This is a genomic window from Pseudoflavonifractor phocaeensis (genome assembly GCF_016901955.1).
In the GTDB taxonomy this organism is placed as follows: domain Bacteria; phylum Bacillota; class Clostridia; order Oscillospirales; family Oscillospiraceae; genus Flavonifractor; species Flavonifractor phocaeensis_A.
This window is the reverse complement of the sequence record NZ_JACJLC010000012.1, coordinates 1-56,000: the sequence shown is the minus strand read 5'-3', so window position 1 is coordinate 56,000 and position 56,000 is coordinate 1. Positions and strand designations below refer to the sequence as shown.

The window sequence follows — 56,000 nt, the reverse complement described above, 5'->3', positions numbered from 1 at the left end:
CCGCCCTGATGGATACTGGCAATACCCTTACCGATCCGGTGTCCGGCAGGCCGGTGCTGGTGGCAGAGGGGGAAAAGACAGTGGGACTATTCCCAGAGGGGACTGCCCCCGGCCCGGAGGAGCTGAGAGATCCTGCCTCTGCCCTGGAGCGGCTGAGGAAGGCCGGGCTGCGGTGCCGTCTGCTGCCCTACCAGGCGGTGGGAGTAGAATGCGGCCTGCTGCTGGCCCTGCGGCTGGACCGGGTGCGGGTGGGGGAGGAGGACTACGGCCCTCTGCTGGTGGCCCTGTCCCCGACCCGGCTCACCGACGGGGGCGGCTACTGTGCGTTGATCGGAGCATGAAGGAGGATGGACAGATGGGGTGGAAGGCACGGTTTTATATCTGCCTGCAAAAGCTGCTGGCCCGAGCGGGGCTGAGGCTGCCGGGCAAGATCATGTACATCGGTGGGAGCGATACCTTGCCCCCGCCCCTCAGCCGGGAGGAGGAGGCCGGCCTCATCGCCCGGCTGGATCAGGGAGCGGAGGAGGTACGTGCCCAGCTCATCGAGCGCAATCTGCGGCTGGTGGTATACATCGCCCGCCGGTTCGAGAACACCGGGGTGGGTATCGAGGACCTGATCTCCATCGGCACCATCGGGCTCATCAAGGCCATCAACACCTACCAGCCCGCCAAAAATATCAAGCTGGCCACCTACGCCTCCCGGTGCATTGAGAACGAGATCCTGATGCATCTGCGCAAGACCACCAATCTGAAAAGCGAGGTATCCTTTGATGAACCTCTGAACACTGACTGGGATGGCAACGAGCTGCTGCTCTCGGACATTCTGGGTACGGAGAACGACCTGGTGATGAAGCCCATTGAGGAGGATGTGGACCGGCAGCTGCTCTTCCAGGCCATGGAAAAGCTGGATGACCGAGAGCGACATATCATCACCCAGCGATTCGGTCTGGATGGCAGACCGGAGCGTACCCAGAAGGAGGTGGCCGATAGCTTGGGCATCTCACAGTCCTATATCTCCCGGCTGGAAAAGCGGATCATCGCCCGGCTGAAGCGGGAGATCCTGCGGCTGATGTGAGCGCCCCGCCAGGCACTTTTCCGTTCTGGAAGAATGAGATATATTTAACAATAATGTCACAAAAATAACAAATAATTTTAGAAAAAATGATTGACTTTTCAACTAAAAGTGCTATACTCTAATTGAACTAAATAGTTCAATTAACGGTGTTTCAAAGCAAGTTTAATACAGAAAGGAAGTATCACAATGGAACGGCTGACTCAGGAGCAATACGGGCTTTATATCAATGGAAAGTGGGTGCCCGCCAGTGATGGTGCTACCTTTACCACCCGCTGCCCCGCCAACGGGGAGGTGCTGGCCACCTGTGCCCAGGCCACCAAAGAGGACGTAGATGCTGCGGTAGACGCCGCCTGGGAGGCATTCAAGTCCTGGAAAAACATTACCACCAATGAGCGCGCCGCCATTCTGAACAAGGTGGCCGACATTATTGAGGAGAACGCCGAGCACCTGGCCATGGTGGAGTCCATGGACAACGGCAAGCCCATCCGGGAGACCCTGGCCATTGATGTGCCCTATTCTGTCCGCCATTTCCGCTATTTCGCCGGTTGCATCATGGCGGAGGAGGGCTCCGCCAACATTCTGGACGGCACCACCCTCTCCCTGATCCTGCGGGAGCCCATCGGCGTGGTAGGCCAGATCGTGCCCTGGAACTTCCCCTTCCTCATGGCCGCCTGGAAGCTGGCCCCCGTGCTGGCCGCCGGCTGCTGCACCGTGTTCAAGCCCTCCAGCGACACCCCGCTGAGCGTGCTGGAGCTGGCCCGCCTGACTCAGGACGTGATCCCCGCCGGCGTGTTCAACGTGATCACCGGCTCCGGCTCCAAGTCCGGTCAGTACATCCTGGACCATCCCGGCTTCCGCAAGCTGGCCTTCACCGGCTCCACCGAGGTGGGCGGCTGCGTGGCCTGCGCCGCCGCTGAGCGGCTCATCCCCTCCACTCTGGAGCTGGGCGGCAAGAGCGCCAACATCTACTTCGACGACTGCAAGTGGGATATGGCCATGGATGGCCTCCAGCTGGGCATCCTGTTCAACCAGGGCCAGGTGTGCTGCGCTGGCTCCCGTGTCTTTGTTCAGGACACCATTTATGACAAGTTCGTGGAGGAGGCCGTCAAGCGGTTCAACTCTGTCAAGGTGGGCGTGCCCTGGGAGAAGGATACCCAGATGGGATCCCAGATCAACGAGAACCAGGTGAAAAAGATCCTGGAATACATTGAGATCGGCAAGAACGAAGGGGCCAAGGTGGCCTGCGGTGGCGAGCGTGCCACTGAAGGTGAGCTGGCTAAGGGCTGCTTCATGAAGCCCACCCTGCTGGTGGATGTGAACAACAAGATGCGGGTGGCCCAGGAGGAGATCTTCGGGCCGGTGGCCTGCGTGATCAAGTTCCACGATGAGGACGAGGTCATCGAGATGGCCAACGACAGCGCCTACGGCCTGGGCGGCGCTGTTTGGACTCGGGACATCAACCGTGCCATCCGGGTGTCCAGAGGTATTGAGACCGGCCGTATGTGGGTCAATACCTACAATTCCATCCCCGAGGGCGCCCCCTTCGGCGGCTACAAGGCCTCCGGTATCGGCCGCGAGACCCACAAGGTCATCCTGGAGCACTACACCCAGATGAAGAACATTATGATCAACCTGTCCGAGTCTCCCTCCGGCTTCTATCCTGAGAAGTAAGCCAACCGAGTAATCAGAGGGCCTGCCGCGGTAAACGCGGCAGGCCCTCCTCCTGCCTTACAGTCCCATGGAGTCGGCCAGGCTGCACTTCACCTGGTCCATTTTCCGGACGGCCTTGCGGGCCATCCGCCGCATCTGGGGATCCTGCATCCCCTTGGCGGTGACTGCCATGCCAATGGTGGCACCGGCGATGATACCCAGGCCCATGCCGCCTAAAAATCCGTGCTTGGTCATTTCATCAGCTCCCTTCACTGTTCGGTGCCTATTTATTATTGCCCCAAAGGCTGAAAAATCCGTTGCTAAATAATGCGAATCAAGGTATAATGGAAAACAGACAGAGAAAACAACAGGAGGGGGACGGGGGTTGGACCTGTACCCCTTTTTGCTGTGCAAATGCGCAGCGGAGCGTCCACATTTTTCGTGTATGGATATGCCGTACATGCCAGCCTTGCCCGCCTGTGGGTGAGGCCATACCTATGAAAGGAGTGATCTGGTGAAACTGTTGATTCGTCAGGGCCGTCTGGTGGACCCGGTGGGCGGAATCGGCGGCGTGATGGACATTTTGATGGAAAAGGGCAAGATTACCGTCATCGGCAGCAACATCAACGAGCCCGACGCCCAGGTGATCGACGCCACCGGCCTGACGGTGTGCGCCGGCCTGGTGGATATGCACGTCCACCTGCGGGAGCCTGGCTTCGAGTACAAGGAGACCATCGAAACCGGCACGGCGGCGGCGGCCAGGGGCGGCTTTACCTCCATTGCCTGTATGCCCAATACCAAACCAACTGTGGACTGCCCGGAGCAGGTGGACTACGTACTGAAAAAGGCAGCTCAGGCCTGCGGCGTGCATGTCTGGCCCATCGGGGCGGTGTCCAAGGGGCAGCGGGGGCAGGAGCTCACCGATTTTGAAGCTTTGAAAAACGCCGGAGCGGTGGCCCTGTCTGACGACGGAGTGCCCGTCCAGAGCGCAAACCTGATGCGGGACGGTCTTATCACCGCCCACCGGCAGAACCTGACTATCCTCTCTCACTGCGAGGACGCCGACATGGTGAAAAACTATGCCGTCAACGAGGGGCGGGTGTCCAGACAGCTGCGGTTGCCCGGCCGCCCTCCCATTGCCGAGGAGATCATGGTGGCCCGGGACGCCATGCTGGCCGAGGAGACTGGCGCCGCCGTCCACATCTGCCACATCTCCACCGCCAAGTCGGTGGCTCTGGTGCGTCGGTATAAGCGGAAAGGGGTACAGATCACCTGCGAGACCTGTCCCCAGTATTTCTCTCTCACCGAGGACGAGATCCTGACCAAGGGAACCATGGCCCGGGTCAACCCACCGTTGCGGACCTGGTCTGACGTGGAAGCCATCATTGAGGGGCTGAAGGATGGCACCATCGACGCCATCGCCACCGATCACGCTCCCCACTCCGCCGAGGAGAAGGCTCGGCCCCTCACCGATGCACCCAGTGGCATGGTGGGGTTGGAGACCGCCCTGGGAGTCACGCTCACCTACCTGTACCACACCGGAGAGCTGCCCCTGTCCGACATTCTGCGGAAAATGACCATCAATCCCGCCTGCATCCTCCGGTTGCCCACCAAGGGCCGGCTGGCCATCGGGTCGGACGCCGACCTGATCCTCTTCGACCCGGACGAGCGGTGGACGGTGGATCCGGAACAGTTTGCCTCCAAGGCCCGCAACACCCCCTTCGCCGGGATGGAGCTGCGGGGCAAGGTGAAATATACCATTGTGGGTGGAAATGTGATCTATCAGGATCAGCCATAAAGAGATAGATAAAGGAGAAGTGAGTTATGTCCTTCGATCATTTGCAGGAAGCCATTATCGCCATGAAAAACCCCACTGTGGCCGGCCTGGACCCCAAGCCGGAGTATGTGCCCATGCACATCCGCAAGGAGTGCTATGAGAAGTACGGCGAGACCCTGGAGGGGGCCGCCGAGGCCATCTACCGCTTCAACTGCGGCCTGATGGATGCTCTGTGCGACATCGTCCCCGCTGTGAAGCCCCAGTCCGCCTACTATGAGCGCCTGGGCTGGCGGGGCATGGAGATGCTGGAGCGCACCATCCGCTACGCCAAGGACAAGGGGTTCTTTGTCATTGCCGACATCAAGCGGGGGGATATCGGCTCCACCGCCGAAGCCTACTCCGATGGCTGGCTGGGGACCACCAAGGTGGGGGAAAGCACCTTCTCCTCCTTTGACGCCGATTGCGTTACCCTTAACGGCTATATGGGTTCCGACAGTGTGAATCCCTTCCTCAAGACCTGCAAAGCCCTGGACAAGTGTGCCTTCATCCTGGTCAAAACCTCCAACCCCAGCTCCGGGGAGCTGCAGAACGTGGCCGCCGGAAATGGGGATACGGTGTACGGCCTGATGGCTGACCTTATTGAGCAGTGGGGGGCGGGCACCCAGGGCAAGTACGGCTATACCGTGGCTGGGGCGGTGGCTGGGGCCACTCACCCCGACGAGCTCAAGCAGATCCGGGCCCGGATGCCTCACAGCTTCCTGCTGGTGCCCGGCTACGGCGCCCAGGGGGGCACCGCCGAGGACGTGCAGTACGCCTTCCAGGACAAGGGCCGGGGCGCCATCGTCAACTCCTCCCGGGGCATCATCTGCGCCTGGCAGAAGACCGGTAAGGACGGCATGGACTACCAGGAGGCCGCCCGCAACGCCGCCATCGCCATGCGGGACGATATCTGCCGGTTCACCACCATCGAGTAAGGAGGAGAGACCATGCCCATTGAACAGCTGTGCACCGTGGTGGGAATGACTCCACTCAACGACAGCACATACTGGATGACTCTGGAAGTGGGGAAGATGGTGGAGGAGCAGGGCCTCCGGGCTGGCCAGTTCCTTCACGTGGCCTGCGGAGAGGGTAACCTGCTCCGCCGGCCCATTTCTGTGGCCTGCGTCCAGGCCGAAGAGCCGGAAAACACTGCCGCCCTCATCTTTGAGGTGAAGGGAGAAGGTACCCGCTGGCTGGCCCAGCGGAAGGTGGGCGATCAGGTAGACGTACTGGGTCCCTTGGGTAACGGCTTTGCAGTGGAAGAGGGCGGCCGCTATCTCCTGGTGGGCGGCGGCATCGGCGTGCCTCCGCTGCTGGGCTACGCCGAGGGTTTTCACAAAAACGCCTTGGCCGTGCTGGGCTTCCGCTCCGCTGACCGGGTGATTTTGGCTGAGCGGTTCCAGGATGCCTGTAAGGCAACCTACCTTTGCACAGACGACGGAAGCCTTGGACGCCATGGATTTGTGGACGCCCAGGTGAAGGATATACTTGAAAAGGATAAAGACTTTACGGCGGTTTTGGCCTGCGGTCCTAAGCCCATGCTGAAAAGCGTGGCCAAAGCGGCGGCGGAATACGGCGTGCCCTGCCAGGTGTCCATGGAGGAGCGGATGGCCTGTGGCGTGGGGGCCTGCCTGGGCTGTGCCATCCAGATGGCCGACGGCACCATGAAGCATGTGTGCAAGGATGGTCCGGTATTTGACGCCAAGGAGGTGGACTGGAATGTCTGAGCAGGAGAAGTTTCTCTATACCCCGGAGGCAAGGAACAATGCCGGGCCGGGGCAGCCCCCGGAAAAGGCGCCGGGCTCCGTGATGGTGCGGCCGGAGCGGCGGGACCTGCCGGTGGATCAGTCTGTTGATCTGGCGGGCGTACGGCTGAAAAACCCCATTGTGGTGGCCTCGGGCACCTTCGGCTTCGGCCGGGAGTACGGCCAGTTCTATGACCTCAGCGAGCTGGGGGGCATCTGTGCCAAGGGACTGACCCTCCACCGCCGGGAGGGCAACCCGCCCCCCCGCATCGCCGAGACCCCCATGGGCATCCTCAACTCCGTGGGCCTCCAGAACCCCGGGGTGGACGCCTTCATCGAGCACGAGCTGCCCGAGCTGCGGAAGCACGACCTGGTGGTCATCGCCAACATCTCCGGCAACACCCCGGAGGAGTACGGCATCATGTGCGAGAAGCTGTCGGAGGCCGGTGTGGACATGATCGAGGTGAACATCTCCTGCCCCAATGTGAAGGCGGGAGGGCTGGCCTACGGCACCAAGCCGGAGCTGGCCGCCGAGGTCACCCGGGTGGCTAAGGAGCACGCTACCGTCCCCGTGATGGTGAAGCTGTCCCCCAATGTCACCGACGTTACCGAGATCGCCCGGGCTGTGGCTGACGCCGGAGCGGACGCGCTCTCCCTCATCAACACCCTCCGGGGGATGCGCATCGACGTGAACACCCGCCGGCCCATTTTGAAGATGAATACCGGCGGCTTGTCCGGTCCCGCCGTGCTGCCGGTAGCGGTGCGGATGGTGTGGGAAGTGGCAAACGCTGTGGATCTGCCTATCCTCGGCATGGGGGGCGTGGCCAAAGGGGAGGACGCCGCCCAGCTCATGCTGGCGGGGGCCTCCGCCGTGGCGGTGGGTACAGCCTGCTTCGCCGACCCCTATGCCCCCATCAGGGTGCGAGACGGCCTGGCCCAGATCGCCTGTGCGCAGGGACTTGACAAGGTATCTGACCTGACAGGTGGCGTGCGCCCCTGGTAAGGCCGACTTTATGCGAGTAGATGAGAAGTGAGATACGAGCAATGACCAAAATATTTATCATCCGCCACGCCGAGGCGGAGGGCAATCTGTACCGCCGGGTCCACGGCTGGTACAACAGCCTGATCACCGACAACGGCTACCGGCAGATCGCCGCTCTCCGGGGCCGGTTTGCCAAGGAGCACATTGACGCGGTATACTCCAGCGATCTTTTCCGTACCATGACCACCGCCAAGGCCATCTATCCCAGTCATGGACTGGAGCTCCATACAACTCCCGCCCTGCGGGAGATCGGCGTGGGGGTATGGGAGGACGTGCCCTGGGGCGCCTTAGAGCGCCACGACGCCATGCGGCTCATCCTTTTCAACCACGCCTCTCCCAACTTCCAGGTGGAGGGCGGGGAAACCTTCGCCCAGGTGCAGGCCCGGATGAAGGGGGCTGTGCTGGACATTGCCGCCCGCCATCCCAGCCAGACGGTGGCCCTGTTTTCCCACGGCTCGGCCATCCGCTGCCTTCAGGGTATCATCCGGGGCATGGGTCCCGGGGAAATGGACAGCCTGGGTCACAGCGACAATACCGGCGTTACCTGTCTGGAGGTGGAAGGGGATGAGATCCGCATCCTCTATGAGAATGACAACTCCCACCTGCCGGAGGAGATCTCCACCCTGGCTCGCCAGAAGTGGTGGAAGGCCCGTGAGGGGAGCATGGCGGACGCCAACCTGTGGTTCCGGCCCCTGGATCTGGAGCGGGAAGAAAAGCTCTACCTGGATGCCCGGCACGAGGCCTGGGTGGATATCCATGGCTCCGGCATCCCCTTTGACGGTCAGGGATTCCTGGAGGATGCCAAGACCTGCTGGAAGACCGACAAGGATAAGGCCTTGTCAGTTGCCATGCAGCGAGGCGAGGTGGCCGGCCTGCTCCAGCTGGATCTGGAGCGCCACGCGGACCAGGGGGTAGGCTATATCCCCTTTGTGTACATGACTCCCCAGCACCGGAAAAAGGGTTTGGGAGTACAGCTGCTGGGGCAGGCGGTGTCCATCTACCGCCCCCTTGGCCGAACCAGGCTACTGCTCCGGTGCGCCCCTGACAACGAGATCGCCCAGCGGTTCTATAAGAAATACGGCTTTGTGAAAGTGGGGGAGGCCCAGGGGGCCAGAGTACCCCTCGACCTGCTGGAAAAATACATTGGCTACCAACCCAAGGATTGACAGAGGAAACCTATGAATACATTTTTGCCCGTCTCCAAGGCGGACATGGCGGACCGGGGCTGGGACTGGTACGACTTCCTGATCCTCACCGGCGACGCCTACGTGGATCACCCCTCCTTCGGCACCGCTATCATCTCCCGGCTGCTGGAGGCGGAGGGCTACCGAGTGACCATTCTGGCTCAGCCAGACTGGCGCAAGCCGGAGGCCTTTACAGCCATGGGCCGTCCCCGACTGGGGGTCATGCTGTCCGCTGGCAACCTGGACTCCATGGTGGCCCACTACACCGTGGCCAAAAAGCGCCGCCACGACGACGCCTATTCCCCCGGCAACCGGGCCGGTCTGCGGCCCGATCGGGCCTCCATCGTATACGCCAACAAGATCCGGGAGGTTTTTGGGGACATCCCACTGGTGATTGGCGGGCTGGAGGCCTCCCTCCGCCGGTTTGCCCACTACGACTACTGGGAGGACAAGGTGCGCCGTTCGGTCCTCTTTGACAGCCAGGCCGACCTGCTGGTGTACGGCATGGGGGAGACCGCTACCCGGGAGATTGCCGCCCGGCTGGCCTCCGGCACCCCGGTGGGGGAGATCACAGATGTAAAGGGAACTGCCTTTATTGCAAGAGATCCCTCGGTCTGCGCCTATCCCAAGGTGGAGTGTCCCTCCTTTGAGCAGGTGCGGGAGGACAAGCGGCAGTACGCCGTGGCCAACCAGATCCAGTATGAGGAGCACGACCCTATCCGGGGAAAGGCCATCCTCCAGCGCCATGGGGACAGGATGCTTATCGTCAATCCCCCCGCCATGCCTCTCACCACGGCAGAGCTGGATTACGTGGCTGAGCTGCCCTATGTCCGGGAGCCCCACCCCATGTACGACGACATGGGAGGTGTGCCTGCCATTGAGGAGGTCCGCTTCTCGGTAGCCCACAACCGGGGGTGTTTTGGGGCCTGCAACTTCTGCTCTCTGGCCTTCCACCAGGGGCGGATCATCTCCTCCCGCAGCCATGAGAGCGTGCTCCGGGAGGTGGAGGCCCTGACCCACCACCCAGGCTTCAAAGGATATATCCACGACGTGGGAGGGCCCACCGCCAACTTCCGCCGGCCCGCCTGCAAAAAGCAGATGAAGGCGGGACTGTGCCGGGGGAAGGCCTGTCTGGCCCCCGCCGCCTGCCCCAACCTGGACGCCGACCACACAGACTACCTGATGCTGCTGCGGAAGATCCGGGCGGTGCCCGGGGTGAAGAAGGTGTTCATTCGGTCGGGCATCCGGTTCGACTTCCTGCTGAAGGACGGTAATGGGGAGTTCTTCGCCGAGCTGGTGAAGCACCATGTGTCCGGCCAGCTGAAGGTGGCCCCGGAGCACTGTGTCAACACGGTGCTGGACTGCATGGGTAAGCCCCACATCGAGGTGTACGAGAAATTCCGCCAGAAATATGAGCGGCTCAATCAGAAATACGGCAAGGAGCAATATCTGGTACCTTATCTCATGTCCTCTCACCCGGGCTGCACTCTCAACGACGCAGTTCGCCTGGCGGAGTGGCTGAATAAGTCGGGCCGCCAGCCCGAGCAGGTCCAGGATTTCTATCCCACTCCCGGTACCCTGTCCACCTGCATGTACTATACCGGCATCGACCCCCGTACCATGGAGCCGGTGTACGTGCCCAGAGACCCCCATGAAAAGGCTATGCAGCGGGCCCTGATGCAGTGGAAGCGGCCGGAAAAGCGGCCCCTGGTACGGGAGGCCCTATACCGGGCCCACCGGGAGGATCTGATCGGCTACGGCAAGGAGTGCCTGCTCCGGCCAGAGCACCGCAAGGTCCCGACCTCAAAGGCTCCAGCCGGCAAGACCGGACCGGGGAAAGGGAGAAAACCCACAGCGGAGCCTGTCCGCAAGACAAAGCCGGTGAAAAAGGCTGGCTGGGCGGTGGCAAAGCCCAAAAAGAACGCCCGTCCAGGAAAAAAGAAGGGCAAATAACAGAATCAAGAATCAAGATACCATTTCGAAAGAATATTCCGGGCCCGGTTGCTAACTCCGGGTCCGGAATTTCTTGTTCCTGTGTTGTGACCAGATGAAAAATGTGATAAAATAATAGAACTTAGAACCCTTGAGTCCTGTTCGGAATGACTAAGGGGCAGGGGCAGTTTCCTGCCCGAAGCGTTCTATTGTACCTCCCGTTCGCGTTTACGACATGAGGAGAATGGGTATGACCATATGTTCCGTTCGCTCCAACCAGCTGGAGCCCATTCGGGAGATGTTTCCCAATAGTGTGTACTGGCAGGCCCGCACCGGCCAGGCAGATGTGTTCGGTCTGCAAGACGACAACGGCGTGCTTCAGGCGGTGATGGCGGCGGAGCTTCGGGGACTGGCCACACGCCTGCTGTGGCTGTGGGTGGCCCCGGATTACCGACGGCAAGGGCTGGGGCGAATGCTGCTCCTCACCTTGATGGCAAACGGGCATGCCGCCGGCACCAATTGGCTGGAGGCGGATTTCCCCATGGACGGCAATCTGGAGATGTCCTCCCTGATGATCAGCCTGAACGCGCCCTTCCGGCGGATCGGCAGTCTCTATACCACCACCCTGGGGGAGGTGGAGCTGAGCAGGCTGGAGAGACATGTGCGCCAGGCGGTGGGGACACCCCTGGGCCAGGCAGATCCCCAGCAAAAAAAAGATGCGCTGCGGATGCTCCGGACCCAGGGAATGCCCGCCTATTCGGCGCCTGTGGCCCAGTGCTATGATTCGGACCTGAGCCGACTCTATTTCCACGGCGGCGCCCTGCGGGCCATGCTGCTGATAGAGGCGGGGGCCCATCTGTGCGTATCCTATCTGTGGTGTGAAAAGGAGTGGAGCTACATCCTGCCCGGGCTGCTGGTCTGCTGCCTGCGGGCGGCCAGGGAGCGGTATCCGGCGGATACGGAGCTTTATACCGGCACCATCGCGGAATCTGCCTCCCGGCTCAGCGACACCTTTTTACCCAAGGCAAAGAAAACCTTCGTATTCCGATACCGGCTCCCCATCAGTTGAAGTCCACTACCATTGAATTGGAAAGGAGGCTCCGCTTATGGCGCCCATCATGTTAGGAAAGCACCGGAAGGCCGAAGCTCCGGTGCAGCCGGACTTAGCCCCCCAGCAGTTTGCCGATCCCATCCAGCAGCAGCTGGCCGTCCAACAGCAGCAGACCGCCGGGGTGCAGCAGGACCAGCAGCAGGTGGCGGCAGATCCTGTCCAGGCCACCGTGCAGACCCGCACCCAGCTCAACGGCGGGATTCCTCCGGCGGTGGATCCGACTGCCCCGCCGGTGGAACTGACCGAGGCCCAGAAGATGGAGCTGGCCCAGATCTCCAACAAAAAGCATCGGGAGAAGCGGGCGGAGGAGATGCGGGAGGAAAACCGGCAGCGGCTCCTGGCCCAGCGGCAGCGGGTCCAGGAGCGGCAGAAGAAGGACGTTTCAGCGGAGGAATACCAGGCCGAGAGATTATCTGCCATCTCCAACATCCCTGATATTTGTGAGCAGATCAACCAGCTGACCATCGATCAGGACAAAAAGAAGATGATGATCCATCATCTCCAGCTCACCCATGCCATGCTTCAAACCATGACCGCCCATATTACCCGGACTATCCCCGGGGATCAGGCGAGTTTTGAAATCCTTCTGCACATGCTCAACTATTGCACCCGCAACATAAATCAAAATAGCAACGCCGCATATTGTGAACTGGATAAGATGGGCGCGGCGGACACCATCCCTAAGGATACAGCCGAGAGACTGAAAATATTTTTGGTAAGGTCAGCCTTTATAGATAACGTTACCAGAAAAAATTTCTCCGATGTAGCCTGGCAAGCCTTTTATGATGGAGAACAGGTGACCTGGGGAGCATTGCTCAAGCGTGCGGGACAGGACCAGGTAATCGACATCACCGGTCAGAAGACTGGACGTATGGGTCAGGCCATGAGCGCGGTGACCACCATCGGGACGGGGGAGGATACTCAGTTTTTCAAGGAGGACGAATTTATCCAGGGAGAAAAAGAGATCATACGGGACGCCAAGGAAGAGATAAAGGGCGGCCTCCCCACCGAAGAGGAGCGCCAGAGCGTGGACCGTTTCTGTTATGCCCATGGAGATCAGATCAGCCAGATGGACCGAGTACTGGAGCTGTTGCGCAACGCGGGGGATGGGCAGGGAAAGCTTGACCTGAATAATGCGGATCTGTTGAAGCTGCTGAATGAAAGCGGAGCTATGGCGAAGGTGGACGCCTCCTATCTCTCCAATGAGACGGCGGCCAAGATCATGAAGGCTGTGCTGCGCCGGAGGATGGCCGCAGGCATCGGCGCTAATCTCGGGCTTGAGGAAGGCCAGGGATTGAGCGAGCGCAATGTGGCCACTGTCCGGATGGCATCCATTTTAGGTATGAAGGAACAGGTGGTGCACAGCCAGCAGGTCAAGCTGGTTCAGGACGGCGCCAGCCGTTCCGGATTTGTGATGAATAAGGCAAAGGGCCTGGATTATACCCATCTGCACAAAGCGGCACCGCCCGGCCATGATGAGTACACCGGCGAATTCCAGCGGCAGCTGATGAACCTGCAACTGCTGGACAATATTTGCGGGCAGTTTGACCGGCATTTGAACAATGTGTTCTTTGATTACGCCAAGGAAGGAAAAAAAGTCCGGATCCGTGGGATCACGGGGATCGACAACGATATGGCCTTCGGCACAAAATACATAACGCATGGAACGCAAATTCATATGCGCAGCTGTATGGATAAGGACGGAAACTATATCTTTCCAGTGGTAGACCGGGATTTTTATGAACATCTGATGACTATCAGTGAGGATACCATCGAGGGCGAGCTGGAAATGATCAAAGACCCAAAATACATACGCGCGTTGTTATACCGGCTCAATCGGGTCAGGGACGGCATCACGAAGGCGCTGACCTCCGATCCACCCACCTGCAGGCTGGTGGACAAAGACGGGTGGGGTAAGGGCACCCTGATGGAGCTGTGCAAGGGTGAAACATGGGAGAATAACAGAAGCTATTTGTCCCGTTTTGTCGCCGGCCGTAGAGAATGTGCCGGTCAGCGCCCGCTCTAAGGGGGGCCTCCGCTTTTGAACAACTTGAAAAATTTTGGCTTAACCACTATGCAAACCTGGAAAACTATATTAAAATAGGTGGGGTATGAAATTCCGAAAAAGGAGTTGGAAGTATGAGTGAACCGCAGTTCAAGCGGATCCTTCTGAAAGTAAGCGGCGAGGCGCTGGCCGGCGAGGCCAGCCGCGGCCTGGATTTTGACGTCATTGGCAGCGTGTGCGACGTGATCAAGAAGTGTGTGGCCGCCGGGGTCCAGGTTGGCATCGTGGTAGGCGGCGGCAACTTCTGGCGGGGCCTGAAGGACGGCGGTGACCGGATGGAGCGCACTCGGGCCGACCACATGGGCATGCTGGCCACCACCATCAACGCCCTTGCCGTGGCCGATATGCTGGAGCAGAAGGGCGTGGACGTGCGGGTGCAGACCGCCATTGAGATGCGGGCCATCGCCGAGCCCTACATCCGCTCCAAGGCCATCCGCCACATGGAGAAGGGGAGAGTGGTCATCTTCGGCTGCGGCACCGGCAATCCTTTCTTCTCCACCGACACTGCTGCCGTGCTCCGGGCCGCTGAAATCGACGCGGACGCCATCCTGCTGGCTAAGAACATCGACGGCGTTTACTCCGCTGATCCCCGTAAGGATCCCAATGCGGTGAAGTACGACTCCATCACCTATGACGACGTTCTGGCCCAGCACCTGCAGGTGATGGACACCACCGCCACATCCCTGTCCATGGACAACAAGATCCCGGTGATCCTGTTTGCCCTCAAGGACCCCGAGAATATCCTGCGGGTGGTCATGGGGGAGAAAATCGGCACCATCGTCAAGGAGGAACCGTGAAATGAAAGAGGTCAACAAGGAATACGACGCCAAAATGCGCAAAACCATTGACGTGATCATCAGCGATTTCGCCAGCGTCCGGGCCGGTCGGGCCAACGCCGCCGTGCTGGATAAGATCACCGTGGACTACTACGGCGCCCCCACCCCCCTGAACCAGGTGGCAGCCATCTCCTCTCCCGATCCCCGGTCCCTGATGATCCAGCCCTGGGACTCCACCCTGCTCAAGGCCATTGAGAAGGCCATCCAGACCTCCGACCTGGGCATCAATCCCCAAAATGACGGCCGGGTCATCCGCCTGGCCTTCCCCCAGCTCACCGAGGAGCGCCGCAAGGAGCTGTCCAAGCAGGTGAAGAAGTATGGGGAGAACGGCAAGGTGGCAATCCGCAACATCCGCCGGGACGCCATGGAGAAGTTCAAGGCTATGGAGAAGAAATCCGAGATCACCGAGGACGACCGGAAGGATTATGAGAAGGAGCTCCAGGACCTCACCGACAAGCGGTGCAAGGAGATCGACGCGCTCACCGCCAAGAAGGAAGCGGAGCTGATGGCGGTCTGACCCTCGGGGGAAATGAAATAAGCCCGGTGCGGGATGCCTCAGGTGTCCCGCACTGGTGTTGTATAGGCGGGTTTCAGCATGGCTATATTTAAACCAAAGGAAGCGCCGGTCCAGGTGGATTTTGATCATCTGCCCCGGCACATCGCGATCATCATGGACGGCAACGGCCGCTGGGCCAAGCGCCGGGGATTGCCCCGCACCGCGGGCCACGCCGCCGGGGCGGAGACCTTCCGTACCATTGCCACCTACTGCCAGAAGATTGGGCTGGAGTATCTGACAGTGTACGCCTTTTCCACCGAAAACTGGAAGCGACCCCTGGAGGAGGTCTCGGCCATCATCGGGCTGCTGAAAAAGTATCTGCTGGAGTCCATCGAAAAGATGGAGAAGGACAAGATCCGGCTGCACTTTTTCGGTGACCTGGACGCCCTGCCCCCGGAGCTGCGGGAGCTCACCGTCCGTACCGACGACATCTCCACCCGGTATGAGGGTATGCAGGTCAACGTATGCTTCAACTACGGCGGTCGGGATGAGATTGTCCGGGCGGCCCGGGCCTTTGCCGCCGACTGCGCGGCGGGGAAGCGGCGGCCGGAGGCGCTTACGGAGGAGGATTTTTCCGGCTATCTCTATTCCGCCGGAGTGCCCGACCCTGACCTGGTGATCCGGCCCAGCGGAGAGATCCGGATCTCCAACTTCCTGCTGTGGCAGTCGGCCTACGCCGAGTTCTACTATACCGACGTGCTGTGGCCCGACTTTTCCAAGGAAGAGCTGCACAAGGCCATTGCGGCCTATCAGGGGCGCTCCCGCCGTTTTGGAGGTGTCTGAGTGGTTAAGCGAATCATGGTTGCGGTGGTATGCATCCCTCTGCTTGGCCTTGCGGTCTACTGGGTTTCTCCCAGCTATCCGGTCATTATGCCTGTGCTGGTGGCCGGCCTGTCCATGATCGCCGTGCATGAAGCTCTCTGGTCCACCGGCTTTCTCAAACACGCCCGGATCTCCTGCTATTCCATCATCATGGCCGGCCTGATCCCCTTTTGGGTGTACTATGACGGCAAGCAGCTCCCCGCCATGGCGGGGATGTTCCTCTACGTGTTCATCCTCTTCTGCGAGGCCATCGGCAGCCAGAAGCGCATCACCCTGGAAAAGCTGGGCGGAGCGGTGTTCCTCACCTTGGTGATCCCCTATTTCTTGTCCTCCATCCTGCGCATCCGCATGATGGGGTACTGGCAGGCCCTCATCGTGCTTCCCTTTGAGATCGCCTTCCTCAGTGACGCCTTTGCCCTCTTTGCGGGTATGGCCTTTGGCAAGCACAAGCTGGCCCCCCAGCTCTCCCCCAAAAAGACGGTGGAGGGCGCCATCGGCGGGTTTGCCGGGGCGGTGGTGTGCACGGTGATTTTCGGCGTTGTGCTCCAGCTGGGCTTCTCCATGGAGGTCAACTACTTTTACTTGGCTCTCTACGGCGCTCTGGGCAGCGTGGTCTCCCAGATCGGGGACCTGTCCTTTTCCTATATCAAGCGGGAGTACGGCATCAAGGACTTCGGCAACATCTTCCCCGGGCACGGCGGCGTGCTGGACCGCTTTGACAGCGTGATCTTCTGTGCCCCCCTGGTGGAGCTGCTGCTCTGCCTCCTGCCCGCGATCGGAGGCTGACTATGAACAAATGTATCTCTCTGCTGGGCTCCACTGGCTCCATCGGGCGGCAATCACTGGAGGTGATTGCCGCCTCTGGCATGAAGGTAGCCGCGCTCACCGCCAACCGGGACGTGGCCCGGCTGGAGGAACAGTGCCGGCAGTTCCGTCCGGCCCTGGCGGTGATGATGGACCCCGCCGCCGCTGCCGACCTGCGGCTCCGGCTGGCTGACACCCCCATCCAGGTGGCCCAGGGCATGGAGGGCCTGGTGGAGGCCGCATCCCTGGAGGAGGCGGACACCGTTCTCACCGCCGTGGTGGGTATGGTGGGCCTGCGCCCCACCCTGGCCGCCGTGCGGGAAGGGAAACGGATCGCCCTGGCCAACAAGGAGACCCTGGTGTGCGCCGGGGAACTGGTGATGGAGGAAGCCCAGATCCATGGGGCGGAGATCGTGCCGGTGGACTCGGAGCACTCGGCCATCTTCCAATGCCTCCAGGGCTGCAAGGACAGAGGAGAGGTGAAACGCCTCATCCTCACCGCCTCTGGCGGCCCCTTCTTTGGCTGGAAGAAGGAGGATATCGCCGCCGCCACGGTGGAACAGGCCCTGAAGCACCCAAACTGGTCCATGGGGGCCAAGATCACTGTGGACTCGGCCACCCTGATGAACAAGGGACTGGAATTCATCGAGGCCATGCGGCTCTACCGGATGCCCCCGGAGAAGATCTCTATCGTAGTCCACCGGGAGAGCATCATCCACTCCCTGGTGGAATACTGTGATAATGCCATCCTGGCCCAGTTGGGTGTGCCCGACATGCGCCTGCCCATCCAGTACGCCCTCACCTGGCCTGCCCGGACTGCAGGGGTGGCTACCCCTCTGGACCTGCTGCGCTGCCCGCCCCTGACCTTCTGTGAGCCCGACTACGACGCATTTCCCTGCCTGGGGCTGGCTCTGGGGGCCGCCCGCACCGGCGGCACCGCCACCGCCATCCTCAACGGTGCCAATGAGGCGGCGGTAGGCCTGTTCCTGGCGGGGAAGATCCCCTTCGGGGAGATCGCCAGGCGGGTGGAGCACGCCCTGGCCGCCGTGCCGGTGGTCCCTGCCCACGACCTGGAGGCCGTACTGGAGGCGGACCGGGCCGCCAGAGCCGCTGCAATGTTCTGATATGAGGTGTCTATGACCGTATTTTCCATCGTTCTCATCATTATTTTCTTTGGCCTGCTCATCGCCATCCATGAATTTGGCCACTTTGTGGCCGCCAAAGCCCTGGGGGTGAAGGTCAACGAGTTCGCCATCGGTATGGGGCCCAAGCTGCTCTCCGCTCAGAAAGGAGAGACCCTTTACACCTGGCGGGCCCTGCCCATCGGCGGCTTCTGCGCCATGGAGGGGGAGGGGGAATCCTCTGACGATCCCCGGGCCTTTGGCAACAAGCCGGGCTGGAAGAAGCTCATCATCCTGGCTGCCGGAGCCTTTATGAACTTTGTGGCCGGGTTGGTCATTATCCTGATCATCATGGTAGCGGCAGGCAGCCCCGCCATGCCGGTGTTCACCGGGGTGATGGAGGGGGCGGAGGCGGTACTGGACACCGGCCTCCAGCCTGGAGACCAGCTCTACACCATCGACGGCCACCGGATCTACTTCCAGACCGACGCCTTCCTCTTTCTGGAGCGGGGGGGGGAGGACGTGGACGTGGTGGTCCTCCGGAACGGGGAGAAGGTGGACCTTGGCACCATTCACCTGCCTTACCGTCAGCTCACCGACGAGACCGGCCAGCAGGTGGAAAAGCGTGGGATCTATATCGGCCAGTTCCGGGAGAACAATCTGTTCACCATCCTGCAAAACACCTGGTATCAGGCGGTAGACTACGTCCGCCTGGTATGGATGGGTCTGGGCGATCTGATCACCGGGGCCATGGGCCTGCGGGAGCTGTCCGGGCCCATCGGCATCGTGGCCATGGCCGGGGACGTGGGAGAGGCCGGGGCGGCGGTGGCCGGGCTCTTTGGAGCGGTTATCAACATTTTGGACTTCACCGCTCTCATCGCCATCAACCTGGCGGTGATGAACCTGCTGCCCATCCCCGCTCTGGACGGAGGACAGATCCTCTTTGTGTTCGTGGGGTGGGTATACCGCCTCATCACCCGGCGGAAGATCAACGAGAAGTACCTGGGCTATGTGAACGCCGTGGGCCTGTGCTGCCTGCTGGCCCTGATGGCGATAGTGGCTGTCAGCGACGTGGTAAAGCTGTTCTGAAGGAGGGGGCACGGGAGAACCTGTGCCCCCCATACCAATGCTAAGGGAGGAACCTATGACCAGACAGATCCTTGTGGGGGGCGTGCCGGTAGGGGGCGGTGCTCCCGTGACCATTCAGTCCATGTGCAACACCCGCACCGACGATGTGGCGGCCACTGTGGCCCAGATTCACCGGCTGGAGGAGGCCGGCTGCCAGATCATCCGGGTGGCGGTGCCCGACCGGGCGGCCGCCAACGCGGTGGGGGAGATCCGCCGCCAGATTCACATCCCCCTGGTGGTGGACATCCACTTCGACTACCGGCTGGCCCTGGCCTGTGTGGAGTCGGGGTGCGACGCCGTGCGCATCAACCCGGGCAATATCGGCGGGGAGGACCGGGTGGAAGCGGTGGCCAAGGCATGTAAAGCCAAAGGCCTTCCCATCCGCATTGGGGTCAACGGAGGCTCTCTGGAGAAGCCTCTGCTGGCCAAATACGGCGGGGTCACCCCTGAGGCCCTGGTGGAGTCAGCCTTCGGCCACATCGCCCTGCTGGAGAAGTATGATTTCCACGATATCTGCGTATCTTTAAAGTCCTCGTCGGTAGCCACCACCATGGCAGCCTACAAGCTGATGAGTGAGAAAAGTGATTATCCTTTACATCTGGGGGTCACCGAGACAGGTACCATCCGCATGGGCACCATCAAGTCGGCCATTGGCATCGGTGGCCTGTTGGCCCTGGGCATCGGGGACACCCTGCGGGTCTCCCTCTCCGCCGACCCGGTGGAGGAGGTGTATGCCGCCCGGGACATTTTGAAGGCCCTGGGTATGGCGGACAACGAGCCCAATCTGATTTCCTGTCCCACCTGCGGCCGCACCCGCATCGACCTGATCGGCCTGGCCCATCAGGTGGAGGCGCGGCTGAAGGGAGTCCACAAGCCCATTACCGTGGCGGTGATGGGCTGCGTGGTCAACGGTCCCGGAGAGGCCGCCGCCGCCGACGTGGGCATCGCCGGGGGCGACGGGGAGGGCCTGCTCTTCCGCAAGGGAGAGATCGTAAAAAAGGTGCCCCAGGACCAGCTGGTGGACCAGCTGTTTGCCCTCATCGACCAACTGTAAGCAGGAGCGTTTTTTATGCCGCAAGCACAAAAGATCCCATTTCTCAAGCTGTTTTCCGCCTGGCGGCCCGGCCCTGAGCTGGCCGGACTGGTGGAGGGCTACCTGGTGACCCAGGCGGTCATTGACAAGCACGTTCGGTCTATCCGGGCCACGGTGGAGTGTGCCGCCCCGCCGGGGGAGGAGCTGCGCCGTACCATTGAGCGCAGCATCGCCCTGGCCTATCGGGTGGAGCAGGTGGCCCTGGAGGTGGTAGGGGCCCAGCCAGCAGCCCAGACGGCCCCGACTCAGTCCGTCCAGCCGGAGCAATCCGTGCCTCCGGCTCAGCCGGAGCCCGCCCCGGCCCTCCAGGACGAGGCTTCTGCCGCTTTCCGCCGTACCGAGGAGATCCGCCGTCAGGCCCTGGCCAAGCTGAAAACCGCCAAACCCGCCCCCAAAAAGGAGGGAAAGGGAGCTCCCAAAGGCAAGCTGATCTACGGCCGCCATGAGATCAAAAAGCTCCCCACCCCCATGTCCCAGCTGGAGCTGGACATGGGGGCGGTCATCGTGGAGGGGGACGTGTTCGCCATCGACCACCGGGAGCTGAAAAAGCGGGAGGCCTGGGTGGTGTCCTTTGACGTGACCGATTACACCGGCGCGGTGCGGGTGAACAAATTCTTCCCCGGAGACGAGGGGAAGGGCATCGTGGACGGAGTGAAGAAGGGACAGCGGCTGCTCATCCAGGGCAAGCTGAACATTGACCGGTTCACCGGGGACATGGTATTGGAGCCCTACGCCATTATGGAGTCCAGCCGGACGGAGCGGGTAGACGACGCCCCGGAGAAGCGGGTGGAGCTCCACCTGCACACCAACATGTCGGCCATGGACGCCCTTACCGCCGTGGGCTCCAAAATGGACTCCCCCATCGGGGTGGACAAGAACGTGGTGAAGCGGGCGGAGCGGTGGGGCCACCGGGCTATTGCCATTACCGACCACGGAGTGGCCCATTCCTTCCCCAACGCCTGGCACTCCGCCAAGAAGATCAAGATCCTCTACGGGGTGGAGGCCTACTACATCAACGACGTGGACGACCGGGTAGTGGTTCACGGAGAGCTGGATCAGGATTTTTCCCAGGACGTAGTGTGCTTTGACATCGAGACCACCGGCCTGGACAAGCGTACCGACAAGATCACCGAAATCGGGGCGGTGGTGCTGCGGGACGGGGAAGTGGTGGAGCAGTTCTCCACCTTTGCCGACCCGGAGCGGCCCCTCACCCGGGAGATCACCGAGCTCACTGGTATTACCGACCAGATGCTGGAGGGAGCCCCCTCCCAGGCTGAGGCGGTGAACGCCTTTCTGGACTTTGTGGGAGACCGGCCCCTGGCCGCCCACAACGCCGAGTTCGACATGGGCTTTATTGCTGAGGCCTGTCGCCGGATGGGCCGGTCCTTTGAAAATACCTCCATCGACAGCCTGATTTTAGCTCAGAACCTGTTGCCCCAGCTGTCCAAGTACAAGCTGGACGTGGTAGCCGCCCATCTGAACCTGCCCGCCTTCAACCATCACCGGGCCTATGACGACGCCGCCACGGTGGGCTATATGCTGGTGCCTTTCTTCCAAATGCTGCGGGACCAGGGAGTCCACTCTCTTCAGCAGATCAACCCTGCCATGGTCAAGCTCCGTTCCGGAGGCAAGGCCAAGCGGCAACCAAAGCACCTCATTGTGCTGGCCAAGAATCAGCTGGGCCTGCGCAACCTCTATAAACTGATTTCCGCCTCCTACCTGGACCACTTCAAGCGTTATCCCATCATGCCCAAGAGCCTCATCGACCAGAACCGGGAGGGCCTCATCATCGGTTCGGCCTGTGAGGCGGGGGAGCTCTTCCAGGCCATTGTCAAGCGAAAGGACTGGGGGGAGCTGAAGCGCATCGCCTCCTGGTACGATTTCCTGGAGATCCAGCCCCTGTGCAACAACGCCTTTATGCTGCGTAAGGGCATGGTGAAGAGTCAGGAGGATCTGCGTGACTTCAACCGGACGGTGGTGGCCCTGGGAGATGCCCTGGACAAGCCGGTGTGCGCCACCGGGGACGTCCATTTCCTGGACCCGGAGGACGAGATCTACCGCCACATCCTGCTGGCCTCCAAGGGCTTTGACGACGCCGACTCGCCCCTGCCCCTTTACTTCAAGACGACTCAGGAGATGCTGGATGAGTTCTCCTATCTGGGGAAGGAGAAGGCTTACGAGGTGGTAGTGCGCAACACCAATCTGGTGGCCGACTGGTGCGAAGATGTGGTACCTCTGCCCCAGGGCCTCTTCGCCCCCAAGATCGAAAACTCCGCGGAAGAGCTCACCCGTCTGGTGTGGGATAAAGCCCACTCCCTCTACGGGGAGGACCCCCCTCAGATCGTGGTGGACCGCATCAATGCCGAGCTGGGGGATATCATCAAGTGCAAGTACGACGTGATTTACATGTCCGCTCAGAAGCTGGTGCAGGATTCCCTGGACCACGGCTATCTGGTGGGCTCCCGAGGCTCGGTGGGCTCCTCTCTCGTGGCCTTCATGTCAGGGATCACGGAAGTAAACTCCCTGCCCCCGCACTATCGCTGCCCAAAGTGCAAGCACGCCGACTTTGACGCCGCCAAGGAGCTGGGGATCGGCTGCGGGGCGGATATGCCCGACGCCGTCTGCCCGGTGTGTGGCGCCCCATACGAAAAGGACGGCTTCAATATCCCCTTTGAGACCTTCCTGGGCTTTGGCGGCGACAAGGTGCCCGATATCGACCTGAACTTTTCGGGCGAGTACCAGGCCAACGCCCATCGCTATACCTTTGAATTGTTTGGGCAGACCCACGTGTTCCGGGCGGGTACCATCGGTACCGTAAAGGACAAGATCGCCTTTGGCTATGTAAAGCACTACCTGGACGATCACGGGATGACCGGCACCCGGGCGGAGGAGAACCGGCTGTCCCTGGGGTGCAGCGGGGTAAAGCGCACCACCGGCCAGCACCCCGGCGGCATGGTGGTCATCCCCCAGAACCGGGAGATTTACGACTTCTGTCCGGTGCAGCACCCCGCCGACGACCCCAACAGCGACATTATCACCACTCATTTTGAATACCATTCCATGGAGTCCAACCTGCTCAAGCTGGACATGCTTGGTCACGATGATCCCACCATGATCCGCATGCTCCAGGATCTCACCGGGGTGGACCCCCAAAAGATCCCTCTGGACGACAAGGACACCATGAGTATCTTTACCTCCTCCAAGGTGCTGGGCTTTGAGGACGACCCCATCCTGGGCCCCACCGGTGCCGTGGCCATCCCCGAGTTCAACACCAAGTTCACCCGAGGCATGCTGGTGGACACCCAGCCCCATGAGTTTGACATTCTGCTCCGCCTGTCCGGATTCTCCCACGGCACCGACGTGTGGCTGGGTAACGCCCGGGACCTGGTGGTGGACCAAGGCATCCCGGTAGGCCAGGCTATCGGCTGCCGGGACGATATCATGATTTTCCTCATCTCCTGCGGTATGCCGGAAAAGCGTTCCTTCAAGATCATGGAGGCGGTACGAAAGGGGAGAGGGCTTCCTGAGGGGGCGGAGGAGGAGATGAAGGCCGCTGGGGTGCCCGACTGGTACATTGGCTCCTGCAAGAAGATCAAGTACCTCTTCCCCAAGGCCCATGCCGTGGCCTACGTGATGATGGCCTTCCGTATCGCCTGGTTCAAGGTCCACCATCCCCTGGCCTTCTATGCCGCCTTCTTTTCTATCCGAGCCAAGGCTTTTGACGCCACCTGTATGTGTATGGGTATGGACGTGTGCAAGGCCAAGATGAAGGAGATCGAGAGCAAGGAAAAGCCCACCCCGGTGGAAGAGGACACTCTGGTTACCCTGGAGGTGGTGTACGAGTTCTATCTCCGGGGCTTTACCTTTGAACGGATGGATCTCTACCGCTCTCACGCGGTGAATTTTCTCCCGGATGTGGAGAAGGGCACCCTGCTGCCTCCCTTTACCTCCATCCCAGGCCTGGGGGAGACGGCGGCTCTGTCCATCATGGAGCAGCGCAAGGGCAAGGAGTTCATCTCCATCGAAGAGTTTTCCGCCGCCTGCCCCAAGGTGTCCAAGACCCATATCGAGCAGCTCAAGGCCGTGGGGGCCCTGGACGGCATGCCGGATACGAGCCAGATCACGCTGTTTGACGGTCTGTTCTGAGTCCCGCCTTTCTATATTATATAAAGAAGGGGCTGCCGCGGCAGCCCCTTTTCTCTTGACAAAGGAGAAGCTATATAGTATAGTAGCGTGGTAAAGCGTAAAAGTAAGGGAGTGTTCCCATGAGTATCATTATCAATACCCCCGAGGGCACCCGGGACCGACTGTTCGCCGAGTGCCAGGAGCGCCGGCAGGTCCAGGCCCGGCTCACCCGGCTGTTCCGCCAGCGGGGCTTTCTGGAGGTGTCCACCCCGGACACCGAATTCTATGATCTGTTCGCCCTATCGGGCAGCGCCATCTCCCAGGAGCGCATGATCAAGGTGAGCGACCCCAGCGGCAAGTTTTGCGTCATGCGTCCCGACTCCACCACCCCCATCGCCCGGGTGGCGGCCACCAAGCTGAAGGCGGTGGCCCTGCCTCAGCGGCTGTACTACGACCAGACGGTATACCGGGCCAACCCCGCTCACAACGGGGGCAGCCGGGAGATTCCCCAGTGCGGGGTGGAGCTCATCGGGGCCAAGGGGAAGAAGGCGGACCTGGAGATTATCGTCACCGCCATTGACGCCCTGCGCTCCTGCGGGGCCCCAAAGTTCCATGTGGAGCTGGGCCACGCTGGATATTTTCGGGAGCTGGCCGGCCGGCTGGAGCTGGAGGAGGAGAAGGTGGAGGAGATGCGCGCCCTCATCGAGGGGAAGAACTTCGCCGCCCTCACCGATTTCCTGGCTCCCTACGCCGGCAACCCGGCCAGCGCCGCCCTGGCCCGGCTGAGCCGGCTCTTCGGCGGGGCGGAGGTGCTGGGACAGGCGGAGAAGCTGGCGGGCAAGACCCCGGCGGTGGACTATCTCTCCGACCTGTACGACGAGCTGTCCGCCGCGGGCTACGGCCAGTACATCCGCTTTGACCTGGGCATGGTCCATCAGATCGACTACTACACCGGAGTAGTGTTCCGGGGCTACGTGGAGGGGGCGGGGGACGCCGTCCTCTCCGGCGGCCGGTACGACAACCTGGTGGGGGTGTTCGGCCGGGAAGCCCAGGCTACCGGCTTCGCTGTGGATGTGGACGCGGTGGCCCGCACCCTGCCGGAGCTCTCCCCGCCGGTGCTGCGCACCGTGGTCCACTACGAGCCGGGCTACCTGGCCCAGGCCCTGGAGGCGGTGGACACCCGCCCCGCCGGCACCAGCGAGCTCTCCCCCTGCCGCACCCTGGAGTCCAGTCTGAACCTGGCCCGGGACAAGGGAGCGGAGACCGTGCTGGTCTTTGACAAGGACGGAGAAAGGACGGTGCGGGTATGAGTGAGCGTTTGAGAATCGCCATCACCAAGGGCCGCCTGCTGGACAAGAGCGTGGAGCTCTTTGAGGCCGTTGGGCTGGACTGTTCCCCCATCAAGGACCCGGGTCGGCGGTTGGTCCACTGCGTGCCCAACTACCCCCTGGACGCAGTGCTGGCCAAAGCCCCCGACGTGATCACCTACGTGGAGCACGGAGTGTGCGACCTGGGTATCGTGGGCAAGGATACCATCCTGGAAAAGGGGGGCTCCTTCTACGAGGTGCTGGACCTGGGCTTCGGCAAGTGCCGGTTCGCCCTGGCGGTGAAAGAGGGGAGCGACTTCTACGGTACCTACAAGACCCGGCGCATTGCCTCCAAGTACCCGGAGGTGACCCGGGCCTTCTTCGAGAAGAAGGGCATGGACGTGGACATCATCAAGATCGAGGGTAGTGTGGAGCTGGCCCCCATCCTGGATCTGGCCGACGCCATCGTGGACATCGTGGAGACCGGGGCCACCCTGAAGGCCAACGGCCTGGTGCCCATCGAGGACGTGGCCCAGGTGTCCGCCCGGCTCATTGTGAACACCGCCAGCATGAAGCTGTACAAGGACGAGATCGCGGACCTGATCGCCCGGTGCGAGGGAGAATTGGAGAGACGGAAATGATACAGATCGTAAAAGCCGACGGCGCGGCCGAGAAAGTGGTCATGGCCGCCATGAAGGCCCGGGCAGCCCAGGCCAACCAGGCCATTGACGCCGCTGTGGCAGAGATTTTAAATACTGTAAAGGAAAAAGGCTTTGCCGCAGTGGAAGAGTATTCTCTTCGCTTTGACAAGGCTGCTCCCCGGGAGCTGACCCGGGAGGAGCTGGACCAGGCCTATACCCGCTGTCCGAAGGAGCTCATCGCCGCCCTGGAGCGGGCGGCGGCCAACATCCGGGACTACAATGAAAAGCTGCTCACCCGTACCCTGGAGTGGACCTCTCCCGACGGAGGGGTGGTGGGCCGGATCGTCCGGGGCCTGACCCGGGTGGGCATTTACGTGCCCGGCGGTACCGCCGCCTACCCCAGCAGCGTGCTGATGAACGCGGTGCCCGCCAAGGTGGCGGGGGTGGAGGAGATCATCATGGTGACCCCGCCCACCGAAAACCTCAACGACGCGGTGCTGGCCGCCGCCAAAATCGCCGGGGTGGACCGGGTCATCGCCGTGGGTGGGGCCCAGGCGGTGGCCGCCCTCACCTACGGGGCTGGCTTCATCCCCCGGGTGGACAAGCTGGTGGGCCCCGGCAATGCCTACGTGGCCGCCGCCAAGCGGATGGCCTATGGCAAGCTGGACATCGACATGGTGGCCGGCCCCTCGGAGGTGCTGGTCATTGCCGATGGCAAGGCCGACCCCAAATTCGTGGCCGCCGACCTGCTGAGCCAGGCGGAGCACGACAAGCTGGCCTCCGCCGTGCTGCTCACCGATTCTATGGCGCTGGCCCAGGCGGTGGACGCTGAGATCGTCCGCCAGACCGGCTATCTCAGCCGCTCCGAGATCATGGAGTGCTCCCTGCGGGACTTCGGCTGCGCCATCGTGTGTGAGACCTTGGCCGATTGCGCCGCCCTGGCCAACGAGATCGCCCCGGAGCACCTGGAGATCATGACGGAGGACCCCCGGGCCCTTCTGCCTGAGATCAAGAACGCCGGGGCTGTATTCCTGGGAGCCTGGTCTCCGGAGCCCCTGGGGGACTACCTGGCCGGGCCCGACCACGTGCTGCCTACCAGCGGCACCGCCCGGTTCTTCTCTCCCCTCAGCGTGGATAGCTTCCTCAAGACCATGAGCGTCATCCAGTATGACCAGGCCAGCCTGGCCCCCATCAAGGACCAGATCATCACCCTGGCCCGGAGCGAAAAACTCACCGCCCACGCCAATTCCATCCAGGTGCGGTTTGAAGCGTAGGGGCCGATGTCCCCATCGGCCCGCCCGAAAGGAGCAGAAACCATGAGAACAGCCCAACTGAGCCGGGCCACCAAGGAGACCCAGATCAGCCTCACCCTTAATCTGGAGGGGGGAGCGGTGGAGATCTCTACCGGCATCGGCTTTTTTGACCATATGCTCACCGCCTTTGCCTTTTATGGCGGGCTGGGGTTGGAGCTATCCGTAAAGGGAGACCTGGAGGTGGATGGTCACCACACCGTGGAGGATGTGGGAATCGTCCTGGGTCAGGCCGTGAAAGAGGCACTGGGAGACCGGAAGGGCATCCGGCGGTACGCTTCCGCTTTCATTCCCATGGACGAGGCCCTGTGCTTTACCGCCCTGGACTTCTCCAACCGGCCCTTCCTGGTGTTTGACGCCCAGATGCCCCAGCCCATGATCGGGGCCTACGACTCCTGTCTCACCGAGGAGTTCATGCGGGCCTTTGCAGTGAACAGTGGTTTGACTTTACATATGAAGTGCCACTATGGAAAGAATGCCCACCACATCACCGAGGCCCTGTTCAAGTCCCTTGGTGTGGCGGTGAAGGAGGCGGTGGCGGTCACCGGCACCGGCGTTACCTCTACCAAGGGGGTGCTGTGATGGGCTATACCGCAGTTGTGGATTACGGCGTGGGCAACCTGAAAAGCGTCACCAACGCCATGCACTATCTGGGTTTGAAAACTTGTATCACCAGCGACCCCAAGGAGCTGGAGCTGGCTGACGCCATCATCCTGCCCGGAGTGGGGGCCTTCCCGGATGCGGCGGACAAACTGCGGGGGCCTGGTCTGGATGAGGTGCTCATTGCCCAGGCCCGACGCAAGCCTATTTTGGGCATCTGCCTGGGAATGCAGCTGCTCTTTGACCGGGGCGAAGAGGTGCGGGAGTGTAAAGGCCTTTCCCTTGTGGGCGGCTGTGTCCGTAAGATCGAAACCGATCTGAAGCTGCCCCACATTGGCTGGAACAGCCTGAGCTTTCCCAATGCGTCCCCCCTGTTTGCCGGGGTGGAGGAGGGCAGCTATGTCTACTTTGTCCACTCCTTCTGCGGTGTGGCCACCGATTCGGCCACCGTCATCGCCGCCACCGACTACGGTGGGCCGGTGACGGCGGCGGTACAGAAGGGCAACGTGTACGGCTGCCAGTTCCACCCGGAGAAGAGCGGCGAGGTGGGCCTGCAAATTCTGAAAAACTTCGGAGGGCTGAACAGATGATTTTGTTTCCCGCCATTGACTTGAAAGACGGTAAGGCGGTTCGCCTTTACAAAGGAGATTTCGCAACGGCCCACCAGGTGGCGGACGACCCGCTGGTTACTGCCAGGGCCTTTTATGAGGCCGGCGCCCGGCACATCCACATGGTGGACCTGGATGGGGCCCGCAGTGGAGCCCGGCAGAACGGCGCTATCGTAGAGGCGGTGGCCCGGAGCTCCGGCCTGAAGGTGGAGCTGGGGGGCGGCATCCGCTCCATGGCCGATCTGGAGGCGGTCTTTGCCCTGGGGGTGTGGCGGTGTGTCATCGGCTCCGCCGCCGTGAGCCATCCGGAATTTGTGGCGGAGGCGGTGGCCCGATATGGCGAGCGCATCGCGGTGGGCATCGACGCCATGGACGGTATCGTCAAGACCTCCGGATGGGAGCAGTCCTCCGGCCTCGATTACCTGGACTTTGCCAAGTCCATGGAGGCAATGGGTGTAAAGACAATTATCTTTACGGATATCGCCACCGACGGCATGCTGTCCGGCCCCTCCTTTGACCGACTGGCGGCCCTGCAAAAGGCGGTGGACTGCCAGATCGTGGCCTCCGGCGGGGTGTCCTCCAATGAAGATCTGTCCAGACTGGATGGGATGGACTTGTATGGGGCCATCATCGGCAAGGCCTATTACGCCGGTACAGTGGACCTGGCCCAGGCGGTAAAGGAGGCGGGAGCGCAGTGTTAGCCAAGCGTATCATCCCCTGCCTGGACGTGCGGGACGGCCGGGTGGTGAAGGGGGTCAACTTCGTCAATATCCGGGACGCCGGTGACCCGGTGGAACTGGCCAAATACTACTCCGACCAGGGGGCCGACGAGATCGTGTTCCTGGACATCACCGCCACCAGCGACGCCCGGGATACCGTGGCCGACGTGGTGGAGCGCACCGCCGCCCAGGTGTTCGTTCCCCTGACGGTGGGGGGCGGTATCCGCACCCTGGAGGATTTTCAGCGGTTGCTCCGGGCGGGGGCAGACAAAATTTCGGTGAACTCCGCCGCCGTGGCCCGGCCGGAGCTTATTTCTGAGGCGGCGGAGCGGTTCGGCTCCCAGTGCGTGGTGCTGGCGGTGGATGCCCGGGCCCGAGGGGACGGCACCTGGGAGGTGGTGGTGGCCGGCGGGCGGAAGCCCACCGGCATCGACCTCATTCAGTGGGTGAAGCAGGGCGAGGCCCTGGGGGCGGGAGAGATCCTGCTCACCTCCATGGACGCTGACGGCACCAAGGCGGGCTTTGACCTGGCCATGACAAAGGCAGTCACCGATGCAGTGTCCATCCCCGTCATCGCCTCCGGCGGCTGCGGCTCCCTGGCCCATTTCGCGGAAGTGTTCCGGGAGACCAACTGCGACGCCGCCCTGGCGGCCTCCCTGTTCCACTTTGGGGAATTGACAGTACCCCAGGTGAAGGAGTATCTTGGAGAAGAGGGAATCCCGGTCCGATAGAGACAGAAGGGGGGAGCCACCATGTTGGACGATATTTTCAGGCAGATCCGTCAGGAGCTGGAGGGCGCCGTGCCCAACCGGCTGGCGGGCGCCGGCACCACCACGCCCTGGCGGGGGAACAAAAAGCAGCAAAAGCGGAAGGTGAACGACCGCCCCCTGCCCAAAGCCACCCAGCCCGGTACCAAGCTCACCGCCCGGCGGGACCGCCGGGGAGAGGACCCCTGGGACTGGGTGGAGGAGAAGCCCCCCTGGGAATTTTGAGGTGAATGTCATGTTTGATCTGGATCAGCTGTTCCAGAAGTCCGATTTGATCCCCATCATCATCCAGGATGTACATACCCTGGAGGTTTTGATGCTGGGCTTTACCAACAAAGAGGCGGTGGAGCTGACCCTTAAAACCAAGACCGCCTGGTTTTGGTCCCGCAGCCGGCAGAAGCTGTGGAACAAGGGGGAGAGCTCGGGCCACTTCCTCCATGTGAAGAAGATGGTCACCGACTGCGACACCGACACTCTGCTCTACCTCTGCGACCCGGTGGGGCCTACCTGCCACACTGGGGCAAAGAGCTGCTTTTTCAACAACATTTGGGAGGAAACACCATGAGCGATACCATTCTGCACGACCTGTACCAGGTGGTGCTGGGCCGTAAGAGCGATCCCCAGGAGGGGTCCTACACCTGCTACCTGTTTGACAAAGGCCTGGACAAGATCCTGAAGAAGGTGGGGGAGGAGTGCTCCGAGACCATCATTGCCGCCAAAAACGGCAAGCAGGAGGAGACGGTGGGGGAGATCTCCGATCTGATCTACCACCTGATGGTGATGATGGCGCACCAGAACATCCCCCTGGACGCGGTGATGGCCGAGCTGGAGCGGCGCAGCCACAAGATCGGCAATCTGAAGCAGATGAAAACCGTGGATCACGAGACCTGAGAGGGGGACTGCCCCGGTGAAACGGAGAGGACAGCTTGCCGCTGCGGTGAGCTGCGGGCTGGCGGCGGCGATGTGGACCATCGGCGCTGTGGCCGCTCTGAGCGCCGGCGTGGAGGGCGTCTCGGCGGTCCTGTTGGTGGTATGCGCCGGGGTGTGGATCGGGGCCTTCCTGGTCAACCTGCGGCGGTACCTCAAAGGTACATAAAAAAGGTTCCAAAATAGCGGGGCGTCACCACCATGGGTGACGCCCCGCTGATTTTTTGGAACAGGTCCGCTACCGCCCGGGCGTTTGGGGATAGGGCTTGCTCACATTGGTTCGTCCCAGGATATAGTCAGTGGAGGTTTGATAAAAGTCCGCCAGAGCCAGCAGATGGATCACGGGAATGGTCTGAAAGCCCCGCTCATAACGGGAATACACCGTCTGACTGATGCCCAGCACCTGGGCGATATCCTTCTGATACAGATCCCTGTCCTCTCTGAGATCCCGCAGCCGCTGAAAATGCATCGCTTTGCCCCCCTTGCAATAGTACTTATGAATACTATTGACAATACAACAGGTTCTCATTAGAATGTTTGATACAGTACTTGTAAGTACTATATAGAAGGGCATGATGGAACTATATCAGGAAATACTGGCTCACATTTTGCAGAATACGACCGTAAATATCTCTTTTCCGGAGTTGTCATGGGATATCAGTTCTCTCGTGGAGCAAAGATGTTACCAGGCGATGCAAAAAATTCAGGCGATCCTGAAAAATGATCGCCTGGATGATGCGGAATGTTTTCAAAAAATCGAAGAGATCGTGCGCGTATTTGAGGATTTGGGCAGTGGGTGCGGGACAAGACACGATTTTGGGTAAAGGATATGTCGTAGGGGCGCACACTGTGCGCCCGCACCTCTATTTCTGCCCGTAGGTGACAAACAGGGTATACAGCCGGCTGAGGGTGTTCCAGCTGTCCTGGTCCAGGACACCGGTCTGGGGCTGTCCCTCCAACCCCTGGAGCCAGCGGAGGTTGTGCTGGGTAGCGGCATCGTTGATTCCGGTGACCTGGCCCGGTTCCACCCCGTCCAGCAGCCGGGACAGCGCCAGGAACATGGACTGGGCCAGATAAAGGTGGACGCTGTCCCCCTCCGGCGGCACGGAGTACTCCCCGCCGGGGTAGGACCGGAGGGGGAGGGCCTGCCGGGCCAGGGTCTGGAGGTATAGGGCGGCGATGGCGTCCCAGGTGGCCTGGTTCACCCGTCCGGTAACTGGGGGAAAGAATTCCCGCTGGAAGAGCATCACCGCCTCCAGAGTGGGTTCCCCGAAGACTCCGTCGGGCGTGAGGCGGGGAAGAAAGGGATATTGGAAGGACAGGGCCCGCAGCATGGTCTGTAGACTGCGGACGGGCTGCCCAATGAGCCGGAGCTGTTGGGTGGAAAACATAATGACCTCCTGTCAGTCGGCAGAGCCCAGAGTAAGGGCCCGGCCGGGGAACTGGGTCAGGCCGGTGGCCTGGCTGTCGGGCAAATCCGGGCGGAAGGCGGGGGGGATCACGTTGGTATAGGTCTCCACCGTGTCCACGATGCCGGCGTAGAGCAGATAGAGGGCCTTCCAGGTGTTGGGGCCCATGATCCCGTCCTGGGGCAGTCCGCTCATCCTCTGGAGGGCGACCACCGCGTTTTTGGTGGCGGGACCGTAAATCCCGTCGATGGCTACCGAAGGGATGTTGGGGTAGAACTCAGCCACTACGTTGAGCACATATTGCACCGTCCGCACACTGTCCCCCCTGGCCCCCTCCGCCAGCACATTGGGGAAGGGCTGGCCTCCGCTGCCTGGGTAGTAGGTCTGGCCCTGGCTGATGAGCTCCGCCAGGTCCAATACTCCCACATAGAGGAATACCATCTTATACCAAGTTCCGTTGCCCACGATGCCGTCGGCGGTCAGATCAAAGATCTGCTGGAATTTTTTTACTGCGTTTTCGGTGGCTGAACCGAAGATCCCATCCACGGGGTAGATTTTGGGAATGGCGGGGTAGTCCTGACTGATCCGATTGAGCATCACCTGGATCCGCTGCACCGCCTCCCCGGTGGCGCCCCGGCGGATGGGATAGCCGGGATAGGAGTAGCGGATGCCCATTACCGGCGCGTTGGTCACCAGCTCGATATTGTCGCCGTAGTAGGTCCGCAGGATGGTGAGATAGTCGGCCCCGTCCTCCGCCAAAGCCTGGCTGCCCCACTGGGACAGACCGTCACAGGTAACAGTGGTGCCGTTGCAGAACTTGGCGGCCAGAGGCTCCACAAACCCGATCCGCCGTATGTAGGTGTTGAAGAGCTCATCCACAAGCTGGCTGATGTTTTCAAAGATGTTACGCCCTTTGATGAATTTCTGGTCGTAGGCGGTGGACGAGGTAATATTGAAGGGGTAGCCCCGGCTGGGATAGAACTCAGTGTACACCCGGTTGAGGGCAAAGGAAATGATGGCCAGGATGTTGGCCCGGAGGGCGGCGGGCTTCCAGGTGGGGTAGATCTCGCTGGAAGCCACGTTTTTTACGTAGTCCGGGAAGGATACCGTCACGTTTTCGGCGTTGGAGCCAGGGGAACCCAGGTGGACGGTAATATACTGGGGGACATACGGCGTGATGGGAAGAGTTTCCGGCATGGGGCGCCTCCTTTACAGATTCTGGGGCGGGATGACAACCGGCGTTTCCGGCAGGGTGTTGTCCTCCTGTTCCTGAAGGGGCACCAGGGGGAGGAGCTGGAGGGTCTGGGTGTCGGGGAAGATCTGCACGTCCTCCACCAGCAGCAGGGCGTAGCCGGGAGCTTCCACCCAGATATCGCACACCGCGAAGGGAGCCAAGGTACCGGGGAACTCACTGGCCGCAGGATCGGGGGTGGGCACCTGAACCTGAGCGGTGCGGCCGTTCTGATCGGTGGTCCGTACCGCCAGCAGGCTGTGACGGCCGTCCTGTCTCCGCTGCGTAAATGCCACCGTGGCCCCCGCTACCGGGATCTGGGCCCGGGAGGTATAGACACGGGTCAAAATGGTTCCATACGAGGCCAAAACGCATTCCTCCTTTCCATCCAGCCTATGCCCGAGGCGGGGGAAAGGTGCGGCGGAAATGCCCGCCGGGCGTTGACATATTCCCGGGTTTAGAGTAAACTACTAAGTAGCGTTTTAAAACTACTACCTCTGAAACGAGGGTGATAGATATGAAAAAGCAAAAGGTATCCAGCGCGGTGATCCGGCGGCTGCCCCGGTATTTCCGGCACCTGACAGATCTCCACCTCACCGGCGTGGAGCGCATTTCCTCCAGCGCCCTGGGCAAATCCATGGGACTCACCGCCTCCCAGATCCGTCAGGATCTGTCCTGCTTCGGGGAATTCGGCCAGCAGGGCTACGGATATAACGTGGACAACCTGCGGGGGGAGATCGCTGACATTCTGGGCATGAACAAGGGCCACACCGCCATCATTCTGGGAGCGGGTAATCTGGGCCGGGCCCTGATGGAGAACTTCCACTTTGACCGCTCCGGAGTGGCTCTGGCGGCCGCCTTCGACGTGTCCCCTGACGTGGTGGGCCAGGAACGAGGCGGAGTACCGGTGTATCATGTAGACAAGCTGGAGGAGTACCTGGCCGCCCACCCCGCCAGCATCGGGGTGCTGACGGTGCCCAGGGGGGTGGCCAATCCCATCGCCGCCCGGCTGGTGCGGGCTGGTGTTAAGGGGATCTGGAACTTTACCAACACCGAGCTCAACCTGAAGGAGCCCGGGGTAATCATTGAAAACGTACATTTTGCCGACAGCCTGTTGGCGCTGAGCTATATGATCTCGGAGGACGCATGAAGAAAGCGGCAGTTTTCGTTTTGGCGGGAGCTATCCTGGCGGGAATGGGGGCGGTGGTGGCCGCCGACCAGTCCCTTGTCTCCAAAAGCTATCTCACCGGCACCTTTACCCAGCAGGCTCTGGACCAAGCGGAGGACCGGATCGATACCCTGACCCAGCCTGCCTATGATTCCGCTCTATCCAGCCTAAACCAGAAGCTAAACCAGAAGCACCAGACCTATCTGGCCCAGGCGGGCAGCCAGGAGAGCGGCGGCTCCGTCGGACTGCTGGAAGACCGGTACAAAAAGGGAGACACGGTGCTGCTCACCTCCGGCTCGGGGGCCATGCTGCTGGCGGGGGATGTGCAGATCGCCTTTACGGGTAATGCGGTGATCGATACCACAGCGGGCCAGACCCTGACCGCCGGAACCTTACTCCCCGCCAACCACCGAGTGCTGGCGGGGGAGAATACCTCCCTGCGGCTTACCGTCAACTCCGACACGGCGGTGCTTGCCCTGGAGGGGGAGTACACCGTCACCGGAGGCAGCGGGGTAGACTACAACGCCATGGCGGATGCCCTGGCGGAGATGGGCCTGCTCCAGGGCACCGGAGTGTCCTATGGCTCGGGCTACGAGCTGGAGCGCACCTCCATGCGCATCGAAGGGCTGGTTATGTTTATCCGTCTGCTGGGGGAGGAGCGGGCCGCCCTCCAGAGCGTGGCTCCCAATCCCTTCGCGGACGTCCCCTCCTGGGCGGACCGGTACGTGGCCTACGCCTATGAAAAGGGGTACACCACTGGCACCGGCACTGCCGCAGACGGCACCATGTACTTTTCGCCCAACGCCACCATCTCGGCCGGGGAGTACATGACCTTCCTGCTGCGGGCCCTGGGCTACTCCGACCACGGGGAGGATCCCGACTTCACCTGGCAGACCGTCATGGCCGACGGTGTGACCTACGGGGTACTCCGGGAAAAGGAGCGGACCGCCATGGAGGACGGGAATTTCCTCCGGAGTCGTATGGTCTATCTGTCCTGCTGCGGGCTGGCGGCCCACCGGAAGGACGGGGTCAGCCAGTTGACCTACACCGCCAACAACAGCGGCGGCGACTGGAGCCAGATGGAAATCTCCCTGGCCAAGGCCACCGTGCTGCGCATCAAATAAATCTGGGGCCCGCCGCCGGCGGGCCCCATTTTGTCAGGAGGATGGATATGAAACGGGATGAAAACAGAGACCTGGGAGTGAAGGCCCTGGAGGCCAGCCCCTATCAGGTGCTGGCTATGACCGATGGGGCGGGCCTGCCCTATTGCGTGCCCATCAACGGCGTGCTGGTAGGGAACATAATCTATTTCCACAGCCGTCTGGCCGGAGAAAAGCTGGACTGTCTGCGCTGTCAGCCCCAGGTCTGCCTGACCGCCGTGGGAGACCAGCGGGTGGTGCAGGAGGCATATGAGACCCTGTTCACCAGCGCCGTGGCCCGGGGCACCGCCGCAGAGGTCACCGACCCGGAAGAAAAACGGGAGGCCCTGCGGGCCATCTGCCGCCGGTATGCCCCAGATGCCCCGGAGCGGGTGGAGGAGGTCATCGAGACCCACCTGGCCCGCACCTCGGTGTGGCGGGTGGATCTGGAGACCGTCAGCGGACGGAAAAAAGGGTAATGGGAAGGGGCTGCCGCGATGCGCGGCAGCCCCTTTTTGAGTGCTGTTCATCAGATATCTCTCAGCCCTGATCCCGCTCCAGCATCCGTTTCAGGTACTGGCCGGTGTAGCTGGCCGGGCAGGAGGCCACCTCCTCCGGGGTGCCAGTGGCCACGATGCTCCCGCCGCCGCTGCCCCCCTCGGGGCCCAGGTCGATGATGTGATCGGCGGTCTTGATCACGTCCAGGTTGTGCTCGATGACCACCACCGTGTTTCCCGCTTCCACCAGCTTCTGGAGCACCTCGATGAGCTTGTGGACGTCGGCGGTGTGCAGGCCGGTGGTAGGCTCATCCAGGATATAGATGGTCTTGCCGGTGGACCGCTTGGCCAACTCGGTAGCCAGCTTGACCCGCTGGGCCTCGCCGCCGGACAGCTCGGTGGAGGGCTGTCCCAGCTTTACATAGCTCAGGCCCACCTCGTACAGGGTCTGTAGCTTGTTGTACAGCTTGGGCAGGTGTTCGAAGAAGGGGAGGGCCTCCTCCACCGTCATATCCAGCACCTCGTAGATGTTCTTGCCCTTGTAGCGCACCTCCAGGGTCTCCCGGTTGTACCGCTTGCCCTTGCACACCTCGCAGGGCACGTAGATGTCGGGCAGAAAGTGCATTTCGATTTTAAGGAGGCCGTCCCCCTGGCAGGCCTCACACCGCCCTCCCCGGACGTTGAAGGAGAACCGGCCGGGGCCATAGCCCCTGGCCTTGGCATCAGGGGTGGAGGCAAACAGGTCCCGGATGTCGTTGAACAGTCCGGTGTAGGTGGCCGGGTTGGACCGGGGAGTGCGGCCGATGGGGGACTGGTCGATGGCGATGACCTTGTCCAGAAATTCCTCCCCCTCCACCGCCTGGTGCCTGCCCGCCCGGGTCTTGGCCCGGTTCAGGTCGCAGGCCAGCCGCTTGTACAGGATCTCGTTGACCAGGGAGGATTTTCCGCTGCCGGACACGCCGGTGACGCAGGTAAAGGTGCCCAGAGGGATGGACACGTCCACATTTTGCAGGTTATTCTCGGCCGCCCCCCGGATGGTGAGAAATTGGCCGTTGCCCACCCGTCGCTCCGTAGGAACGGGGATCTTCTTCCGGCCGGAGAGGTAATCTCCAGTGACCGAGCCGGGGGTATCCATGATCTCCTGGCAGGTGCCGCAGGCCACCACCTGGCCCCCGTGGACCCCGGCGCCGGGGCCAATGTCCACGATATAGTCGGCCTGCCGCATAGTGTCCTCGTCGTGCTCCACCACCAGCAGGGTGTTGCCCAAATCCCTCAGGTGCTTCAGGGTGGCCAGCAGCTTGTCGTTGTCCCGCTGATGGAGGCCGATGGAGGGCTCGTCCAGGATATAGAGCACTCCCATCAGGGAGGAGCCGATCTGGGTGGCCAGCCGGATACGCTGGCTCTCGCCGCCGGACAGGGTGGCCGCCGCCCGGCTCAGGGTGAGGTATTGCAGGCCCACGCTCTGGAGGAAGCCCAGCCGGTTACGGATCTCCTTCAAAATCCGGTCAGCGATCAGCATTTTCTGCTCGGAAAGCTCCAGGCGGCTAATGAAGTCCAGGGCATCAGTCACCGATTTCCGGCAGAAGTCGTCGATGTTGAGCCCTCCCACAGTGACCGCCAGGGCCTCCTTCCGCAGCCGCTTGCCGCCGCAGTCGGGGCAGGGCCGCTGGCTCATGCAGTCCTCCAGGTCCCGGCGCATAGCATCGGACTGAGTCTCCTTATAGCGGCGCTCCAGGTTGTTGATGATGCCCTCGAAGGGCTGCATCAGGGTGCCGTGGCCGTTGGCCCGGTCGTAGGTCAGCTTGAGCTTTTCCCCTTTGGTGCCATAGAGGATGACATCTACCACCTCCGGCGGCAGCTCCTTGACGGGAGTGGTGAGTTTAAACTTATATTGTTTGGCCAGAGCGTCAAAGTACATCCGGGAGATGGAGTCCCCCTTGATGTTGTTCCAGCCCGAGGCGGTGATGGCGCCCTCCAGAATGGACAGGTCCTTGTTGGGGATGATAAGGTCGGGATCCACCTTCAGCTGGGCCCCCAGGCCGGTGCAGGTGGGGCAGGCTCCAAAGGGATTGTTGAAGGAAAACATCCGGGGAGAGAGCTCCTCAATGGAGATGCCGCAGTCCTCGCAGGCATAGTTTTGGGAAAAGAGGATATCCCGGTCCTCGTTCACGATGTTGATGACCACCAGGCCGCCGGCCAGGCCGGAGGCCACCTCCACGCTGTCGGTGAGGCGGCGGACGATGTCCTCCCGGATCACCAGCCGGTCCACCACGATCTCCACGTTATGCTTTTTGTTCTTGTCCAGCTCGATAGTCTCGGACAGGTCGTAAAGGGAGCCGTCAGCCCGGCAGCGGACGTAACCCGACTTGCAGGCGTCCTCGAAGATCTTCTGGTGGGTGCCCTTCTTGCCCCGGACCACCGGCGCCATCACCTGGATGCGGGTGGCCTCGGGGAGGGCCATCACCTGGTCGATGATCTGGTCGATGGTCTGCTGTCGGATCTCCTTGCCGCACTTGGGGCAGTGGGGAGTGCCCACCCGGGCCCACAGCAGCCGCAGGTAGTCGTAGATCTCGGTGACGGTGCCCACGGTGGACCGGGGGTTTTTGGAGGTGGTCTTCTGGTCGATGGAGATGGCGGGGGAGAGGCCGTCAATGTAGTCCACGTCGGGCTTCTCCATTTGCCCCAAAAACATCCGGGCGTAAGAGGACAGGGACTCCACATAGCGGCGCTGTCCCTCGGCGTAAATGGTATCAAAGGCCAGGGAGGACTTGCCGCTGCCGGACAGGCCGGTGAGCACCACCAGCTTGTCCCGGGGGATGTCCACGTCGATGTTCTTCAGGTTGTTCTCCCGGGCGCCTTTGACAAAAATATGGTCGAACATAGGTTCGGTTTCTCCTTTGAAATGGCAATCGGCCCGGCCGGGCCGGGTTCAGAACAGGGGGCGGAATATGAAGTGCCACAGGGCCCACAGCAGAAGGGCGGCGCCCAGCGCCCCGGCGGGCAGGCGCACCCACTTGGGCGGCCTGGGCCAGGCGGCCAGGCAGATCAGGGCGAAGGCCGCCAGCCCCAGCAGGAAGGGGGCATAGATGGTCAGCAGCACGCCCCAGTCCAAGTCCCACCGGCCCATGTCAGCGGCCGAACACCTTGGCCACATCCATCAGCATGTCCCGGATGGGCAGGTGGTAGGGGCAACGCTTTTCGCAGGCCCCGCACTGGACGCAGGAGCCGGCGTGGTAGGGCATGGCGTCGTACCGGGCCCTGGCCCAGTCGGCCAGGCCGTACCGGCGGGCGTAATTGGCCATGAGGAAGTTCTGGGGGATGTCGATGCCGTTGGGGCAGGGGGCGCAGTAGCCGCACCGGCGGCAGAACTGGGTGCCCAGTTCCTTGCGGATGGCCTCGCACTTGTCCAGGTCCTCCTGGGTCAGGGGGCCGAAATGTTCGGCCGCGGCGGCGTTGCGGTCCACCTCCTCGGGGGAGCCCATGCCGGGGATGGAGATGTCCATGAGCCCGGAGGCGGCGATGTACTTCAGGGCCAGTTCCCAGTCCTCCAGGTTGCCGCCGGCCAGGGGCTTCATGGCGATGGTGGCAATGCCCAGGGCCTTGGCCTTTTGCAGGGTCTCCACCCCCTGGTTCTCCACGATGTTGTAGGGGAACATAACGGTCTCGATCTTGTCCCCGTGGAGCTCCACCATTTTGGCCAGAGCGTCGGCGCTGTGGGCGGTGACCCCCAGGTGACCCACCTTCCCGGCGACCTTGGCCTCCTCCAGGGCCTCCCATGCCCCGCCGGGGCCAAAGACCTGGTCGATCTGCTTTTCCGGCAGGTTGTGGATCTGGTAGACGTCGATGTGATCGGTGCGCAGGTTGTTCAGGCTGGTCTGGATGTCCCGGGCCATGGACTCCTTGTCCCGGGCCATGGACTTGGTGGCCAGGATGAACTTGTCCCGGCGGCCCTCCAGGGCGGCCCCCAGGTATTCCTCGGACACGGTGTAGCCCCGGGCGGTGTCAATGTAGTTCATGCCGTACTGCTCCAGCTTGTCCACGACCGCCTTGGTGTTGGCGGCATCGGAGCGCTGGATGGGAATGCCGCCGAAGGATACCACGGCGGCCTTGAGACCAGTTTTGCCCAAAGTGACGTACTTCATGATAAAAACCTCACATTTCAGACTTGCAGGGCATGGTCAACAGAGGGCGTGTAGTACCTGTCCTGCTCCCATTTCAGGGGATTGGTGTCAATATATTGCCAGATGCGCAGATAGTCGGGCTCATTGCGGATGATGTGGTCGTGGAAGGATTTTTGCCAGATGGGAAAGCCAGCCGCCTTTGTGACAGCACCCTTGAATTGTTGGACCACCCGGGAGAGTGTAGGGGCGACCTGTGGTCGCCCGTCCTTCGGGGCCTCGAGACGGATGATCAGATGCAAATGGTTTGGCATAATGACGTATTTGTCCAAATATACCGTGGGATAGGCATGACCCAGAGCGACCAGCTCCCTCTCAACAATCTGACCGATGGGAGAGAGGGGCGGGCGACCACAGGTCGCCCCTACGGACGTCCAAAACGTGTGACGTTGCTCTCTGATACATATGGTCACAAAATAATACCCCGCCTGGCTGTAATCGAATTTGGGCAGGCGGTTGGGCCTGCGGGCGGGCCCCTCCATCACCCCTGGCCCCGCAGCTCGATGATGCGATCCCGCAGTACAGCAGCGTACTCGAATTCCAACCGCTTGCTGGCCTCCCGCATTTCTTTCTCCAGCTTGGCAATGGCGGCCTCTTTTTCCTTTTTGGACAGGGCCTTTTTGGAGTGGGGCAGCTCGCCCTTGTCCTCCGACAGGTCAATGACATCCCGGACCGACTTGATGACCGTCTTGGGCACGATGCCATGCTCCTGGTTGAAGGCGTCCTGTTTGGCCCGGCGGCGCTCGGTCTCGTCGATGGCCCGGCGCATGGAGGGGGTGATGGTATCGGCGTACATGACCACCAGGCCCTGGGCGTTTCTGGCGGCCCGGCCGATGGTCTGGATGAGAGAGGTCTCGGAGCGGAGGAAGCCCTCCTTGTCGGCGTCCAGGATGGCCACCAGGGAGACCTCCGGCAGGTCCAGGCCCTCTCGCAGCAGGTTGATGCCCACCAGCACGTCGAAGGTGCCCAGCCGCAGGTCCCGGATGATCTCCATGCGCTCGATGGTGTCGATATCGTGGTGCATATAGCGCACCTTGATGCCCGCGTTGGTGAGATAGGCGGTCAAGTCCTCCGCCATCTTCTTGGTGAGGGTGGTGACCAGGATCCGCTCCTTGCGGGTGGTGCGGTCGTTGATCTCCCCGATGAGGTCGTCGATCTGGCCCTCCACCGGCCGCACCTCGATGCGGGGGTCCAGCAGGCCGGTGGGGCGGATCACCTGCTCCACGATCTGTCCGGAGCGCTCCCGCTCGTACTCCCCGGGGGTGGCGGAGACGTACACCACCTGGTTGAGCCGGGTCTGGAACTCCTCAAATTTCAGGGGCCGGTTGTCGAAGGCACAGGGGAGGCGGAAGCCGTAGTCCACCAGGGAGGTCTTGCGGGCCCGGTCGCCGTTGTACATGGCCCGCACCTGGGGGAGGGTGACGTGGCTCTCGTCAATAAAGAGGACGAAATCCTTGGGGAAGTAGTCCAGCAGGGTGTGGGGGGGCGCCCCGGCGGGGCGGCCCTCGATGACCCGGGAGTAGTTCTCGATGCCGGTGCAGTAGCCCAGCTCCTGCATCATCTCCACGTCGTACATGGTGCGCTGCTTGATGCGCTGGGCCTCGATGAGCTTGCCCTCCTTCTCGAAGAAGGCCACCCGCTCCTCCAGCTCCTTGTAGATCTCCTGGACGGCGGCATCCATCTTTTCCTTGGGGGTGACATAGTGGGTAGCGGGCCAGATGGGGATGGTGGTGAGCCGCCGGATGGGGGCGCCGGTGACCACGTTGATCTCGGAGATCCGGTCGATCTCGTCCCCAAAGAACTCTACCCGGATAGCGGAATCCTTCCAGTAGGCTGGGAAGATCTCCACCGTATCCCCCCGGACTCGAAACATATTGCGCTCAAAGGCGATGTCGTTGCGTTCGTAGCGGATATCAACCAGCCGGCGCAGCAGCTCGTCCCGCTCCAGGGTGGCCCCCACCCGGAGAGAGACCATCATCTTGGCAAAGTCCTCCGGCTCGCCCAGCCCGTAGATGCAGGACACCGAGGACACCACGATCACGTCCCGCCGTTCCATCAGGGAGGCGGTGGCCGCCAGCCGCAGCCGGTCAATCTCCTCGTTGATGGCAGAGTCCTTTTCGATAAAGGTGTCGGTGTGAGGGATGTAGGCCTCGGGCTGGTAGTAGTCGTAGTAGGACACGAAGTATTCCACCGCGTTGTGGGGGAAAAACTCCTTGAACTCGGCGCACAGCTGGGCGGCCAGGGTCTTGTTGTGGGCCAGTACCAGGGTGGGCCGCTGCACCGCCTCGATGACCTTGGCCATGGTGAAGGTCTTGCCCGAGCCGGTGACCCCCAGCAGGGTCTGTTCGTCCAAACCGTTTTCAATGCCCGCCGCCAGGGCGGCGATGGCCTGGGGCTGGTCACCGGCGGGCTTGTATTCGCTGACCACTTCAAACTTGGGCATACCATCACCTCGTAAGGGTATTGTATCAAAACAAATGTTCTAATGCAACTGCCGGGGAGAAAAAAGGGCGGGGAATTTCCCCGCCCTAGGGCTGATAAAATCCGCTGTCCCGAAGGGATACCATATCGTCGTCCACGAAAATCACGTGGTCCAAAAGCTCCACCCCCATCCGGGCCAGAAAGGGGGCCAGGCTCCGGGTGGTGGCCACGTCGTCGTCCGAGGGGAGGGCGATGCCAGACACATGGTTGTGGGCCAGCACCACGGCGGAGGCGTTAAGGGAAAGGGCGGCCTCGGCGATGAGGCGGGTGGTGACATGGACAGCGTTGACGTTGCCCTCGCCCAGCTTGCGTACCCCCAGTACCTTGCGCTTGCCATCCAGGCAAAGCAGGCAGACCTGCTCGTTTCGGGCCCCGAAGAAGTGGGGACGGAGGATCTGGTAGTAGTCCTTGCTGTTCCGGGCGATCTCGTCCATACTGGTGCGGGCGGCCAGGTAGCGGCCCGCCAGCTCCTTGGCCGCCTTGAAGAGGACGGCGGCGTGCTCCCCCACCCCCTTGACCTTTTGCAGCTCCTCCGGGGTGGCGTCCAGAATCCCCGCCAGGGAGCCGAACCGTTCTATCAGCTCATGGGCCAGGGGATTGGTGTCGCTGCGGGGGTTGGCGTAGAACAGCAGAAGCTCCAGCAGCTTGTGGTCGGGAAAGGAGTCCGGCCGGACCAGAAATTCAGTTTTCAGCCGCTGGCGGTGGCCGTCGTGAGCGCCCATGGCCGAGCCTCCTTTTTCAACCAAATGGGGACGGGAAGATGAGGGCATCCGCCCCGTACAAGTAAAACGACCATAGGGGAGATGCCCACATCATCCCGCCTGTTACCGGGCGCCGTACTCCTTCAGATAGGCCTCCATTTTGCCCTTCATCTCGTCGTCGATATACACCTTGCCGTCGATCTCCCGGTTGTGGAGGAAGGCGATGATCTCCTTGACGGTGACGATGGGGTAGACGGAAATGCCGTAGTCCTCCCGCAGCTCATCCAGGGTAGAGCAATCCTTGGTGCCCCGCTCCATCCGGTCCACGGAGACGATAAGCGCCTTCATATGGACGTCGGCTACATGCTTGAAGAGCTCAATGGTCTCCCGGACAGCAGTGCCGGCGGTGACCACATCCTCCACGATGACCACATCGTCCCCGTCCTGGGGCTTGTAGCCCACCATGGAGCCGCCCTCGCCGTGATCCTTGGCCTCCTTGCGGTTGAAGCAGTAGGGCAGGTCACGGTCATAGTTGCGGTAGAGGGAGGCGGCGGCGGTGACCGCCAGGGGGATGCCCTTGTAGGCGGGCCCAAACAGGCAGGTCACGCCCTCGGGCAGGTTCTCCTGGATGCAGGCGGCGTAATAGTCTCCCAGCTTGGCGGCCTGAGCGCCCGTCTTGTAGTTGCCGGTGTTGATGAAGTAGGGGGTCTTGCGGCCGGATTTGGTGGTGAAATCTCCAAAGGTAAGCACGCCGGAGCGCACCATGAAGGTGATGAATTCTTCCTTGTAGGTCATGTCAAAAACCTCGCTTCCCAAAATAGTCAAAATATTATACCACTGATAGGGGAACGGGACAAGGGCTTGTACCGTCTAACAAAAATGAATTTTGTACCGTCTAACAAAAATGAATTTAAGCCTGTTTTTTCTCAGGTCTTGTGATATAATAAAAAATCAGACTGTGAGGTGTTTGATTTGGATCTGCTGCAGTGGCTGACCTCCACCAATTTTGGAGAGGTCCTGTTTACCATGCTGGTTTCCATGGTACCCGTCATCGAGCTGCGGGGCGGGGTGCCCTTCGGCACGGCCCTGGGCCTGCCGCTGGGGGAGGCTCTGCTGGCCGCCATCATTGGCAATATGCTGCCCATCCCCTTTATCATCGTATACATCCGGCGGATCTTTTTATGGATGCGCCGCAAGTCCCCCAGGCTCAACGAGGTGGTGGACAAGCTGGAGCGGAAGGCCCACCTGAAGGGCCAGAAGGTGACCCGGTATAAGTATATTGGACTGTGGCTCTTCGTAGCCATCCCCCTGCCGGGCACCGGGGCCTGGACCGGGGCTCTGGTGGCCTCCTTCCTGAACATGCCCCTGCGGAAGGCCCTGCCCTCCATTTTCCTTGGGGTGATCACCGCCGGGCTTATCATGACCTTTGCCACCGGCGTCGTGGTGTCCACCGTGGGGGGCTGAGTCCCTTTTTCCCTCCGCCGCATAGGATGGAGCGGAGGTGAGGGGCTTGAATGAGCTGTTACAGGGGATCCTGGCCCTTCTGTCCGCCCTGGGTCTGCTGGGCCTGGGGTGGCTGCTGCTGGGCAGGCTGCTGACCCCCGGCCTGGGGGACGGTCCGGTGTATACGGTCACCCCCGCGTCGGGAACAGGGGATGGGCTGGAGCACACGGTGAAGGGTCTGCTTTGGCTGCGGAAAAACGGCCTGCTCCAGGGTACCATCGTCATCGCCGACGGAGGACTGGACCCGGCGGGGAAGGCGGTGGCCGCCGCCCTGCTGGCCGACGCCACCGACGTGGTGCTCTGCCCAGCAGGGCAGCTGGGGGCCTATCTGACCCAGGCACATTAGAAAACCATTCGACAAAACCGGTTCCAGATGGTATGATATCCCTGAATCGAAGGAGGGGCGGCCATGCAGGAAACGGAACAGACTTACATCCAGGGCACCGTGTCAGCCGTGATCTACCAGAACGAGGAGAACGGCTACACGGTGCTCCGTCTTGACGTGGGAGACGGGGCTTTGGTGACGGTGGTGGGCTGCATGCCCGGGGTGGCCCCCGGAGAGGGCATCTCCGTCCAGGGGACCTGGGGCCGTCACGCCTCCTACGGAGAGCAGTTCAAGGCCGAAGCGGTGGAGCGGCGGCTGCCCGCCGGCGCCAAGGCCATTTTCGACTACCTCTCCTCCGGGGCCGTCCGGGGCATCGGGGCGGCCACCGCCCGGCGGATGGTGGAGGAGTTCGGGGAGGAGGCCCTCACCATTCTGGAGGAGCACCCGGAGCAGCTTACCCGCATCAAGGGCATCACCCGGAAAAAGGCCCTGACTATCGGAGAGAATTTCCGCACCCAGATGGGGATGCGGCGGCTGCTGGCCTTTCTGGGAGAGCATGAGGTGCCTCTCCAGCTGGCCATGCCCCTCTACCGCCGGTTCGGGGACCGGGCCCTGGAGACCATCCGGGGCAATCCCTACCTGCTGGTGGACGGAGAGCTGGGGGTGGAGTTCTCCACCGCCGACGCCCTGGCCCTGTCCATGGGCATGGAGGGGGACGACCCCCAGCGGATGGTGGCCGCTCTCCTCCACGAGCTGTCCTACAATCTGGATAACGGTCATGCCTTCCTGCCCCGGCGGAAGCTGCTCCCCGCCACCGCCCAGCTCATCGGTCTGGAGACCGACGAGCTGGAGGACGCCCTGGAGGCCCTGCTGGAGCGGGGCGAGGTGATCCAGGAACAGGTGGCGGGGGAGGAGGGGATCTACCTCCACGACCTGTACGAGGCCGAGCAGTATGTGGCCTGGCGGCTTACCGAGATGGCCAGGGGGGAGCTGGTGGCTCCCCACCAACTGGATGCGCTTATCGACCGCATCCAGGCCGAGCAGGGCATCGTATACGCACCCCAGCAGCGGGAGGCGGTGGCCCTGGCGGCCACCAGCCAGGTGATGCTCCTCACCGGCGGCCCGGGTACCGGCAAGACCACATCCCTCCGGGGGGTGCTGGCCCTCTTTGACCAGCTGGGACTGGAAACCGCTCTGGCGGCCCCCACCGGCCGGGCGGCCAAGCGGCTGGGGGAGCTGTGCGGGGCGGAGGGGTACACCATCCACCGGCTGCTGGAGACGAAATATGACCCTCGGTCCGGTAAGCTGGTGTTCTCCCACGGGGAGGACGACCCCCTGAAGGCGGACGCCGTCATCGTGGACGAGACCTCCATGGTGGACATCGTGCTTATGCAGGGGCTGTTGTCCGCCCTGCGGGACAGCTGCCGGCTCATCCTGGTGGGGGACCCGGACCAGCTGCCCAGCGTGGGACCGGGCAACCTGTTTTCCGACCTGATCCGCTCCGGGGCCATCCCTATGGTGCGTCTGACGGAGATCTTCCGCCAGGCGGCGGAGAGCGCCATCGTCCGCAACGCCCACCAGGTGAACCAGGGCATCCTGCCCGACCTGCGGGCGAACAAGAAGGACTTCTTTTTCCTCCGGCGGAAGGACCCGGCCAGGGCGGCGGAGACCATCATCGAGCTGATCCAGACCCGGCTGCCCGACAATATGGGCATTCCCGCCGACCAGATCCAGGTGCTCTCTCCCACCCGCAAGCGGGTGGCGGGCACTGCCAGTCTGAACCGTGCCATCCAGGAGGCGGTGAACCCGCCGGGACCGGACAAGCCGGAGCGGCGGTTCGGAGAGTACGTGTTTCGCCAGGGAGACCGGGTCATGCAGGTGCGCAACAACTACGACGTGCTTTGGCGGGACGGGGCTGACAGCGGCTTGGGCATGTTCAACGGGGACATCGGCCAGATCATCTCGGTGGACAATCGGGAACAGACCGTCACCGTGGATTTTGAGGGCCGGGTGGTGGAGTACACCCCGGAGATGCTGGTAGAACTGGAGCCCGCCTATGCCATCACCGTCCACAAGGCCCAGGGCAGCGAGTACCGGGCAGTGATCCTTTCGGTGAGCGACGGAGTACCCATGCTGCTCACCCGGGGAGTGCTGTATACCGCCATCACCCGGGCCCGGGAGCTGCTCATCCTGGTGGGAGACGATGAGGTAGTGGCCCGCATGACCGCCAACGACCGCCAGCAGCGGCGGTATTCCGGCCTGCGCTGGCGGCTGGCCCAGATGAAGGAGTAGGGGCGGGAAACGATACGCCGGGCGGGTCTGGGACCCGCCCCTACACAGACGATACGGTCTTATCCGTGCGGGCGGGACCCGTTCCGCCGGGCGGCCACAGGCCGCTCCTACGCAAGCCGTAAAAAAATCCTCTTCCCGTGGGGGGAAGAGGATTTTTTTACAGCCGTTTTTACTTGGTGCCGAAGATCCGGTCGCCGGCGTCCCCCAGACCGGGGACGATATAGCCGTGGTCGTTGAGCTTCTCGTCCAGGGCGGCGCAGTAGATGTCCACGTCAGGGTGGTCATGATGGACCCGCTCAATGCCCTCGGGAGCGGCGATGATGTTCATCAGCTTGATGTGCTTGACCTCATAGTTCTTGATGAACTGGATGGCGGCGGAGGCGGAGCCGCCGGTGGCCAGCATGGGATCCAGGATGATGACCTCACGCTCGGCGATATCGGTGGGCATCTTGCAGTAGTACTCCACCGGTTCCAGGGTGTCGGGGTCCCGGTACAGGCCGATGTGGCCCACCTTGGCGGAGGGGATCAGGGTCAGGATGCCGTCCACCATGCCCAGACCGGCCCGCAGCACGGGTACGATGGCCAGCTTCTTGCCGGCAATGGTCTTGAACTTTCCGGTGCAGATGGGGGTTTTGATTTCCACTTCCTCCATGGGCAGGTCCCGGGTAGCCTCATAGCACATGAGGGTGGCGATCTCGGAGACCACCTGACGGAAGTCCTTGACGCCGGTGTTCTCATCCCGGAGGATGGACAGCTTGTGCTGCAGGAGCGGGTGGTCCAGAATGTGTACTTTTTCCATTTCCATGGCGCTATTCCCCTTTGCTTTGTTCTTTTGCCAGCCGCTCCCGTTCAGCCTGGGAGAGGCGATGGTAGTTGGGTGCCAGGCCCGCCCCGTCGGTCAGCAGGCCCTGCCGAGCCAGCTCCAGACCGCACCGGGCAACGCCCCAGGCGCTCTGAAACTGCAGGTGGGGGGGCGCCAGGCGGACGTCCAGCCCCAGCTCTTTGAGGGTAGTATAGCATAAAACCCCGCCGTCTCCAACCAGCAATTGCGGTTTTCCGCAGATTTTTAATTCCTCCCCCAGCTGGGCCAGGGAGATGGCCCGGTCTGGGGTGAGGCGGGCAATGGTATTCCCGTCGCTGGAAAAGCGGGCGTTATACACCTGCTGGCGGCGGGCGTCCATAACGGCACAGATCTCCAATCCGGTGTGGGCCAGGCTCCAGGCCATGGATTCCAGAGTGGAGCAGGGGGCGCAAGGCTTATTCCCCGTCCAGGCCAGGCCCTTGGCGGCGGCCACCCCGATACGCAGGCCGGTGAAGGAGCCCGGTCCCGCCGCCACGGCGATGACGTCCACCTCCTCCAGGCCCACCCCACAGTTGGCCAGCAGGGAGGTGGCCATGGGCATGAGGGTCACCGAGTGGGTGAGGCCGTTGTTCTGATAGGACTGGGCGATAAGCTTCTCGTCCTCGCACAGGGCCGCCGAACAGGCTACCGCCGAGGACTCCAGGGCAAGTATCTTCATGGCTGTACCCCTCCCGTAATGGTGATGATCCTCTGGTCGTCGTGGTCCCCCCGGCGGATATCTACCCGGATGGTTCCTTCCTCCAGGGCCTCTTGGATATTTTCGCTCCACTCCACAGCACACACGCCCCCCCGGGCCAGGTAGTCCTCCCAGCCGATGTCGAAGAGCTCCTCCGCCGAGGCCAGGCGGTACATATCAAAGTGGAACAGGGGCAGCCGCCCCCCATCGTACTCATTGACAATGGTAAAGGTGGGGCTGGTGATCCGCTCCTCCACCCCCAAGCCCCGGGCCAGCCCCCGGGTAAAGGCGGTCTTGCCCGCTCCCAGGTCGCCGGTAAAGGCGATCACCGCCCCAGGCTCCAGCCCTTCCGCCAGCGCCGCCCCGACAGCCTCGGTCTCGGCCGAGGAATTGGTTATAATTTCCATATAGCACCTCTTGAAGTGTGAAGTTTTCGTGAAGATTTTGTTGCCGAAAAAACCGGCCCTCACAGGGGTTGGAGGGAAAGATAGTGTAAAAGAAAACCGTCAGGGTTGTCTTTCGCGGCCAGTCAGAGGTTTTTTAAAACTTTTTTGTAGTTTAAAAAAACCAATCAGCTTGCCCAAAAAACTTTTTCGGCAAGCTGATTATAACACACCTGTTTACCAAACGCAAAAAAGATGGTAAACTAATTTGACACATGTCCGGATCTCCGGGCAGAAATGAAAAGGAGGTGGGCGGTTGTCCTGGATCAAAGACTCCATGCGGGCCTTTTTTGAACAGGGAGACCGGCTGCTGCTGACCCTCTGCCTGATGGCCAGCGGCTTCGGCCTGGTGCTCATTTTCAGCGCCACCCGCTATCTGGGCGCGGGGGATGCCGCCCGCTGCATGATCGTGCAGACGGTAGCCATCCTCATGGGCGTTGTGATCTATATGCTCATGTCCTCGGTGGACATCGAGCTGTTCGTGGATAAATTCTGGAAGTGGCTGCTGGTGTTCAACCTGGTCATCAACGCCCTGGTGCGCACCCCCCTGGGGGTGGAGGTCAACGGAAACCGCAGCTGGCTCCACATTCCCGGCTTTCCCGTCAATTTGCAGCCCGCCGAGCTGGCAAAGCTCACCTTCGTGCTGCTGCTGGCCCTACAGATCAGCCGCTTGCAGGAGCGCGGGATCAGCCGGCCCACTTCTGTGTTCCAGATCGCCGGGCATACTCTGTTCATGTTCGGGGTGGTGGCGGTGACCTCGGGCGACTTCGGCATGGGCCTGACCTATCTGCTCATTTTCGTCATCATGGCCTGGGCCGGGGGCGTGAAAAAGCGGTGGTTCCTGCTGGCCATCGTAGTGTGCGCCGTTGGACTGGTGCTGATCTGGCCCCATGTGAAGGATATGTACTATATGAAGCGGTTCACCGTGGTCATTGACCATCTCACCGGCAATCAGGACACGATCACCGAGCAGACTCTGGGCCGGGGGTGGCAGCAGACCCGCAGCATCCTGGCCATCGGCAGCGGCGGCCTTACCGGCATGGGCTACCTCCAGGGCATCCAGACCCAGAGCACCAGCGAGTCCAGCCTGCCCGCCCGGGAGACTGACGAGATCTTCGCCGTGTGCGGGGAGGAGTTCGGCCTGGTGGGCTGTGTGCTGCTGCTGGCTATCCTCACCGCCATCATCCTGCGGTGTATCTGGGTGTCCCGCCGGGCCTGCTCCCCCCAGAGCGCCTTCATCGCCATGGGATATGCCGGAATGCTCATCGCCCAGGTGGGTGTCAATGTGGGCATGTGCCTGTATATCTTCCCGGTGGTGGGTCTCACCCTCCCCTTCGTCAGCTACGGCGGCTCCTCTATTATCACCATGTACGCCGCCATGGGCCTGGTGTCCAGTATCAAGATGCGCTCCCTGCCCAGCTGGCTACGGGACCGCAGTCAGCTCTAGTCAAATTTGATGAATACCCTTTGCCCATTGTGGCAGGCTATGTTGTAACCAAGAAAGGACGGATCGCTGCCTATGAAGGTCACAAGGACGCAGTTGCAGTCTGGCGTCTGGCTCACCGCGGTGCAGACGAAAAAATTCAAATCCTGTACGCTGGGCGTACAATTCCTCACACCCCTGAAGGATGAACGGGCCGCCCTCCACGCCCTGACGCCCATGGTGCTTCGCCGGGGTTCCCTGCGGCACCCCGATCTGGAGTCCATCTCCGCCGCTCTGGACGAGCTGTACGGCGGCTCCCTGGAGCCTATGATCCGTAAAAAGGGGGAGACTCAGTGCGTGGGCTTCATGGGCAGCTTTTTGGACGACGCCTATGCCCTGGAGGGGGAGAAGGTGCTGGAGCCCGCCGCCGCCCTGATGGCCGAGCTGGTGCTCCAGCCGTACACTCAGGACGGGGCCTTCTGCCCCGACTACACCCGCCAGGAGAAGGCCAACCTGACCGACCGCATCAAGGCCCAGGTCAACGACAAGCGGCAGTATGCCCAACTGCGGGTGGTGGAGGAGATGTGCGCAGGGGAGCCCTTCGGGGTGGATAAGCTGGGCAGCCTGACCGCCGTGGAGGCCATCACCCCTCAGAGCTTGTGGACAGCCTATCAGAGCCTGCTCACGCTGGCCCGAGTGGAGCTGTACTACTGCGGCTCGGCGGAGCCGGAGCGGGTGGAGGCCGCCTTTGCCCCGTTGCTGGCCGGTCTGCCCCGGGACGGAACCCGGATGGACCTGGCCCGGCCGGCCAAGGGAACCGCCCCCAAGCCTCCACGCCGGGTGGAGGAGGCCCTGGACGTGACCCAGGGCAAGCTGTCCATGGGCTTCCGCACCCATTGCGACGCCTGGGACGAGGGTTATCCCGCTCTCATGCTGGCCAACGCCATCTACGGCGGAACCACCACCTCCAAGCTGTTCATGAACGTGCGGGAGAAGCTGAGCCTGTGCTACTACGCCAGCTCCGGGCTGATGAAATATAAGGACGTGATGCTGGTAGCCTCCGGTGTGGAATTCGACAAGGTAGGCCAGGCGGAAGCCGAGATCCTCTCCCAGCTCTACCGCTGTCAGACCGGGGAATTCTCCGACGACGAGCTGGAGTGGGCCCGCCGCTCGGTGGTGAGCACCCTGCGCACTACCCTGGATTCCCAGGGCCACCTGGAGGACTACTGGCTTGGTCAGAGCGCCGCCGGTCTGTCCGCCGGTCCCGACCAGATGGTGGAGCGGGTGGAGGCCGTCACCCGGCAGCAGGTGATCCAGGCCGCCCAGGACCTGACGCTGGACACCGTGTATTTCCTGAAAGGCAGGGATTGAGCCTATGGTAAGCAAGCAGTATCCCCGGCTGGGGGAGACCGTGTTCCACGAGATCCTGGAAAACGGCCTGCATATCTATGTGGACCGCCGCCGGGATTTTCAGAAGAGCTACGCCTTTTTCGCCACCAACTACGGGGGCATGGACATGCGCTTTTTCCAGGAGGGCCGGTGGAAGAATACCCCGGCCGGGGTGGCCCACTTCCTGGAGCACAAGATGTTCGACACCAAGGAGGGCAACGCCCTCCAGGACCTGGCTGCCAACGGGGCTTCTCCCAACGCCTTCACCAGCTCCGCCATCACCGGCTATTACTTTGAGAGCACCGAGAAGTTCTTTGACAACCTGCGCATCCTTCTCTCCTTCGTGTCGGTGCCCTGGTTCACCCAAGAGAGCGTGGACAAGGAGCAGGGCATCATTGGTCAGGAGATCCGCATGGTGGAGGACGACCCGGAGAATCAGGTGTTCTATGCCCTGATGGAGTGCCTGTACGACCACCATCCCATCCGGGTGCCCATCGCCGGCACCCAGGAGTCCATCTCCCACATCACCGCCGGCACCCTCTACTCCTGTCACAAGGCTTTTTACAACCCCTCCAACATGGTGCTCACCGTGGCGGGGGACGTGGACCCGGAGCGGGTGTGCGCCGTGGCCAAGGAGATCCTGCCCGTCCAGTCCCTGGGCCACATCGACCGGGACTACGGCGGGGAGGAGGAGCCACGGGCCGCCAAGGGGGAGAAGGAGCTGACCATGGCGGTGTCCACCCCAATTTTCCAGCTGGGCTTCAAGTGCGACCCCGCCCAGCGGGGGGAGGCCTGGATGGCCCAGGAGCTGGCAGGGGAGCTGGCCTGCGAGGCCCTGCTGGGCAGCTCCAGTCCCCTGTACGCCAGGCTGTACAGTCAGGGGCTCATCAACAAGAATTTTGGCTACGGCTTTGAGGTCTATCCCGGCTGCGCTCTGATGGCGGCGGGCGGGGAGAGCAGGGACCCCGCCGCCGTGCGGGACGCGGTGCTGGAGGAGGGGGCCCGGCTGGCCCGGGAGGGCATTGACCCCGCCCTCTTCTCCCGGCTGAAAAAGGGCATGTACGGGGCAAAGGTCCGGGGGCTCAACTCCTTTGAGTATCTGTGCATCAACATGGCCCAGAGCCACTTCGCCGGGGCGGAATTCCTCCGCTTCCCTGAGGTGTTCGACAGCATCACCCAGGCCCGCGTGGAAGACCTGCTCCGCCGGTGGGTGACGCCGGAACGGTGCGGCCTGGCCGTGGTGCGGCCGGGGGAGGGATCCGTATGACGGGGACCGTCACCTTTCCCGGCCTCGGCCTGGAGCTGGAGCTGAACCGGGTGGCCTTCCGGCTGGGCAGCTGGCCGGTATATTGGTACGGAGTCATCATCGCCGCCGGCTTCCTGCTGGCGGTGGTGTACTGCTCCCGCAAGGCCCCCCAGTTCGGCATCCGCCAGGACGAGATCATCGACATGCTCTTCTTCGCCGTGCCCCTGTCCATCATCGGGGCCCGGCTCTACTACATTATCTTCTACCTGGACCTCTACCGGCGGGCCGACGGCTCCCTGGATTTTGGGGCCATGGTGCGCATCTGGGACGGCGGTCTGGCCATCTACGGCGGGGTCATCGCCGCGGTGCTCACCCTGCTGGTGTTCTGCAAGGTGCGCAAGATCAAGTTTTTGGCCTTTGCCGACCTGGGCTCCTTCGGGATGCTTATCGGCCAGATGGTGGGTCGGTGGGGCAACTTCGTCAACATTGAGGCCTATGGAGGCCCCACCGATCTGCCCTGGCGGATGGGGGTCTACCAGTATGTGGACGGAGTGCGGCAGTATGCGGAGGTCCATCCCACCTTCCTGTACGAATCCCTGTGGAACCTGCTGGGCCTGTGCCTGCTGATCCTGGTGGCCAGGAAATGGCGGAAATTTGACGGACAGATCTTTTTGAGCTACTTTGCCTGGTACGGGATGGGCCGTGGCTTTATCGAGGGCCTGCGCTCCGATAGCCTGTACTTTTTCAATACCCCCATCCGGGTATCTCAGGTATTCGGTTTTGTCACCGCCCTCATCGCTATCTGCCTGCTGATCTATCTGCTGGCCTTCCGCAAGCACGACCCGGAACGGCTGTGGGTGAATCAGATGCGCCGCAACCGCCGGACGGTGGCCCTGGTCTACCCTGAGGGGCAGGGGGGCGTCTGGCTGGAGAAGCAGAAAAAACGCCTGGCCCGGGATTTCGCCCGCACCGAGGAGTACGCTCTCCCTCAGGGAGCCGACCCGGAGGAGAAAGCGGAGATGATCGACATGCTGAAGAGCCGGTCCGACCTGAAAGAGGTGCTGGTGCTGGAGGAGAAGAAAAAATAACTCACAGCAGAGGACAGAAAAATGACGTTTGAAGAAAAGACCCTGGTACTGAAGGATGGCCGGGCCTGCATTTTGCGCTCCGCCCACGGGAAGGACGGGGCGGCCATGCTGGCCTGTTTCCGGGCGGTCAGCGCCGAGACGCCCTTCCTGCTCCGGTATGAGGATGAGATCACCTTTACGCTCCAGGAGGAAGAACAGCTTTTGGAGGAAATGAAGGACCGCCCCCAGGCGTTTATGATGCTGGCGGAGGTGGACGGGGTCCTGGCGGGCAATTGCGCCCTCATGCCCAAGGGTGGTATGCGCCGCGTCGCTCACAGGTGCGATTTTTCCGTGGCCCTGCGGAAGGAATGGTGGGGTCTTGGCGTCGGCTCGGCCCTGCTGGAGTACGCGCTCTTTCTTGCCGGAAGGCTGGGCTATGAGCAGGTGGAGCTGGAGGTTGTGGACGGGAATCACCGGGCAAGAAGGCTGTATGAACGGTTTGGATTCCGGGAGACCGGAAAAAACCTCCGGGCCTTGAAGTACGACGACGGCAGCTATGCCGACGAGAGCAAAATGATAAAATTCCTGATCTGACAGGGGAGCCTGCCGCAAACGCGGCGGGCTCTTTTTTTGCGGTCATAAAGGGGGACGGGCCCTCATAGGCTTAGAGCAAACGGAAGCGAAGGATGTGACCACATGGATCGGCATGGGGACAAGCGGTATTTGCAGGCAGCCTCTCTGCTGCCCCCCCGGCTGCGGCGGTGGGCGGAGGGCCTGCCCCCGGCGGAGCAGGCCCGGGCGGAGGAGCTGCGGCTGCGGGCGGGGCGGCCCATGACGGCGGTGCTGCCATCGGGGGAGGCCCCCCTGTCGGGGGGGGAACCGGTGGAGCCGGAGGAGCTGGGCCTGGTGCTGGAGATCGCCACCAAAGCCTCGGCCCACACCGCCCTGGAAAAGCTGCGCCACGGCTTTTTCACCGTGGAGGGGGG

General features: G+C 62.0%; 57 protein-coding genes and 1 pseudogene (1 of these 58 running past the window's edge). 43 read left to right on the top strand and 15 right to left on the bottom strand.

The genetic code is table 11. The features are described 5' to 3' along the window. The 3 genes from H6B51_RS04595 to H6B51_RS04585 all read left to right on the top strand — a co-directional run. Positions 1-341: the 3' end of a sigma-E processing peptidase SpoIIGA gene (locus tag H6B51_RS04595; protein ID WP_335342106.1), read on the top strand. 505 nt of this gene lie to the left of the window's left edge; only the last 341 of its 846 coding nucleotides appear in the window; the start codon falls outside the window, past its left edge; the stop codon is at positions 339-341. Between the two features lie 14 nt (positions 342-355). Then, entirely contained in the window at positions 356-1,075 is a 720-nt protein-coding gene (gene sigE, locus H6B51_RS04590) for an RNA polymerase sporulation sigma factor SigE (RefSeq protein ID WP_204882563.1), read from the top strand. A gap of 186 nt (positions 1,076-1,261) precedes the next feature. Then, positions 1,262-2,746 carry an aldehyde dehydrogenase family protein gene (locus H6B51_RS04585; protein ID WP_204882562.1) on the top strand — a complete coding sequence of 495 codons (1,485 nt, stop codon included), beginning with the start codon at positions 1,262-1,264 and terminating at the stop codon, positions 2,744-2,746. A 57-nt stretch (positions 2,747-2,803) separates the two neighbouring features. On the opposite strand, the gene H6B51_RS04580 is transcribed toward H6B51_RS04585, so the two are convergent. Then, complete coding sequence (locus H6B51_RS04580) at positions 2,804-2,980, bottom strand: hypothetical protein (RefSeq protein ID WP_204882561.1); 177 nt, start codon at positions 2,978-2,980, stop codon at positions 2,804-2,806. Positions 2,981-3,239: 259 nt separating this feature from the next. Between H6B51_RS04580 and H6B51_RS04575 the strand changes: the two genes are divergently transcribed. The 27 genes from H6B51_RS04575 (at position 3,240) to H6B51_RS04445 (ending at position 31,153) form a co-directional block, all read left to right on the top strand. Next, a complete protein-coding gene (locus H6B51_RS04575) occupies positions 3,240-4,523 on the top strand; it encodes a dihydroorotase (protein ID WP_204882560.1) in 1,284 nt (427 codons plus the stop codon). 26 nt (positions 4,524-4,549) lie between these two features. Continuing rightward, positions 4,550-5,476, top strand: a complete 927-nt coding sequence (gene pyrF / locus H6B51_RS04570; protein ID WP_204882559.1) for an orotidine-5'-phosphate decarboxylase — start codon at positions 4,550-4,552, stop codon at positions 5,474-5,476. A gap of 12 nt (positions 5,477-5,488) precedes the next feature. Further along, entirely contained in the window at positions 5,489-6,268 is a 780-nt protein-coding gene (locus H6B51_RS04565; protein ID WP_204882558.1) for a dihydroorotate dehydrogenase electron transfer subunit, read from the top strand. A gap of 82 nt (positions 6,269-6,350) precedes the next feature. Then, positions 6,351-7,289: a dihydroorotate dehydrogenase gene (locus H6B51_RS04560; RefSeq protein WP_204882571.1), complete on the top strand. Its 939-nt coding sequence runs from the start codon at positions 6,351-6,353 to the stop codon at positions 7,287-7,289. Positions 7,290-7,330: 41 nt separating this feature from the next. Beyond that, positions 7,331-8,494, top strand: a complete 1,164-nt coding sequence (locus H6B51_RS04555) for a bifunctional histidine phosphatase family protein/GNAT family N-acetyltransferase (protein ID WP_204882557.1) — start codon at positions 7,331-7,333, stop codon at positions 8,492-8,494. A gap of 12 nt (positions 8,495-8,506) precedes the next feature. Then, on the top strand, positions 8,507-10,465 hold the full coding sequence (locus H6B51_RS04550) for a YgiQ family radical SAM protein (protein ID WP_204882556.1): 1,959 nt from the start codon (positions 8,507-8,509) through the stop codon (positions 10,463-10,465). A gap of 229 nt (positions 10,466-10,694) precedes the next feature. Then, positions 10,695-11,513 carry a GNAT family N-acetyltransferase gene (locus H6B51_RS04545; protein ID WP_204882555.1) on the top strand — a complete coding sequence of 273 codons (819 nt, stop codon included), beginning with the start codon at positions 10,695-10,697 and terminating at the stop codon, positions 11,511-11,513. 37 nt (positions 11,514-11,550) lie between these two features. Next, complete coding sequence (locus H6B51_RS04540; protein WP_204882554.1) at positions 11,551-13,581, top strand: hypothetical protein; 2,031 nt, start codon at positions 11,551-11,553, stop codon at positions 13,579-13,581. A 113-nt stretch (positions 13,582-13,694) separates the two neighbouring features. Then, positions 13,695-14,417, top strand: a complete 723-nt coding sequence (pyrH, locus tag H6B51_RS04535; RefSeq protein WP_204882553.1) for a UMP kinase — start codon at positions 13,695-13,697, stop codon at positions 14,415-14,417. 1 nt (position 14,418) lies between these two features. Further along, positions 14,419-14,973 (top strand): ribosome recycling factor, encoded by a 555-nt coding sequence (frr, locus tag H6B51_RS04530; RefSeq protein WP_204882552.1) that lies wholly within the window; start codon positions 14,419-14,421, stop codon positions 14,971-14,973. A 78-nt stretch (positions 14,974-15,051) separates the two neighbouring features. After that, entirely contained in the window at positions 15,052-15,795 is a 744-nt protein-coding gene (locus tag H6B51_RS04525; protein ID WP_204882551.1) for an isoprenyl transferase, read from the top strand. After that, positions 15,796-16,620: a phosphatidate cytidylyltransferase gene (locus tag H6B51_RS04520; protein WP_335342105.1), complete on the top strand. Its 825-nt coding sequence runs from the start codon at positions 15,796-15,798 to the stop codon at positions 16,618-16,620. It begins immediately after the preceding gene. Positions 16,621-16,622: 2 nt separating this feature from the next. Then, a complete protein-coding gene (locus tag H6B51_RS04515; RefSeq protein ID WP_204882550.1) occupies positions 16,623-17,762 on the top strand; it encodes a 1-deoxy-D-xylulose-5-phosphate reductoisomerase in 1,140 nt (379 codons plus the stop codon). A gap of 12 nt (positions 17,763-17,774) precedes the next feature. After that, positions 17,775-18,848, top strand: coding sequence for a M50 family metallopeptidase (locus H6B51_RS04510; RefSeq protein WP_204882549.1), 1,074 nt, complete (start codon positions 17,775-17,777; stop codon positions 18,846-18,848). A 55-nt stretch (positions 18,849-18,903) separates the two neighbouring features. After that, complete coding sequence (gene ispG / locus H6B51_RS04505; protein ID WP_204882548.1) at positions 18,904-19,941, top strand: flavodoxin-dependent (E)-4-hydroxy-3-methylbut-2-enyl-diphosphate synthase; 1,038 nt, start codon at positions 18,904-18,906, stop codon at positions 19,939-19,941. Positions 19,942-19,956: 15 nt separating this feature from the next. Beyond that, on the top strand, positions 19,957-24,126 hold the full coding sequence (locus H6B51_RS04500) for a PolC-type DNA polymerase III (RefSeq protein WP_204882547.1): 4,170 nt from the start codon (positions 19,957-19,959) through the stop codon (positions 24,124-24,126). A 119-nt stretch (positions 24,127-24,245) separates the two neighbouring features. After that, on the top strand, positions 24,246-25,415 hold the full coding sequence (hisZ, locus tag H6B51_RS04495; protein WP_204882546.1) for an ATP phosphoribosyltransferase regulatory subunit: 1,170 nt from the start codon (positions 24,246-24,248) through the stop codon (positions 25,413-25,415). Then, positions 25,412-26,053 (top strand): ATP phosphoribosyltransferase, encoded by a 642-nt coding sequence (hisG, locus tag H6B51_RS04490; protein ID WP_204882545.1) that lies wholly within the window; start codon positions 25,412-25,414, stop codon positions 26,051-26,053. Before hisZ ends, hisG begins: the two co-directional genes overlap by 4 nt. After that, positions 26,050-27,327, top strand: a complete 1,278-nt coding sequence (gene hisD / locus H6B51_RS04485; RefSeq protein ID WP_204882544.1) for a histidinol dehydrogenase — start codon at positions 26,050-26,052, stop codon at positions 27,325-27,327. The genes hisG and hisD overlap by 4 nt, the downstream gene beginning before the upstream one ends. Positions 27,328-27,369: 42 nt before the next feature. After that, positions 27,370-27,945 (top strand): imidazoleglycerol-phosphate dehydratase HisB, encoded by a 576-nt coding sequence (gene hisB, locus H6B51_RS04480; protein ID WP_204882543.1) that lies wholly within the window; start codon positions 27,370-27,372, stop codon positions 27,943-27,945. After that, the gene (hisH, locus tag H6B51_RS04475) at positions 27,945-28,553 is read left to right on the top strand and encodes an imidazole glycerol phosphate synthase subunit HisH (protein WP_204882542.1); all 609 of its coding nucleotides are present in this window, start codon (positions 27,945-27,947) and stop codon (positions 28,551-28,553) included. The genes hisB and hisH overlap by 1 nt, the downstream gene beginning before the upstream one ends. Further along, positions 28,550-29,272 carry a 1-(5-phosphoribosyl)-5-[(5-phosphoribosylamino)methylideneamino]imidazole-4-carboxamide isomerase gene (hisA, locus tag H6B51_RS04470; protein WP_204882541.1) on the top strand — a complete coding sequence of 241 codons (723 nt, stop codon included), beginning with the start codon at positions 28,550-28,552 and terminating at the stop codon, positions 29,270-29,272. The genes hisH and hisA overlap by 4 nt, the downstream gene beginning before the upstream one ends. Then, positions 29,266-30,021 carry an imidazole glycerol phosphate synthase subunit HisF gene (hisF, locus tag H6B51_RS04465; protein WP_204882540.1) on the top strand — a complete coding sequence of 252 codons (756 nt, stop codon included), beginning with the start codon at positions 29,266-29,268 and terminating at the stop codon, positions 30,019-30,021. The genes hisA and hisF overlap by 7 nt, the downstream gene beginning before the upstream one ends. 21 nt (positions 30,022-30,042) lie before the next feature. After that, positions 30,043-30,282, top strand: a complete 240-nt coding sequence (locus H6B51_RS04460; RefSeq protein WP_204882539.1) for a hypothetical protein — start codon at positions 30,043-30,045, stop codon at positions 30,280-30,282. A gap of 10 nt (positions 30,283-30,292) precedes the next feature. Then, a complete protein-coding gene (gene hisI / locus H6B51_RS04455) occupies positions 30,293-30,622 on the top strand; it encodes a phosphoribosyl-AMP cyclohydrolase (protein ID WP_204882538.1) in 330 nt (109 codons plus the stop codon). After that, entirely contained in the window at positions 30,619-30,948 is a 330-nt protein-coding gene (hisE, locus tag H6B51_RS04450) for a phosphoribosyl-ATP diphosphatase (RefSeq protein ID WP_204882537.1), read from the top strand. The genes hisI and hisE overlap by 4 nt, the downstream gene beginning before the upstream one ends. Before the next feature lie 16 nt (positions 30,949-30,964). Further along, positions 30,965-31,153, top strand: coding sequence for a hypothetical protein (locus H6B51_RS04445; protein ID WP_204882536.1), 189 nt, complete (start codon positions 30,965-30,967; stop codon positions 31,151-31,153). A 69-nt stretch (positions 31,154-31,222) separates the two neighbouring features. On the opposite strand, the gene H6B51_RS04440 is transcribed toward H6B51_RS04445, so the two are convergent. Then, positions 31,223-31,453, bottom strand: coding sequence for a helix-turn-helix domain-containing protein (locus tag H6B51_RS04440; protein ID WP_204882535.1), 231 nt, complete (start codon positions 31,451-31,453; stop codon positions 31,223-31,225). Positions 31,454-31,559: 106 nt separating this feature from the next. On the opposite strand from H6B51_RS04440, the gene H6B51_RS04435 reads away from it, so the two are divergent. Continuing rightward, positions 31,560-31,808, top strand: coding sequence for a hypothetical protein (locus tag H6B51_RS04435; protein WP_204882534.1), 249 nt, complete (start codon positions 31,560-31,562; stop codon positions 31,806-31,808). A gap of 39 nt (positions 31,809-31,847) precedes the next feature. On the opposite strand, the gene H6B51_RS04430 is transcribed toward H6B51_RS04435, so the two are convergent. The 3 genes from H6B51_RS04430 to H6B51_RS04420 are packed head-to-tail and all read right to left on the bottom strand — an operon-like array spanning position 31,848 to position 33,992. After that, positions 31,848-32,375, bottom strand: a complete 528-nt coding sequence (locus H6B51_RS04430; protein ID WP_204882533.1) for a peptidoglycan-binding domain-containing protein — start codon at positions 32,373-32,375, stop codon at positions 31,848-31,850. A gap of 12 nt (positions 32,376-32,387) precedes the next feature. Then, entirely contained in the window at positions 32,388-33,590 is a 1,203-nt protein-coding gene (locus tag H6B51_RS18045; protein WP_204882532.1) for a peptidoglycan-binding protein, read from the bottom strand. A gap of 12 nt (positions 33,591-33,602) precedes the next feature. Then, the gene (locus H6B51_RS04420; RefSeq protein ID WP_204882531.1) at positions 33,603-33,992 is read right to left on the bottom strand and encodes a spore cortex-lytic protein; all 390 of its coding nucleotides are present in this window, start codon (positions 33,990-33,992) and stop codon (positions 33,603-33,605) included. A gap of 149 nt (positions 33,993-34,141) precedes the next feature. On the opposite strand from H6B51_RS04420, the gene H6B51_RS04415 reads away from it, so the two are divergent. Genes H6B51_RS04415 through H6B51_RS04405 form a run of 3 tightly spaced genes read left to right on the top strand, consistent with a single transcriptional unit; the run spans position 34,142 to position 36,410 of the window. Then, the gene (locus H6B51_RS04415; protein WP_204882530.1) at positions 34,142-34,774 is read left to right on the top strand and encodes a redox-sensing transcriptional repressor Rex; all 633 of its coding nucleotides are present in this window, start codon (positions 34,142-34,144) and stop codon (positions 34,772-34,774) included. Then, on the top strand, positions 34,771-35,916 hold the full coding sequence (locus H6B51_RS04410) for an S-layer homology domain-containing protein (protein WP_204882529.1): 1,146 nt from the start codon (positions 34,771-34,773) through the stop codon (positions 35,914-35,916). The genes H6B51_RS04415 and H6B51_RS04410 overlap by 4 nt, the downstream gene beginning before the upstream one ends. A gap of 47 nt (positions 35,917-35,963) precedes the next feature. Further along, the gene (locus H6B51_RS04405; protein WP_204882528.1) at positions 35,964-36,410 is read left to right on the top strand and encodes a pyridoxamine 5'-phosphate oxidase family protein; all 447 of its coding nucleotides are present in this window, start codon (positions 35,964-35,966) and stop codon (positions 36,408-36,410) included. A 61-nt stretch (positions 36,411-36,471) separates the two neighbouring features. On the opposite strand, the gene uvrA is transcribed toward H6B51_RS04405, so the two are convergent. The 7 genes from uvrA to pyrE form a co-directional block, all read right to left on the bottom strand. Beyond that, positions 36,472-39,309, bottom strand: a complete 2,838-nt coding sequence (gene uvrA, locus H6B51_RS04400; RefSeq protein ID WP_204882527.1) for an excinuclease ABC subunit UvrA — start codon at positions 39,307-39,309, stop codon at positions 36,472-36,474. Between the two features lie 48 nt (positions 39,310-39,357). After that, positions 39,358-39,555, bottom strand: a complete 198-nt coding sequence (locus H6B51_RS04395; protein WP_204882526.1) for a hypothetical protein — start codon at positions 39,553-39,555, stop codon at positions 39,358-39,360. Between the two features lies 1 nt (position 39,556). Next, entirely contained in the window at positions 39,557-40,570 is a 1,014-nt protein-coding gene (locus H6B51_RS04390; RefSeq protein ID WP_204882525.1) for an aldo/keto reductase, read from the bottom strand. 17 nt (positions 40,571-40,587) lie between these two features. Then, positions 40,588-41,088 carry a transposase gene (locus H6B51_RS04385; RefSeq protein ID WP_204882524.1) on the bottom strand — a complete coding sequence of 167 codons (501 nt, stop codon included), beginning with the start codon at positions 41,086-41,088 and terminating at the stop codon, positions 40,588-40,590. Continuing rightward, positions 41,088-43,049: an excinuclease ABC subunit UvrB gene (gene uvrB / locus H6B51_RS04380; protein WP_204882523.1), complete on the bottom strand. Its 1,962-nt coding sequence runs from the start codon at positions 43,047-43,049 to the stop codon at positions 41,088-41,090. The genes H6B51_RS04385 and uvrB overlap by 1 nt, the downstream gene beginning before the upstream one ends. Positions 43,050-43,134: 85 nt before the next feature. Further along, positions 43,135-43,809 (bottom strand): JAB domain-containing protein, encoded by a 675-nt coding sequence (locus H6B51_RS04375; RefSeq protein WP_204882522.1) that lies wholly within the window; start codon positions 43,807-43,809, stop codon positions 43,135-43,137. A 102-nt stretch (positions 43,810-43,911) separates the two neighbouring features. Next, the gene (pyrE, locus tag H6B51_RS04370) at positions 43,912-44,583 is read right to left on the bottom strand and encodes an orotate phosphoribosyltransferase (RefSeq protein WP_204882521.1); all 672 of its coding nucleotides are present in this window, start codon (positions 44,581-44,583) and stop codon (positions 43,912-43,914) included. Positions 44,584-44,760: 177 nt separating this feature from the next. On the opposite strand from pyrE, the gene H6B51_RS04365 reads away from it, so the two are divergent. From H6B51_RS04365 to recD2, 3 genes are all read left to right on the top strand, one after another. Continuing rightward, complete coding sequence (locus H6B51_RS04365; protein ID WP_243421132.1) at positions 44,761-45,252, top strand: COG2426 family protein; 492 nt, start codon at positions 44,761-44,763, stop codon at positions 45,250-45,252. Between the two features lie 46 nt (positions 45,253-45,298). Continuing rightward, positions 45,299-45,637: a hypothetical protein gene (locus tag H6B51_RS04360; protein WP_204882520.1), complete on the top strand. Its 339-nt coding sequence runs from the start codon at positions 45,299-45,301 to the stop codon at positions 45,635-45,637. A gap of 63 nt (positions 45,638-45,700) precedes the next feature. After that, a complete protein-coding gene (recD2, locus tag H6B51_RS04355) occupies positions 45,701-47,908 on the top strand; it encodes an SF1B family DNA helicase RecD2 (protein ID WP_204882519.1) in 2,208 nt (735 codons plus the stop codon). A 169-nt stretch (positions 47,909-48,077) separates the two neighbouring features. Here recD2 and upp read toward each other — a convergent pair whose 3' ends face one another. Genes upp through tsaE form a run of 3 tightly spaced genes read right to left on the bottom strand, consistent with a single transcriptional unit; the run spans position 48,078 to position 49,853 of the window. Next, on the bottom strand, positions 48,078-48,707 hold the full coding sequence (gene upp / locus H6B51_RS04350) for a uracil phosphoribosyltransferase (RefSeq protein ID WP_204882568.1): 630 nt from the start codon (positions 48,705-48,707) through the stop codon (positions 48,078-48,080). 10 nt (positions 48,708-48,717) lie between these two features. Beyond that, the gene (tsaB, locus tag H6B51_RS04345; RefSeq protein ID WP_204882518.1) at positions 48,718-49,428 is read right to left on the bottom strand and encodes a tRNA (adenosine(37)-N6)-threonylcarbamoyltransferase complex dimerization subunit type 1 TsaB; all 711 of its coding nucleotides are present in this window, start codon (positions 49,426-49,428) and stop codon (positions 48,718-48,720) included. Then, a complete protein-coding gene (tsaE, locus tag H6B51_RS04340) occupies positions 49,425-49,853 on the bottom strand; it encodes a tRNA (adenosine(37)-N6)-threonylcarbamoyltransferase complex ATPase subunit type 1 TsaE (RefSeq protein WP_204882517.1) in 429 nt (142 codons plus the stop codon). The genes tsaB and tsaE overlap by 4 nt, the downstream gene beginning before the upstream one ends. A gap of 292 nt (positions 49,854-50,145) precedes the next feature. On the opposite strand from tsaE, the gene H6B51_RS04335 reads away from it, so the two are divergent. From H6B51_RS04335 to H6B51_RS04310, 6 genes and pseudogenes are all read left to right on the top strand, one after another. Then, complete coding sequence (locus H6B51_RS04335) at positions 50,146-51,336, top strand: FtsW/RodA/SpoVE family cell cycle protein (RefSeq protein WP_204882516.1); 1,191 nt, start codon at positions 50,146-50,148, stop codon at positions 51,334-51,336. 72 nt (positions 51,337-51,408) lie between these two features. Continuing rightward, positions 51,409-52,683, top strand: coding sequence for an EF-P 5-aminopentanol modification-associated protein YfmF (gene yfmF / locus H6B51_RS04330; protein WP_204882515.1), 1,275 nt, complete (start codon positions 51,409-51,411; stop codon positions 52,681-52,683). A gap of 4 nt (positions 52,684-52,687) precedes the next feature. Beyond that, the gene (gene yfmH / locus H6B51_RS04325) at positions 52,688-53,968 is read left to right on the top strand and encodes an EF-P 5-aminopentanol modification-associated protein YfmH (protein WP_204882514.1); all 1,281 of its coding nucleotides are present in this window, start codon (positions 52,688-52,690) and stop codon (positions 53,966-53,968) included. Further along, the gene (gene lgt, locus H6B51_RS04320; protein WP_204882513.1) at positions 53,965-55,035 is read left to right on the top strand and encodes a prolipoprotein diacylglyceryl transferase; all 1,071 of its coding nucleotides are present in this window, start codon (positions 53,965-53,967) and stop codon (positions 55,033-55,035) included. The genes yfmH and lgt overlap by 4 nt, the downstream gene beginning before the upstream one ends. A 21-nt stretch (positions 55,036-55,056) precedes the next feature. Continuing rightward, positions 55,057-55,608 (top strand): GNAT family N-acetyltransferase, encoded by a 552-nt coding sequence (locus tag H6B51_RS04315; RefSeq protein WP_204882512.1) that lies wholly within the window; start codon positions 55,057-55,059, stop codon positions 55,606-55,608. Positions 55,609-55,710: 102 nt separating this feature from the next. Continuing rightward, positions 55,711-56,000, top strand: a pseudogene (locus H6B51_RS04310) (stage III sporulation protein AB); the annotation flags it as partial.

Coding starts and splice junctions, on each gene's coding strand:
- hisE (WP_204882537.1), top strand. CDS start 30,619: ATGAGCGATACCATTCTGCACGACCTGTACCAGGTGGTGCTGGGCCGT.
- H6B51_RS04390 (WP_204882525.1), bottom strand. CDS start 40,570: ATGAAGTACGTCACTTTGGGCAAAACTGGTCTCAAGGCCGCCGTGGTA.
- lgt (WP_204882513.1), top strand. CDS start 53,965: ATGACGGGGACCGTCACCTTTCCCGGCCTCGGCCTGGAGCTGGAGCTG.
- H6B51_RS04510 (WP_204882549.1), top strand. CDS start 17,775: ATGACCGTATTTTCCATCGTTCTCATCATTATTTTCTTTGGCCTGCTC.
- tsaE (WP_204882517.1), bottom strand. CDS start 49,853: ATGGAAATTATAACCAATTCCTCGGCCGAGACCGAGGCTGTCGGGGCG.
- H6B51_RS04385 (WP_204882524.1), bottom strand. CDS start 41,088: ATGGAGGGGCCCGCCCGCAGGCCCAACCGCCTGCCCAAATTCGATTAC.
- H6B51_RS04555 (WP_204882557.1), top strand. CDS start 7,331: ATGACCAAAATATTTATCATCCGCCACGCCGAGGCGGAGGGCAATCTG.
- H6B51_RS04430 (WP_204882533.1), bottom strand. CDS start 32,375: ATGTTTTCCACCCAACAGCTCCGGCTCATTGGGCAGCCCGTCCGCAGT.
- hisD (WP_204882544.1), top strand. CDS start 26,050: ATGATACAGATCGTAAAAGCCGACGGCGCGGCCGAGAAAGTGGTCATG.
- recD2 (WP_204882519.1), top strand. CDS start 45,701: ATGCAGGAAACGGAACAGACTTACATCCAGGGCACCGTGTCAGCCGTG.
- hisZ (WP_204882546.1), top strand. CDS start 24,246: ATGAGTATCATTATCAATACCCCCGAGGGCACCCGGGACCGACTGTTC.
- H6B51_RS04375 (WP_204882522.1), bottom strand. CDS start 43,809: ATGGGCGCTCACGACGGCCACCGCCAGCGGCTGAAAACTGAATTTCTG.
- H6B51_RS04315 (WP_204882512.1), top strand. CDS start 55,057: ATGACGTTTGAAGAAAAGACCCTGGTACTGAAGGATGGCCGGGCCTGC.
- hisB (WP_204882543.1), top strand. CDS start 27,370: ATGAGAACAGCCCAACTGAGCCGGGCCACCAAGGAGACCCAGATCAGC.
- hisH (WP_204882542.1), top strand. CDS start 27,945: ATGGGCTATACCGCAGTTGTGGATTACGGCGTGGGCAACCTGAAAAGC.
- H6B51_RS04525 (WP_204882551.1), top strand. CDS start 15,052: ATGGCTATATTTAAACCAAAGGAAGCGCCGGTCCAGGTGGATTTTGAT.
- H6B51_RS18045 (WP_204882532.1), bottom strand. CDS start 33,590: ATGCCGGAAACTCTTCCCATCACGCCGTATGTCCCCCAGTATATTACC.
- uvrA (WP_204882527.1), bottom strand. CDS start 39,309: ATGTTCGACCATATTTTTGTCAAAGGCGCCCGGGAGAACAACCTGAAG.
- pyrF (WP_204882559.1), top strand. CDS start 4,550: ATGTCCTTCGATCATTTGCAGGAAGCCATTATCGCCATGAAAAACCCC.
- H6B51_RS04435 (WP_204882534.1), top strand. CDS start 31,560: ATGGAACTATATCAGGAAATACTGGCTCACATTTTGCAGAATACGACC.
- H6B51_RS04580 (WP_204882561.1), bottom strand. CDS start 2,980: ATGACCAAGCACGGATTTTTAGGCGGCATGGGCCTGGGTATCATCGCC.
- upp (WP_204882568.1), bottom strand. CDS start 48,707: ATGGAAAAAGTACACATTCTGGACCACCCGCTCCTGCAGCACAAGCTG.
- H6B51_RS04440 (WP_204882535.1), bottom strand. CDS start 31,453: ATGCATTTTCAGCGGCTGCGGGATCTCAGAGAGGACAGGGATCTGTAT.
- H6B51_RS04395 (WP_204882526.1), bottom strand. CDS start 39,555: ATGGGCCGGTGGGACTTGGACTGGGGCGTGCTGCTGACCATCTATGCC.
- H6B51_RS04550 (WP_204882556.1), top strand. CDS start 8,507: ATGAATACATTTTTGCCCGTCTCCAAGGCGGACATGGCGGACCGGGGC.
- tsaB (WP_204882518.1), bottom strand. CDS start 49,428: ATGAAGATACTTGCCCTGGAGTCCTCGGCGGTAGCCTGTTCGGCGGCC.
- H6B51_RS04585 (WP_204882562.1), top strand. CDS start 1,262: ATGGAACGGCTGACTCAGGAGCAATACGGGCTTTATATCAATGGAAAG.
- H6B51_RS04540 (WP_204882554.1), top strand. CDS start 11,551: ATGGCGCCCATCATGTTAGGAAAGCACCGGAAGGCCGAAGCTCCGGTG.
- yfmH (WP_204882514.1), top strand. CDS start 52,688: ATGGTAAGCAAGCAGTATCCCCGGCTGGGGGAGACCGTGTTCCACGAG.
- pyrH (WP_204882553.1), top strand. CDS start 13,695: ATGAGTGAACCGCAGTTCAAGCGGATCCTTCTGAAAGTAAGCGGCGAG.
- sigE (WP_204882563.1), top strand. CDS start 356: ATGGGGTGGAAGGCACGGTTTTATATCTGCCTGCAAAAGCTGCTGGCC.
- uvrB (WP_204882523.1), bottom strand. CDS start 43,049: ATGCCCAAGTTTGAAGTGGTCAGCGAATACAAGCCCGCCGGTGACCAG.
- pyrE (WP_204882521.1), bottom strand. CDS start 44,583: ATGACCTACAAGGAAGAATTCATCACCTTCATGGTGCGCTCCGGCGTG.
- H6B51_RS04545 (WP_204882555.1), top strand. CDS start 10,695: ATGACCATATGTTCCGTTCGCTCCAACCAGCTGGAGCCCATTCGGGAG.
- hisI (WP_204882538.1), top strand. CDS start 30,293: ATGTTTGATCTGGATCAGCTGTTCCAGAAGTCCGATTTGATCCCCATC.
- H6B51_RS04415 (WP_204882530.1), top strand. CDS start 34,142: ATGAAAAAGCAAAAGGTATCCAGCGCGGTGATCCGGCGGCTGCCCCGG.
- H6B51_RS04405 (WP_204882528.1), top strand. CDS start 35,964: ATGAAACGGGATGAAAACAGAGACCTGGGAGTGAAGGCCCTGGAGGCC.
- hisA (WP_204882541.1), top strand. CDS start 28,550: ATGATTTTGTTTCCCGCCATTGACTTGAAAGACGGTAAGGCGGTTCGC.
- H6B51_RS04460 (WP_204882539.1), top strand. CDS start 30,043: ATGTTGGACGATATTTTCAGGCAGATCCGTCAGGAGCTGGAGGGCGCC.
- H6B51_RS04565 (WP_204882558.1), top strand. CDS start 5,489: ATGCCCATTGAACAGCTGTGCACCGTGGTGGGAATGACTCCACTCAAC.
- H6B51_RS04410 (WP_204882529.1), top strand. CDS start 34,771: ATGAAGAAAGCGGCAGTTTTCGTTTTGGCGGGAGCTATCCTGGCGGGA.
- frr (WP_204882552.1), top strand. CDS start 14,419: ATGAAAGAGGTCAACAAGGAATACGACGCCAAAATGCGCAAAACCATT.
- H6B51_RS04515 (WP_204882550.1), top strand. CDS start 16,623: ATGAACAAATGTATCTCTCTGCTGGGCTCCACTGGCTCCATCGGGCGG.
- yfmF (WP_204882515.1), top strand. CDS start 51,409: ATGAAGGTCACAAGGACGCAGTTGCAGTCTGGCGTCTGGCTCACCGCG.
- H6B51_RS04500 (WP_204882547.1), top strand. CDS start 19,957: ATGCCGCAAGCACAAAAGATCCCATTTCTCAAGCTGTTTTCCGCCTGG.
- ispG (WP_204882548.1), top strand. CDS start 18,904: ATGACCAGACAGATCCTTGTGGGGGGCGTGCCGGTAGGGGGCGGTGCT.
- H6B51_RS04560 (WP_204882571.1), top strand. CDS start 6,351: ATGGTGCGGCCGGAGCGGCGGGACCTGCCGGTGGATCAGTCTGTTGAT.
- hisG (WP_204882545.1), top strand. CDS start 25,412: ATGAGTGAGCGTTTGAGAATCGCCATCACCAAGGGCCGCCTGCTGGAC.